Genomic DNA, 53,304 nt, shown 5'->3' on the forward strand with positions numbered 1-53,304 from the left:
TCTATTGTGGATGGACCTATAAGTGGGGAAGTAATTGCCCTTGATGCTGAAGGAATGATAAAAGAAGGCAGAGTTATAGCAAAAATTCATAAAAACATGATAGTAAAAATACCAATGACGGAAGAAGGCCTGAAAGCTGTAAAAGTGTTAACTAGCGAAGGAATAAAAACAAATGTAACTCTTATTTTTTCAACAGGTCAAGCACTACTTGCAGCTAGAGCAGGAGCATCTTATGTTAGTCCTTTCCTTGGAAGATTAGATGATATTTCAGTAGATCCACTAGAACTAATATCATCAATTTCAAATATATTTAATATCCACGGCATTAAAACAGAGATAATAGCAGCAAGTATAAGAAATCCAATGCATGTAGTTAATGCTGCAGCGTGTGGAGCACATATAGCTACTGTTCCTCTAAAAATTATATTACAGATGATCAAACATCCACTAACCGATAGTGGAATAGAAAAATTCATGAAAGACTGGAAAGAAACTTTTGACAAATAATGGATAAATGTTCGATGAATATATATTTATATAGAAGGGAATGATTGTTTATGAAATTTTTAGGCATAGATTTAGGAACATCTTCTGTAAAACTTATTATAATGGATGAAAACGGTGAAATTCATGAAAGTATTTCGGAAAAATATGATGTAAGTTATCCAAAGGAAAACTGGGCAGAACAAAATCCAGAGGATTGGTGGAATAGCACCAAAGAAGGCATCAAAAAATTATTAGGAAGAGGTTCAATACATGGTGAAGACATTAGTGGAATAAGCTTTAGTGGTCAGATGCATGGTCTAGTTCTGCTTGACGAAAAAAATGAAGTTTTAATGCCTGCTATACTTTGGTGTGATCAAAGAACACAAAAACAATGTGACTATTTAAATAATGAGTTTGGCCAGGAAAAATTATCAAAATATACAGGAAATAAAGCTTTAACTGGATTTACATTACCAAAAGTATTGTGGGTTAAAGAAAATAAACCAGAAATATACAAAAAAATAGCTCATATGATGCTTCCAAAGGATTATATAAGTTTTAAACTTACAGGAAAGTTTGCAACAGACGCAACAGATGCATCAGGAACCTTAATGTTTGATGTTGAGAACAGGAAATGGTCCAAAGAAATGATGAATCTACTAGAACTAGACGGGACTGTTTGGCCAAAGGTTTATGAATCGTGGGAAGTTATAGGTAATGTTTCTGAGAAGGCTTCAGTAATAACAGGTTTATCCACTACAACATCAGTAATAGCTGGAGCTGGGGATCAAGCCGCTGGAGCGGTGGGAACAGGTACAGTAAATAAAGGAATATTGTCTGTAGCACTTGGAACATCTGGGGTGGTTTTTGCCTGCAACGAAAAGTTCTCTGTGGACAAGGTAAACAGATTGCACTCCTTTTGCCACTCAAACGGGAAATGGCACCAAATGGGAGTTATGCTTTCAGCAGCATCCTGTTTACAATGGTGGGTAAAGAATATTAATGCGGATATTCAAGGGGATGCCTTTGAAAAATTATTAGGGGAAGCTGAGAATTCTCCAGCAGGTAGTAATAATCTCTTGTTTTTGCCTTATCTTATGGGGGAAAGAACTCCTCATGATGATCCTAGTGCAAGAGGAAGTTTTATAGGTTTAAGTATAACTAATAAAAGAGGAGATATGACAAGAGCAATTTTAGAAGGCGTTTGCTTTGGGTTAAGGGATTCTCTAGAAATATTAAAAAGTTTAAAGGTGGAAATTAAGGAAGTAAGAGTTAGCGGTGGTGGAGCTGAAAGTAAACTTTGGAGGCAGATACTTGCAGATGTGTTTAACTTAAATGTCAATATAACAAATTCTAAGGAGGGTCCGGCATATGGAGCGGCAATACTAGCTTCAGTAGGATGTGGACTATACAATACGGTAGATGAGGCTTGTGAGCACCTAATAAAAATAACAGATAAATCATTGCCTATAAAAGAAAATGTAGAGAAATATAATAAGTTATATAAGGTTTATGCCTCATTATATGATTGTTTAAAAGAAAGTTTTAAAGAAATTAGTACAATTAGCTAATAAATAAAGTATGGAAAAACCGTATGTGATAGGGTAATATATAATGTAGTGTTATATAATTAATAATAAAATTTAAATGGTGGTAAAATAATGCATAATTTAAAAGCTATAGACCAAGAAACAATAAAAATATTAAATCAAAAGAGAATAATCCAACTGTTGTATAGAAAAAAACAGCTAACAAAACAAGAAATAGCCCAAACCCTTAAGATAAGTATCCCAACAGTTATAAGCAATGTGAGGGAACTTATAGAGCAAGGCTTTTTGGATGAAACTGTTGTTGGGGAATCCTCGGGAGGAAGAAAACCTGTAATTGTTAGGTTTTTGCCGGATTCTAAATATTCTTTTGGAGTGCTTATTACAAAACATCATGTTAGAATTATTTTGACCAATCTAAATTTTCATGTAATAGAGGAAAAAATATTTCATGCGGTATACAAGGTAAATGAATTTAATAGTATTATTACTATAATCAAAACAGAAATAGATAATATCATTAAAACTAACAACATACCTATAGAAAAAATTCTTGGCGTAGGTTTCTCACTTCCAGGTACCGTTAATGAGGAAAATTTACTTTTAAAAAATGCTCCAAACTTAAATATCAAAAATGTATGTTTTAAAGATTTTCAAAAGGATTTTCCAGTTCCATTATATATAGAAAATGAAGCTAATGCATCAGCCTATGCAGAATCTTTTATAAATTTTAATCATGTTAAAAATAGCTTGGTTTTCCTATCCATTACTGATGGTATTGGTACAGGTATAATGATTAGTGATAATGTTTATAAAGGGTATAATAGGCGGGCAGGAGAATTTGGACATATGACTATGGTTAAGGACGGGAGACAGTGTAATTGTGGTAAAAAGGGATGCTGGGAAATGTATGCTTCTAAAAATGCATTACTGGAAGAATACAACAAAGCATTTAATACAAAAGATACTAATTTAAAAGATTTTATGGAGATGTCAAAAAATAATGTTAAGGCGAAAGCCATATTAAATAATTATTTAGACTTTTTAGCAGAAGGTATTAAAAATATAATTTTAACATTGGATCCAGAATGTATAATAATTGATGGAGAAATATCTAAGTACAAGAGTTTAATCTATACTGATCTCAAAAATAAAATATTTGAAGAAAACAATTTTTATGATAAAAAAGATTGTCATGTATCATTTTCTAATTTACAAGGTAATGCAGCTATATTGGGATCAGCACTGCTACCAATGAAAAAGTTATTTTTTCTTAGTGAAAGAATAGTTTAATCATTCTACGTACCGCTTTTAAAGAATAATAAAAATATTTATAAAAACATATTGATAAAAGTTTAAAAACCGAGTAGAATAAACTTATTAAGGTAGCTTTAATAAGTCACTTTAATAAGTAATTTGGATTATACATTAAAAATTAAATGAAAGGCGAGGAGAATATGATTATTAAAAAAGTTACAGATATTGAGTTCAAAAGATATGGACAAGTTTTAAAAAATTATGATTGTTCTGAGCTAATTGAAAAAATGGCTAGCACACCATTGCCAGAAGATGTAATTTATGAACCATCAATTAAAGAACTAGAAAATTTGAAAATTGCTGAAGAGCTAAGAATAAGGGAGTTTGGAGAATTACCAATTCAAATAGGATACTGTAATGGTAATAATTATTTGCTTAATGCAGTTGAATATCATAGATCATCTGAAATAAATGTTGCAGTTACTAATTTTATTTTGCTGCTAGGTTTTCAGCAAGATATTGAAAAGGATTACACCTATGACACTTCAAAGATACAAGCATTTTTGGTTCCGGCTGGCACAATTATAGAAGTATATGCAACGACACTTCATTATGCACCTTGTAATGTAAAGGAAAATGGATTTAAGTGCGTTGTTGTGTTACCAAGAGATACTAATTTAGCGTTAGAAAGTAAAATTGAAAAAACTGGTGAGGACGCATTACTATTCGCTAGGAATAAATGGTTAATTGGTCACAAAGATACTGATTTAGGTAAGCAAGGAGCATTTATAGGTTTAAAAGGAATAAATATTTCAATAAAATAATACATTAAAAATAAATATTTATAATAAATTGGGGGAATGAGGTATTATGATAAATACACCACAAATAAAATTAGGAATTGTTGCAGTAAGTAGAGATTGTTTTCCTATGGAACTATCAGTTAGCCGTAGAAAAGCTGTAGTGGATAGTTACAAAAAATCTAATGGTGATATATTTGAATGTTTAACAACTATAGAAAATGAAAACCATATGCAAAAAGCATTAAAAGAAGTTAAAGAAGCAGGTGTAAATGCATTGGTAGTTTACCTTGGAAATTTTGGACCTGAAACTTCAGAGACGTTACTTGCAAAAGAATTTGGAGGCCCAGTAATGTTTGTTGCTGCGTCTGAAGAAAGTGGAGATAATTTATTGGATGGTCGTGGAGATGCTTATTGCGGAATGTTAAATGCAAGCTATAATTTAGCATTACGTAATATTAAGGCTTATATTCCTGAATATCCAGTTGGAACTGCCAGTGAAGTTTCAGATATGATTTCAGAATTTGTACCTGTTGCTACAGCATTACTTGGTCTTAAGAATTTAAAGATAATTTCTTTTGGACCTCGGCCACAAGACTTTTTAGCATGTAATGCACCAATAAAACAATTATATAATCTAGGTGTTGAAATTGAAGAAAATTCAGAACTTGATTTATTTGCAACATTTAATGAACATAAGGATGATGCAAGAATTCCATCAGTAATAGCTAGCATGGAAAAAGAATTAGGTGAAGGAAATAAAATGCCTGGCATATTACCAAAGCTTGCTCAGTATGAAATTACATTATTAGATTGGATGAAAGAGCATAAAGGTTCTAGGGAATTTGTTGTTTTTGCTAATAAATGTTGGCCATCATTTCAAACACAATTTGGATTTGTACCTTGCTATGTAAATAGTCGTTTAACAGCCATGGGAGTTGCAGTATCTTGTGAAGTTGATATTTATGGTGCATTAAGTGAATATATTGGAACTTGCATTAGTCAAGATGCCGTAACATTACTTGATATTAATAATACAGTACCAAAAGATATGTATGAATCCGAGATTAAAGGTAAATTTGATTATACATTAAAAGATACATTTATGGGATTCCATTGTGGGAATACAGCAGCTTGTAAATTAACTACTGGTACTATGAAATACCAAAAGATTATGGCTAGATCTTTAGAGCCAAATCAAGTGCCAAATATAACTAGAGGAACACTTGAAGGAGATATCATTCCTGGTGACATAACATTCTTCCGTTTACAAAGTAATGCAGAAGCAGAACTTACAGCATATGTGGCAGAAGGAGAAGTTTTACCAGTGGGTACTAGATCATTTGGAGCTATTGGAGTTTTTGCAATTCCAGAAATGGGAAGATTTTATCGTCATGTATTAGTTGAAAAGAGATTTCCACACCATGGAGCGGTTGCATTTGGACACTATGGAAAAGCAATTTACAACTTATTTAAATATTTAGGCGTTAAAGAATTAAAATTTAATCAACCTAAGGAAATGCTTTATGAATCAGAAAATCCCTTTAAATAATTGACATATAATTAGATATATATACAGAATAGTAGAATAATATTAAGTATAAGATATTTACAATGAATGTAATAAATGGTAAACTATTAGAATGAAATGTAAATTAAGGGAAGCCATTTTCGGCTTCCCTTAAAATTTTCATGTAACACAAGCTGTCTTTAATTCTCGGATGACGATTAATTAAGAAGGAGTGGATATTTTATCATGTTTAGTAAAAAGGAATTTGATGAAGGGGTTATTTATACGATATTTAATTATATTTGGTGGTTTTTACTTGGAAGTTTTTATTTTGCACTAACTAACATACTATTTATTTTTGTATGCTGGATAATAAATGCTCAGGGGATTTCTTATTTCAATTTGATTACAATTATATCATTGCTTCCAACAGGTCCTGCTTTAGTGGCACTCTTCAGTGTTATGGGCAAGATTGTGAGAGAAAATGATGTTAATATGACTAAGGATTTTTTTAAAGCCTATAGAAAAAATTTTTCTGAAGCTTTATTTTATTGGTCATCATTCCTAGCAATACTAATCATAATTTATGCTGATATTGTTTACTTAAATGCAAATGTTCAACTTATTTCAGCTAAATTTATTTTAATAGCAGTTAAATTCATTTTAATAACTGCAGCCTTAATTTTGATTTCTATAACATTTTATGTTTTACCTATTATATCTAGATTTTATTTTAGAAAAAAAGATGTAATGAAAATTTCTTTCTATTATGTTTTCAAAAAAATTCATATTACAATATTAAACTGGATTTGTCTTATAGGATTATCATATTTATCGATTGAGATTTCTAGCTCAATTTTAATATTTTTCTTTTCCAGTGCCCTTTGCTATTTAATTATATTTAATGAAAAATCAATCTTAATGAGTTTAGAGGAGAAATGTCCAAGTCTTGAAGATAGATATATAAGTACAGATAAAATAGAGAAATGAGGTTAAGTATATGAGTATAACAAAAAACAATTTAAAAAAAACACATAATTATGTATAAGGTTAAGGGATGGCTTAAGGACCTTAAAATATCCACAAAAATTATAGTTTATTATTTAGTGTTATTTATTCTTTCAATATCGTTTATCACTTTGTTTTTTATAGAAACAGACAAGAAAACTATATACGACAAAGTAAAGCAAATGTCTGTAGATGCTGTAAAATCAATAAGTTCAAAGATGGATTATATAGTTGACATCACGGATAATCAGTCCAAAATGTTAATCTCAAGTCAGACAATTCAGAACATTTTAAGAAACGGGAGTGAGAAAAGTAATTTTACATATCAGCAAGAAATAGATAATTATATGGCGGATTTTATGAATTTTAATGACAATATCTCTTCAATCTACATTTTTGATAATTATGGCAACAAGTATTTTATTGATAATACAGCTCAAACAAAAAATATAAACCTGCAGTCCATAAAAGCTTCTAGTTGGTATAATAATCTGATTGAATTGCGTGGAGGATATTTATTGAAATTAAACGGTGGAGGCACATTTCAAAATGGTTCTCAAAATTATGTTTCCATCATAAGGGTAATAAATGACTTAAATACGCAAAAAATCATTGGGATAATGGTAATTAATATTCCAGACCAATATATTAATGATACGTTATATGATGGTAATGCATCCCTAGGAAATATTATTTTGCTAGATGAAAAAAATCACAATATTATCAATGAAGATTTACCCGCAAATAAAGAGGTATTGCAAAGCTTTAATTATAATAGTAAAAATTACTCAGAAATACAAAATATAAATTCAAAACAATATATAATAACAGAACTTCAAAATAAATATGGATGGAAAATTATAAGTATTAATTTATTTAATGAATCAACTGCAATGAACCAAAGTTATAATGTTGTTTTGTTAATTGGAATAATACTCGATGGTGTTTTACTTATTGTTGGACTTTTATTTTCTTCACTTATTATAACTAGGCCTATACAAACACTTATTGAGGCCATGAAGGAAGTAGAACTTGGGAAATTTAAGGAAGTAAATATAAAAACCTGTAATGATGAAATAGGTGAGTTGAAAAATATTTATAACATAATGATATGTCAAATTAAAAAACTTTTTATAGATATTATTGAGGAAAATAGAACGAAGAGGAAAGCCGAACTTGATGTGCTTCAACAACAAATTAAACCTCATTTTCTTTATAACTCCTTTGATGCCATAAGTTCACTGATTTTATCCAAAGAAAATGATGAGGCCTTTGAATTTGTTAACGCATTAGGTCAGTTCTACAGATCATTTTTAAGTAACGGTAATGAAGAGATTACTATTAAAGAAGAAGTAGATATGGTAAGACATTATCTTACAGTTCAAAAAATAAGATTAGGTGGCAAATTTACAATAGATATTAATATTGATTCAAGAGTGCTTAATATAAAAATCCCACGCCTTACTTTGCAACCTATTGTTGAGAATGCAATAAATCATGGTATAAGAGGAAAATTGGGAACTGGTAAAATTACAATTTATGCTATGTATTATGAGGATCACATTATACTGTCAGTGGAGGATGATGGTATAGGTATTGATGAAAAAACGGTTGAAAATATTAAAAAAGGCATATTTACCGGTGTTGGTCTTAGAGCAACAATAGAGAGGGTAAATATCTATTATAATTCAGAAAATATAATAGATGTCCAAAGTGAAAAAAGTAATGGTACAAAAGTGACAATTACTATTCCACAAGTAAAGGAGTCTTAATAATGCTAGTAAAATCAAAGAAAATCAGGGTGGTTGTAGTTGATGATGAACCCCTTGAAATAAATTTAATAAAAAAATGTATAGACTGGGAATTTTTTAACATGGAAATAGTCGGTGAGGCACAAAATGCTATATCAGGAATGGATCTTGTTGAAGAATTGTATCCGGATATTTTATTCACCGACATAAATATGCCCATAATTGACGGTATTAAATTTAGTGAGATGGTAATTCAAAGGCGTCCTAAAACTAAAATTGTAATATTATCGGGATATGATGATTTTGACTATGCACAAAAAAGCATAAAAATTGGAGTTTTAGATTTTCTGCTAAAACCTATAAATAATGATGAGGTTTTTAAGACCGCATCAAAACTTAAAAATATTATTGATTATGAAAGGAAAAGCTATAATGAATATAATTTGCTAAAAAAACAATTAAGTGACAGCCTTCCTTACATTAAAGAAAAGTTTCTCATTGAACTCCTTAGTAGAAATTTCGAGACCGAAAAAATCATAGATAAGGCTTCATTTTTAGGGCTACGTTTTAAATATGAAAGTGCGCAGGTTGCTGCCATAGAAGTTAACAGTTCAAGTATGGATGATGATAATGTGAATAATTGGACATATTTTATACGGAATATAAAAACAATGAATATGATAAAGGAGTTTTTTGAGAGAGATGAATTTATCTATATTTTTTATGACACGCTAAACAGAATTATTATTTTGAATAATAATGAAAATATAGATCTTTTTGAAAAATGTGAAATCTTAAAAACAAAAATCATTGATAATACCCAATACTTTGTGAGTATTGGACTCGGAGGAATTAAAAAACATATGTGGGAAATCCACACTTCATACAAAGAGGCCTTGGATGCTTTAAAATATAGGGTTACTGTGGGAAATAATGTGGTTATTCTTTATGACCATATAAATATAAGTAATAATAACAATATTTATAACATAAATGAACTAAATGAAAAAATGAGTTTCTATTTAAAGTCAGGATTATATGACAAGGCAGCTTTTCTAGTAGATCAATATTTTCAAAATATTGATCTAAACAGTAAAAATACTTTAAAGGATATACGAGTAATTGTAATGAATATTATAGCTATTAATTTTAAAACATTAATAGCTATGGGTATATATAATACTGATGAAATATATAACTTACAGATTGAGTCATTTAATGAAATTCTTCTACTTGATACGCTTCCTGATACAATAAAATTTTTACATAAAATTTTATTTGAATCCATTAAATCAATAAATGCTAAGCAAACAAGTCAAATTGACGATATAATAATAAAAGCCAAGAAGTATATTGATGATAATCTTGGTGATAATGAATTGTCACTTTCTTTGATTGCAAAACATTTGTATTTAAACCCAAGCTATTTAAGCCGCATGTTTAAAAAAGAGATAGGTATAAGTTTTGTAGAATATCTTACAAAAATACGTATGGAAAAGGCCATTGGACTTTTGAAAGAAGGATATATGAAAGCTTTTGAAATTGCTGATAGTATTGGTATTTCAGATCCCAATTATTTTTCTACCTGTTTTAAAAAATATACAAGTTTATCTATAAGTGAATATAAAAAAATCATAAATAATAACAGACTTAAATATAATGGATATGTAAAAATGAAATCTGCAAATTAGAATCTTTGCATTTTATTAAAAAAATGGTTTAAAGAAAGCTATGGGACTGATAAATTAGTCCCATAGCTTCCTTTAAACGTGTAGTTAATTATATATTTGTTTAAATAAGCATGGTTTATACTCCAGTATTATTTGTTTGCACCAACCTGAGACTGCATCTGTTTAGCAAATTCCTCAGGTGTAATTTGTCCACCAAAGATTTTAGCTACAAGATCCTGATGATTCTGTGCATCGGCACCTTCAAGATAAAGATCCCAAGCTGGAACACTTGCTTTTGATCCAGTAACTATATCAGACATAATCTGCTTAGAAAGTGGATCGATTTTTGATTGATCAACATCATCATATTTCCATTCAGGAAGACCAGCACCGGTTAAATAGAACTGGGAAGAAAGATTTTGAGCAAGGAATTTAGCAGCTTTTACAGCATCGGCTTTATCCTTTGTGCTAGCATTTACAAGAAGACAATCTGCACCACCACCAAGATAATCATTAGTCTCACTGCTTCCACCGGTGATTGATGGGAATTTTACAGCAATTATTTTGCCTTTCATTGCTGAAGCATCTATAGTTCCAGCATCAAAGTTTCCTCCAAAATACATTGGAATCTTTCCTTGAGTTAGTTGTACAGTTGAATCATCTCTTGTAATACTTAATGCACCCGGGTCAAAAGCCTGGGCCTTAACAAGTTCCTGTAGTTTTTCTGCAGCATTCACAAACGCAGGGTTATCAAAAGATGACTTTTTATTTAGAGCATCTAGACTAAGTTGTGAACCTGCCATACGAAGAGCTATCATATCAAAGTACCACATTCCTGGCCATTCATCCTTTTCACCAACGGCCATTGGTGTTATCCCTTTTGCTCTAAAGGCTTTAACTGCAGTGAGCAATTCATCAAATGTAGTTGGTATCTTTATACCATTGCTATCAAACATGTCCTTGTTAACATATAATGCCCCAGCCTGTTGATTATATGTCAATCCATAAACCTTGGAATTATAAGTTACATTTGTTAATGCACCAGGAAGCATCTTATCCTTTGTTCCGTCATTGAGATAACTATCCAAAGGAAGTATCTTACCTGCGTCTACAAAAGGTTTTGTAAAGCCACCTGCCCATGAATACATTATGTCAGGAGCATCACCTCCAGCAATTGCGGCTTTGATTTTTGTCTTATATGCATTGTTTTCTGTCACACTTGTTTTAATCTGGACATTTGGATTTTTTTCGTTCCATTCTTTTACAACATTGTTTACTGCTGTCTTTCCAGGGTCAGTAGTTGCAATGTTCCAGAAAGTCAAAGTTACTTTGTCTGAAGTGCTACTCGAGCTCGCACCGGATGATTGGCATCCTGCAAGGCTAAGCAGCATGGAACCAGCCAGAAAAGGAATTGCTAAATTTTTTGTTAATCTTTTCATTCTTCCCCCACCTCTTAAATAATTTAATTTTGTAAATGTTTACATATATATAATAATTCATAAAATAATAAATAAAAATAAACTATTTTTACTTAATTCTTTAAATTTTTTACTATTATTAATTTTTACAATCTAAATAACATATAACTTTCCAGTGCAAATACCTTTCTAAATGGACCTCTGTAGTTGTCTCAACTTATTATGTATAACCATATTATAACAAATACGAAATATCCTTCTCATATTTTAGCAAAAATTCAAAGAATCTAGTAATAAAATTATATTAAAATCTTAAATAAAACAGGTATTATTAATAATAAGTTAATTAATTTACTATAAGGAGTTGATATGTGTATGGAGAATATGTTGAAGAACAAAAAGGCAATATTCTTGTTTGTTTTCCCAGCATTTCTTATCTTTTTTGTAATCGTTTTACTACCAATCTTCTTTTCTTTTCAGTACAGTTTGCTAAAGTGGGATGGTATAAGCAAGGGGATTAATGTTGGTTTTCAAAACTATAAAAATCTGTTTATCAATAATAGTGACGGGTTTTTAAAGTCTGTAGGGAATTCGTTATTACTGGCCGTATTATCCGTATGTATTCAATTGCCTATTTCACTTTTTTTTGCACTTGTTCTGGCAAGAGGAGTACGTGGCGAAAAGTTTTTCAGAACAATATATTTTGTGCCTGTAATTTTGGCAACTGTTGCTGTAGGGCAACTCTGGATGAAGATATATAACTCTGATTATGGTCTTTTAAATGTCATACTTTCAAAACTCGGGCTAAAGTTTCTTGAAAATCAATGGCTTGCCAATACTAAGACTGTACTGTGGGCAGTTTTTATACCTATATTATGGCAATACATAGGCTATCATATGCTTCTTATGTATGCATCCGCCAAGTCCATTTCTCCAGATATATACGAAGCTGCAAGGATTGATGGTGCCAGTGAGACAACTATAGCATTTAAAATAACCATACCTTTAATAAAGCCAATACTAAAGGTATGTGTTGTTTTTGCCGTAATAGGCTCGTTTAAAGCTTTTGATTTGATATATGTGCTTACTAATGGAGGACCCATGCATGCTAGTGAAGTTCCAACAACACTTATGTATACTGATATTTTTAATAAATATCAGTATGGATATGGAAGTGCAATGGCGATATTCATAGTAGTTGAATGTTTTATATGCACGATATTGATTAATAAACTTTTTGGGAAAGAAAATAACTAGGTTAAGGAGTGTGGACGATATGAAAAATATTATTATAAATAGTGAAAAAGAATCAGAAAAAATCTTGAAAACTCAACGTTTCTCTTTTAGGAAGATAGGAAAATTCATACTCTTCATATTTTTAAGTGTATGGGCTTTTATACAAATATATCCTCTTTTCTGGTTGTTTCTTTTCTCATTTAAAAATAACAATGAGATTTTCGGAGGTAATATAATGGGATTGCCACACAAATGGATGGTATCAAATTATACCACGGCTTTGACAAGTGGCAATGTATTCAGATATTTCTTAAATAGTGTTATAGTTACTGGGTTGACAATTGTTATATCAAGCATTTTAATAGCCACTGCATCCTATGCCATTGCACGTATGAAATGGAAGTTAAGCAAACCGGTTTTGTTTATATTTCTCATGGGTATGATGATACCCATTCAAGCAACAGTACTACCTCTTTTTTTAATTCTTCAAAAGGTGAATCTTCTAAATACCTATTTTGCGCTTATAATACCTTATGTTGCTTTTGCATTACCAATGGGTATATTCATCCTAACGAGTTTCATGCTTAGTATACCTCCTGAACTAGAAGAAGCAGCCTGCATTGATGGTTGCAATATATATCAGGTATTCCTGAGAATAATAGTTCCTATTGTAAGGCCGGCGCTTGCTACCATTGCTATTTTTACTTATCTCTCTTCGTGGAATGAGCTGATGTTTGCAAATACATTTATCAATGATGATGTTAAGAAAACATTAACCGTAGGAATAATGTCCCTTTCGGGGCAATATTCCACTAACTGGGGACCCATTGGCGCAGGGCTTGTTCTTGCAACGGTTCCAACTATTATTATATATGCATTATTGAGTGAACAGGTTCAGCAAAGCTTGGTGGCTGGAGCTGTAAAAGGCTGAAAAATAAGAAATAAATTATTGAAAGGATGGAGTCACATGAAGAATAAATCATTTTATGCACATCACAGTTCTTTTGGAGCATTTTCAAGTTTTATGCTAGGTAAAATTGGAAAAGGTGGAGGTTTTGTATTAAACGATGTAAGACCGCCCAAAAATAATGTTTATATAGGTTATAAGCAAGAAAAAATGATTAGACTTTTCCCATTTTGTAATATAAATAATAATGCTGAGGAAGACTTTACGGGAGAAGTGGATAATACAAAAAAAAACAAACCTATAAAAATTTTTTCTGAAAATGAAATAAATAGGGAAATGGGCTGGGCTTCAGATACATGGGATTCAGATAGACTTACATTTTCTTTAATAACTCCTTTTGGATATGTAAAGGATCCTGTAGCTATGACAGAAGAAGAAAAAAAATACGCTTTTGCTCCAGTAATATTTGCACAACTTACTTTTGATAATCGTGACAAAACTACAGATGCAGAACTGATATTTGGTATAGAAGGGCCTAAGAGGAGATTGTCAATAACTACACAAGGAAGATATCTTGGCGGGGCCTGTGAAAGAAAATATGGATTTGCAGCCGCTAGTTCTGAGGATATAAAAGAGTTATCAAGACTTGATATACTAACCTCTTTTGCAAATGACAATTATGAGAATCATGATTTGGGAACAGCTCCATCTTTAATTTTCAAAGTTCCTGCAGGTACGTTAAAGACATATACTATTGTACTGGCAACATATGAGCAGGGGACTATAACCACAGGCATTGATACTGATTTTTACTACAGTGGACTGTTTAAATCACTTGAAGATGTAATTGATTTTGGCATCGAAAATGTTGATTATTACTTGGACATGGCAGAACAAAGGGACAAAGAACTTAAGGAGAGTAAATTAAATAAATACAGACAATTTCTTTTAGCTCATGCAACTCACAGCTATCATGCCAGTAGCCAGTTAATGAAAAAGGAAGATGGTTCACCGCTTTGGGTTGTTAATGAAGGCGAATATATAATGATGAATACTTTTGACCTAACCGTTGACCATATCTTTTACGAAATGAAATTTCATCCATGGACAATAAAAAATTCTTTGGATTTATTTGCAGAAAGATATAGTTATTATGATCAGTCAGGGATAGCTTTTACTCACGATATGGGAGTTGCTAATGGATTTTCGCCAAAGGGATACTCTTCCTATGAACTTCCAAATCTTCATGGCTGTTTCAGTTATATGACTCACGAAGAATTATTAAACTGGATATTGACTGGAGCAGTTTATACATTAAAGATGAATGATAAAGAATGGCTTAATAATAATGTAAAGATTTTCCTAGCATGTTTTGAGTCATTGTGTGCAAGAGATAAAGATTATGATGGAATAATGGATATAGACAGTACAAGATGCCAAGAGGGGTCTGAAATAACAACCTATGACAGTCTTGATGTAAGCCTTGGGCAAGCTAGGAACAATCTTTACCTTGGATTAAAAAGCTGGTCGGCATATGTATTACTAGAAAAAATATTTGAAAAAGTTGGTTTAAATGAGATTTCTACTAGATCTTTAGAAAAAGCAAAAGCGGCAGCAAGTACAATAGTAAGTCAATTTAATGATAAAGAACAATATATACCAGCTGTTTTTGAAAACGGAAATACTTCAAGGATAATTCCTGCAGTTGAGGCACTTGTATATCCATATATAGTGGGGGATACTTCCTCAGTTAGTGAAGATGGAATTTATGGGGATTTAATTAAGAAACTTAAAAAGCACATACTTACAATAATGAAGCCTGGTATTTGTATTGATGAGGTTTCCGGTGGGTGGAAACTTTCATCCACAAGCAAAAACACATGGAATAGTAAGATATTCCTTTGCCAATATGTAATAAAAGAAATACTTAATATGAACTTTGATAAAGAAGAAGATTGGGATAGAGTTCATGCCACATGGCAACAAGTAAGTTGTAGTGGAGATGGAGCAACGGACCAAGTGAATAGTGATACTGGAACTTCAAGGGGAAGTAGACTGTATCCAAGGTTAGTCACAAGTATTCTTTGGATGAAATAAATTTGGATTCTTAGATATATCGGTGCGAGAAGCATAGCTCTATTCACTTGTTAAAACAAGCATTATCCATTAAAAATTAGACTAAATAAGGTGATTTTTAAAAGCAAATATAGCAATTTGAGTTCTATCACGAAGGTTCAGCTTTGACAAAATCTCTGTGATATAATTTTTAATGGTACCTTCTGTAACATGCAAATTTTCAGAAATCTCTTTGTTGCTAAGGCCCTCACATATATTGGTTATTACATCAATTTCTCTAGAGGTTAATGAGAATTTGCTCTTTATATTTTTTATGAAATTTGTTTTATATGGTGGAGTATTTTGAAGCATCCTAGATGCTACTTCTGGGTTCATTATTACATTTCCAAGGTAAACGCCTTTTATGCTGTCTATAATTATTTCTGTGGAAGTATCCTTTAATAAGTAGCCACTTGCACCAAATTTCATAGCCTGGAAAATATATTCATCATCATTAAAAGTGGTTAATATTAGAATTTTAGTACTTGGAGAAACATCTTTCACAAGTCTTGTACCTTCAACACCGTCAACATTAGGCATTCTTATATCCATAAGGAGTACATCTATATTATTATTTTTGGAAAGTTCATAGGCTTCTTTTCCATTACTGCAAAGACCTATAACTTCAATTTCTGGATCAGAGCCGATTATAATTTTAAGACTATCACGTATAAGCTTCTCATCATCAGCTATGGCAATTTTTATATTACTCATCACGTTTCTCCCTTAATCTTGCTATATTTTGTTCTCTAGGAATAAGTATATTTATTTCAAAACCTGATCCAATGTGATTAAAGTAGGCAAAGGTTCCGCCAATACTTTTTATTCTATCCGACATATTATTAATGCCAAAACCTTTTTTTATATTTTTAGAGACTGTTCCATTGTCTTTTATATGAAGGTAAATTTCACTAATGGTAAAATTCATTGTTATGTTTATTTCAGTTGCACCTCCATGCCTTATGGAATTGCTAAAGCTTTCTTGAAATATTCTGTAGAGTATAAAGCTTTGATCTGAATTTAAATCATAATCCATTTGAGAAATATTAAGATTCACTTTAACTTTAGAAAAATTTTGAAAGTTTATGGCCAGTTCCCTTAGTAAAAAAACACCATGGCCTTGATCAAAGGAAGAAGGGCTCAGCTGGCGAACTGCTCGTCTAACATCTTCAAGTCCGGTTTTAGTATAGGTTATCATATCATCAATCATTTTCTCAGCTTCATCTTGATTGTTCCTTGCAATATAGGGTACAGCTTGAAGTTGAATTATAAGTGTAGATAAAGTATGACCAACTGTATCATGTATTTCTCTTGATATTCTATTCCTTTCTTTGAGTATTGTTATTTCTTCTACGGTAGAGGAGTAGTTTTCAAGTCTGGAGTTGGCTTCTTGAAGTTTCTCTTCAGAAATTCTTATTTTATCATAGAGCTTTTCAGCTTCAATTCTTTTATCTTTTTCCACGCGAAGAAACGCTCCCATAGATCCAAAACCCAATACTAATAATGTATTAAAAATTACGTTTATAGCCACATGATTCTGAAGATTTGAATAATCAGGATGTAGGCTTATAAATATAACAGCAATATATAACATTGCTGTCATAATCATTGATTCAGTAGCAGGAAGCATGGTGGATGCATCTATTATTCCAATGAAAAAATATATGTAAGTAAAACCTTTAAAACTATTATAAAGAAGACATATTATTAGTATCTCAAGTATTAAAGAGAACATTATCCACCAATTATGTGCTTTTAATAAATATATTCTTATTTGAGTATTCACTATGTAGAGTAATAGATAGAAAATTAACTGAAATAAATTAATATTTTGGGTAGTTTTTAATATAACAATTGATAAGGCAACACAAAAAAATATAGAATACCTAATCAATAAAAGTACGTTGTTATTTTGTTTTTCCATTTTTCACCTCAAAAATATGGTTTCTTTTAGTTTAGTGTATATTTGTAAGTTAGGCAATGAAAATCAATTCTAATGAAAAAATGATTGATATAAAAATGCACAAAAAGAAATAATTATTGACATGGAGTATGCTCCATGTCTTATTATATATCTATAGAGAAGTAGTTTTAATATTTGTTTTAGGATTTTGAGGGGTGATAGCATGAAAATAGGTGAGTTTTCAAAAAAATCAGGATTTACAATAGATACTTTGCGTTACTACGATAAAATAGGTCTATTATGTCCTAAAAGGATAAATAATACGAGAAATTATAATGCACTAGAGCTTGAAACTTCAGAAATTATAGGAAGCTTAAAAACATTGAATTTTACAATAAGCGATATGATAAAAATAATTAATTTAGACAAACAAATTGATGAAAATATGAAATTTAATTTTAAGAGCAGAGAAAAGATAGAAGAGATTGCAGAAATATTGGATGAAAAATATAAGTTTGCTCAGCAGCAGTGTGAGATATTTATTAATACCATGGATCATATGAAAAAAATGAAAGAAAAAACAAATGCACTTTTAAAGTATGGTGTTCTATTTTCAAATCAGGAAGATTTGGCTATGCTTAATTATAAAAGTACAATAAAATTTTGGGATGGATTATTTAATAATATGGACTCTATAGCAAAATCCTATGATTTGCCGAAAGAAATTGAAGATGGTTTTAAATGGCTAAGTAATGGTAGTGATACAATTCTTGATTTTGGATGTGGTACAGGTAAAGGTATTTTTAGATGCATTGATTATGGAGTTAAAAAAGCGATTGGAATAGATTCATCAAAAGAAGCAGTGAGCTTGTGCTCAAGGTCATCTGAAAAATTACATCTAGGTGATAAAACTGAATTTATATGTGGTGATTTTGGCTATCTTAAAGAAATAAAAGGGGGGAGTATTGATAGCATAATACTATTTAATATACTTGATAATATATTGCCAGCGGATATGCTGGGACTTCTATCAGAGTGCAGAAGAATATTAAAACCAGGAGGAAAAGCTTTAGTAAAACTCAATCCATATTTACAAAATCAAGAAGAAATTCCACAGTTAAAAAAACTAAGTAACATTTTGTATATAGATGAAAATGGACTTTTTTTAAACAACATAAGCGATGAATATTTAGAGGATACGGTTAATGTATATTTTTCAATTAAAAAAACTGTGAAAATTAACTTAAATGATGCCATTCACAGATTATTTTATTTAGAAAGGGGATAAATGAAATGAATATTTATTTTATTATTTTAACTATAATTTCTATCATATATGGTGTATCGTCAATATTAGCAGGGGCTTTAGGGACAATAAATCATAAAAAATCCAGAATAAATATTTGGTCTGTAGTTTTAATGATTATAGGAGGGCTTATTGTAATTACAGCGCCCATCACAAAATCAATATATCTAGTTTTGCTAGGGCTTGCTGGCATTCATGTATCAGCTATAAGTAATGGCAAAAAAATGCACGGTAAGTTAAATATAGGACATCATTTAATTAGATTAATTATTTCAATAGTCATAGTTACCTTATGCGTTCTAGGGTTCTAAGATGTAACTCTTAACTCATGAAAATATCTCCTTTCAAATTAATGCTTTTTCTAAAACAAATAATTTGCTATTTGTTATTTATATTTTTCTTTTTAATTAAGACTCTATTTGTTATGAAAATGTTTATAATTACAAATGCATAAAATATAGTCAATGCACAATAAATAATAAGAAATCCAAATCCCAAGGGTTTAAGACTTAATTCATCTCTGAATAAGATAAATAACATATTTCCCAAAGCTAGTGCGGGGAGAAATGCTACCATCATTCTAAAGTTAATTTTGCTGTTACGAATAATAATTGAATCATATTCTGAATAAAATTCTGGTCGCTCTCCAGTATATTCTTTTCTTAGAACTACCCACCCAACAACTATTGGCCAGATATCCCAACCATCTTCTGTAGCCAATTTAATATATTCTGGTGTGAGTTTTTCTTGATAATCCACGCAATATCTTGCTTTTTGTGGGCTTGAATCTTCAAAATGAAATACTGTGCCGATGCAACTGACTTTTTTAAGTTGTTTTCCCTTAAGTTCCATTTCTTCAAGCCAGTTTTCGATTGTTTCGTATTGCCATGCCCACCAAAATTTGAAAACTTTCATTATAATCCCCCCATAAATGATTTGGAATTTTCACATAACTTGCACAACCGATTGTATTCTAACCTTAGAATTTGTTTGCCAAGATCTGTTATTTTATACATCTTTTTTCTATCATATTCACCAGATGCTTCAATGAGTTTGTCAGACTCAAACTTTGAAAGTGTTCCATATATAGTACCTGCTCCAATACGAATCCTACCCTCTGTAATTTGTTCTACTTTTAAAATTATGCCATATCCATGACAAGGCTTTGTGAGAGATAGTAAAATGTAATATGCGGTTTCACTCATAGGCAGATATAATTTTGTTAGATCATCTATATTCACCAATGTATCTCCTTTCGATATATCAAAAATTGATATATCAATATTATATATATCACTAACAGATATAACTGTCAATATAAAGTTAGTACATAATTGTACTATAGAGCTCTTTTTCACTTGACGAAAAAATCAACTTATCATATTATTTAATTGTAGTAGAATCAATGAACTTACATAATATAAGTTCCACTTAGGAGTAAAAATGAGAATAAATAAGATGCTAAGTAATCTTGGCTTTTGTTCAAGGAGAGAAACTAATAGAATTATTGAAGACAATAGAATTACAGTTAATGGTAAACTTTGTATACAAGGTCAGTGGGTAGAAAGCACAGATACAATATTAATTGATAATGAACCTATTCCTATAAAAGATAAGATTTATATTGTTTTAAATAAACCAGTGGGGATAATTTGTACTGCACAGAGTAAAGTTCCAAACAACATAATAAAATTTTTTGATTTTCCCCAATACGTATTCCCTGTGGGAAGGCTTGATAAAGAGTCTGAGGGATTGATACTTATGACTAATGATGGGGAACTGGCAAATAAAATTTTAGAATCAGAAAATGGACACGAGAAGGAATATATAGTTACTTTAGATAAGCCTTATGGAGATTCTTTTATAGAAAGCATGTCCAAAGGAGTAGAGTTCTCGGAAGTAACGACTAAACCTTGTAAGGTAACTAGAGTTAATAATGATACCTTTTCCATTATATTAACACAAGGATTAAACAGACAAATTAGAAAAATGAGTGGTTTTTTTGGTTATAGAGTGATTAAACTAAAAAGAATTCGAATAATTAATATAAATATTCAGGGAATTGAAACTGGCAAGTGGCGTAGGCTTAGCAATGATGAAGTAGATGAATTGAGGAACATATGAAATAACAATATAGCTAATTTCATACATAACTAAAAAATAAAGAGTGGGGTAACGTCTAATGAAAACTATTAACTTAAGCAAAGAAAAGCGTGAAGATATGATTTCAGAAATACAAAATTATTTTTATAAGGAAAGGGAAGAAGAATTAGGAGATTTAGCAGCCGGTCTTATTTTAGATTTTTTTATTGAAAAACTTTCTGGAGACTTTTATAATCAAGGAATTAATGACGCATATTTATATATGAATGAAAGATTAGAAGATACCCTTGGATTACAGAAGTTTTAAATAGAGGCAATGAAAAAAATGAAAACATAACGTAGCAGAGCCCAAATGGATTTTTATTACGTTATGTTTTAATAAGATTAAGGCTAATTTACTCTTATAATCCATTCGTTAACTAATGAATTAAATAAATCTACCTGTTCTATCTGTAAGTTGTGACCTGCCATATCCAGTATAGCAAAAGTGGCTCTGGAAAAGTTATCTAAAATATTCCATGAATCCTTATAACCAGCACAATTATCTTGTTTACCTAACAATATAAGTGTAGGTCTATCAAATGTATTATTTATCTTGTCTACATCAAAGGAGAAGGCATAGCCATTTTGCTGAAGTCTTTGTAAAAATGTTGCATTTGCAATGCTAACACCTGATAGTATCTCATTCTTGTATCTTTCATAAATTTTTTCGCTTTGCATCACTGACACAGAATTAAAGTCTTCAGCCTGCTCTGCTGTGAGTGTAGATGATAAATTATCATCCTTTACTAAAACCATATGGTCAGGTACATTGCGTTTGTTATAATCTGCTATTATGGCTGGACAAATTAATACAACACCATCTATTCTTTCTGGCATCTTTAAGACTACTCCTCTTGATAAATATCCACCATATGATTCACCAACAAGTAGAAAATTTTCATTAGGAATGATCTTTTCAATAAATCCAATTACAATGTCTAGCATATCATCGGAGTTTTTAATCCAGTTAGCACTAGTGGACTTACCCATTCCTGGCAAGTCAAGGTAAATTCTCTTATATCCATCCTTATCATTAAATAAAGGTTCCATGCATCCAGTCATTAATCTGTGATCTACATAGTAACCGTGCAACATAATAATAGGCTTTCCGTTACCTATTATTTCATAGTTTATTGATATGTTTTTTATCTTACATTCCATTATCTTTTCTCCTATCAATATATATTTTTTATCAATTTGCAATAAGGTTTTAAAATAAATCTTGTGAATCAGATATGATTTTAAGTTCTCCCTCATGTATATTTTAATTTTAAAATGTACAAAATCAAAGATAAAAAACATTTATATGTTGTTTTTTATACAAAAAAACTACCACTCTTTTAAGAGTGATAGCATTTTTTATTTACATTTTGTATATATAATTTTTTTAATACTGTCAATTGAAAGAAAGAAATCCTGGGCTAAATTTAAAATTGTATGTCCACTTTTATACATGTTACGTATTTTTTCATTCCTATTTTGTATATAGCTTCGACTTCCTGAATTCTCTCCCCACTTTTTCTTTTTTTCCATTTGTAATGGAATATAAATATATTTACCTTGAATGTATTTTTGAATTTCTTTAACTAAACTATCTGGTAAAATTGTTTCAACTTTTACATACTTCACAAAACTCAGCTCCCTAAATTACATTTCAAATTAAGGAAACAAAGCCTGTATATATGGTATTAATTGTAAACAACGATGTGTTTATTAACTCCATACAAATTGTCTACTTATACCATACGTACAGACTTTGCATAGGAAATAAATAACTCATCACGTTCTTTAAGTTGGAATCTCATATTAAATCACCCCTAGTAAGATATTATACTTGTCATTTTTAATCATGACCAAGCTCTTATTTTATAAATAATACCAAATTTCATATAAAACGTCTATAAATTTATACTATATTAATATTATTTTTAATTTTGGGTACACTATCTTTGTAATAAAGTTTATGGGAGGCGCCATTATGTTTAAAAGTTTAAAAAATATTTCAGCCATGACTATTTGTCTTTTACTTGCTACAAATGTAACAGTATTTGCCTCAACAAAACCAGCTGATGAGGAGCATAAAAATCCAAGTAACAGTACTAAAATTCAGGAAAATAGTTATAAAAGAGCTAGGTTTAAAACAAATGTTTTTGAAAAGTTAGGTATAACTAAAGAGGATATTGACAATGGAAGAAAAACAGGAAAAACTCTATTTGATATTGCCAAGGAAAAGGGACATTCTGAAGAAGATGTAAAAAAATTAATGATAGAAGAAAAGAGCAAGTACATAGACGATGAAGTACAAAGGGGAGCTATTCCTAAAGAAAAGGCAGAGGAAATAAAAACTCATTTTAAAGAAAAAATTGAAAAGTGGGATGGAAAACTTAGGGACAATAATTGTAGCAAACCTTTAAATAAAAAAGATGTCTATGATAAAATTAATTAAGGCATCATTAAAGAAATAACAAGTCAGCATTTTGGTATATTCTTTATATAGATTTAGGCTTAAAGTTTTTTGTATTATGTTATTTATAATGCAAGCTTTAAGCCTAAATTTATTGAAGATTACAAGTTCTATGACAGATATTGCCAATAACTATGCCTATTATAATTTTACGTATTGATAATATAAAGTCATAGTGATATATTATTATAAAGTGTATATACAGCTGTAAACTTATATAGGGGGCACATATTAATGTCGTTATATTTAAATGAACAGATATTAAAACTTAAAAAAGAAAAAAATGCTATAATTTTAGCTCATTATTATCAAGTCAGTGAGATTCAGGATGTTGCCGATTTTGTTGGGGACTCCTTTGAGCTTAGCAGAAAAGCTAAAGAAAATTCAGCAGATGTAATAGTTTTTTGCGGTGTAAGATTTATGGCAGAGAGTGCAAAGGTCTTATCTCCAGAGAAAACAGTACTGTTACCAGTTAAAGAGGCTGGCTGCCCAATGGCAGATATGGCAGAAGTAGATCAAATTTTGCAGATGAAAAGAGAACATCCAAAAGCCAAAGTGGTTACGTATGTAAATTCTTCAGTTGAAGTGAAAGCAATTTCAGACGTATGTTGTACCTCATCTAATGCAGTAAAAATAGTTAGAAAGATTGATTCTGATGAAATAATATTTGCTCCAGATAAAAATTTAGGATCATATGTACAGGAACATATTCCTGAAAAAAAAATAATCTTATGGGAGGGTCATTGCTGCGTTCACGATAGAATTACTGCTGATAATATTACAAGGATGAAGGAAGAAAATCTAGATGTTAAGGTTCTAGTGCATCCAGAATGCAAAAGTGAAGTGAGAAAGTTAGCAGATTATGTTGGAAGCACCAGTGGAATAATAAATTTCGCTAGGGAAAGCAAAGATGACAATTTTCTGATTGTTACTGAAGAAGGAGTTCTTCATAGATTAAGAAATGAAAATCCTAACAAGAGGTTTTTATCAATAAGGGGAATGACTTGTAAAAATATGAAAAAGACAGAACTGGAGGACGTATACAGTTGTCTTGTAGATATGAAATATGAAATAAAAATAGATGAAGATATTAGAAAAAATGCGGCAAAGGCTATGGAAAATATGCTTATTTTAGGGAGTGATTAACATGGACTTATATTCAGATGTACTTGTTGTTGGCTGTGGGGTTGCAGGAATGTTCGCAGCATTAAACATCGATAGAAAATATAAAGTGATGATTATTTCAAAAACTGAAGCTTGTGATTGTAACACCTATCTTGCACAGGGGGGGATCTCAAAAGCAAAAAATAAAAAAGATATTGATTTGTTCATTGAAGATACAATGAAAGCAGGCAAAGAAAAAAACAGACTTGATGCTGTAAGGGTTTTATCAGAAGAGTCCATAAAGAACATAGATATTCTTATGAAATTTGGAATGGAATTTGATAAGGATGGGGACGATTTTGATTATACAAGAGAAGGTGCTCATAGTATAAATAGAATAGTACACGCCTCGGATGTAACAGGAAAGATAGTTTTTGAAACTTTATTTAATCAGGTTAAGAAAAGAGATAACATAACTATACATGAGGATACGGTTTTGGTGGATATATTAAAATATGAAGATATTTGCATCGGTGGAGCAGTAATAAAAGATGGCGATGCTTATAATATACATTCCAAATTCACTATTTTAGCTTCTGGAGGAATAGGTGGATTATTCACAAATTCCACAAATAGAAGAGGCAGTACTGGTGATGGAATTGCAATTGCGTTAAGGAACAAAATTAAAGTAGCAAATCTAAATTATGTTCAATTTCACCCTACTGCATTGTATGAGAAGGATGTTAAAAATAGGAGATTTCTTATTTCAGAATCCTTAAGAGGTGAAGGTGCAAAACTTATAAATAAAAATAATCAGCGTTTTGTAGATGAACTTCTTCCAAGAGATATAGTTTCAAATAGTATATGGCAAGAAGAAAAAAGGACGGATTCCAATTTTGTATACCTTGATTTAAGCCATATGGAAAAGGAATTTTTAAAGAACAGATTTCCAGGAATTTATAATGGATGTAAAGAAAGAGGAATTGATATAACAAAGCAGCCGATACCAGTTACACCAGTTCAGCACTATTTTATGGGTGGGATAGATGTGGATTTGAATTCTAAAACATCTATGGACAATCTATATGCCTGTGGAGAGGTAAGCTGTACAGGAGTTCATGGAGCAAATAGGCTTGCTAGCAATTCTCTTTTAGAAGGACTAGTATTCTCTAGGAGAGCAGCTTTAAATATAAATAAAAAAATTGGAAACACTAGTATGGTGAATTTAAAGGAGCGTCTTAAAATTAAAGATGCTCAGGTTACTCTTGATTCAAACCTTAAATGTGTTTTAGAGGCTTTTAGTAAGGTGTTAGGGGAGAAAAAAAATGAACTCATTAATAGTTGATAAAATAATAAAGGATGCACTTTTAGAAGATGGGGCTTATGAGGATATAACTACAAATGCCATTATTAAGGGTGATGAAAAATGTAGTGTGGATTTAATAGCCAAAGAAGATGGCATTTTATGTGGAACACAGGTATTTAAGAGAGTATTTGAAATTTTAGGAGAAGTGGACATAAAATTTGGGGTTTCTGAGGGCGAAAATATAAAAAATGGACAGATAATTGCAAAGATTAAAGGGCCTACAGCAATTATACTAAGTGGTGAAAGGATAGCTCTTAATCTATTACAAAGAATGAGTGGAATAGCCACTTTAACCAATAGATTTGTGCAGGAAATAGAGGAAACAAGTACAAAACTTTTGGATACAAGAAAGACCACTCCAAACCTAAGGATTTTGGAAAGATACGCAGTTAAAATTGGTGGAGGGGAAAATCATAGATATAATTTAACTGATGGTGTACTAATAAAAGATAATCATATAGCAGCGGCAGGTGGAATAAAAAATGCTGTGAGTATGGTCAAATCATATGTTTCTTTTGTTAAAAAAATAGAAGTTGAAACAGAAAGCCTTGAAGAGGTGAGAGAAGCAATTGATGCCAAGGCAGACATTATAATGCTAGATAACATGAATTTAGATGTTATTAGGGAAGCTCTAAGGCTAATTGATGGTAAAGCATTAACAGAGGTTTCTGGCAATGTAGAACTTAATACGGTAAAAGATTTGGCATTAACAGGGGTTGATTATATTTCTACTGGATTTATAACACATTCAGCGAAAATCTTGGATTTAAGTATGAAAAATTTAGTGAGAATTTAGAAATATTTAAAACGGGCAAGCATGGTTTTATTTTTTTACATGACTTAAAAAAGTAGAAAAGCTACTGGCGAAAATATGATTTTTTAATCATGGGTTCGCCAGTAGCTTTTGATTTATAGTAAATAAGATTTTTACAGCTATTAAATTCAATGACCTTTTGATATAATGAATGTGTATGAATTTTGGCAGAACAAGGAGGCACATATTCATGAATAAAGAATTTAAGGCTGATATATGCCTTCTTTTAACAACGGTTGCGTGGGGGTCTAGTTTTCCAATAGTAAGTTTAGCACTAAAATCATTTCCACCATACTCCTTTGTAATGTTAAGGTATCTCCTAGCATCAGGAATGTTACTAATAGTCTGTTTTAAAAGATTAAAAAATATAAATAGAGAAACGTTGATAGCCGGACTTTTAGTGGGCATTACAGTATTTTTGGGTACCATATTTCAAACAGCGGGACTTGTTTATACATCTCCCAGTAAGTCAGGGTTTATTACGGGATTAAATGTTGCAATGGTACCAATTCTAGTTGCAATAATATATAAAAAAATACCTGATATTAAGGTGATTATTGGAATTATTTTTTCAATAATGGGTCTTGGAATAATGTCTATAAATGGGAATATGTCATTGAATTTTGGTGATGGAATAACAATTGCGGCTGCGTTTATGTTCTCAGTACAGATTTTAGTTGTGGATAGATATGCACATAAGGTCGATATTCTTTTGTTCACTTTTATAGAATTTTTTGCTACAGGAATTCTTTCAGTTATACCTTCAGGATTAATTGAGCACTTTGATTTCAGATTCAGTGCTGTATCAGTTTTTGGAATTATATTTACCGCAATTTTTTGTACAGTAATAGCATATTCAATCCAAAATAAAATGCAACCATATACTAGCCCGGCACATGCAGCTATAATTTATTTGGCAGAACCAGTATTTGGAGCTATCTTTTCGATTTTTATAGGAGATAGGTTAACTGGTAGAACATTCATAGGATGTATATTAATATTTTTTGGAATGATTGTTATTAATCTAAGAGTAATTTTATCTAAAACTAGAATTAAATCTAAAACTAAAATTGAATCTAAAATCAATTATGAACCTGATGAGGAAATCTATGAGGAATTTAAGGTAAGGTAGATAAAAAAATGGATTAGGTGCTGAAGATAGTGCTAGCATGATAAATAAATCGAAATAGAAACATGGATATACCTATTTTATTTTATTATTTTGAGAATTATTTAGTTATTAGGGAAATATATATTGTTATATGAAAAATTTTTAACATGTTATTTAATAGTTCTTAAGGAGGGCTTTAAATGAATTTCATTGACAATATTCAAAAAAATATAAGAGAAGCTTTAGTTAATAATGCGGTAGAACTTTTGGATAAAGATCCAGAAAAAAATGTTGAAAAAATATTCTCTTTAGTTAGAAAAACCATTAAATACCCTGATGAAAAAGCTAGGATAGATTTTGTATACAGTTTTTATAAGGAAAATGAGATAACGCAGAAATATGTACAAAGTATACTAAGGAGTACGGATAAAAACTGCCTTAAAAAATTTTTCACGAATTTTTTTGCAAATGCAGTGTGGTTTGGAAAAGATCAGAGGGAAAAGCTTAATGATGAGGGTGGTCAAGTACCATTGATTATGCTTTTAAGTCCTTCTATGAGGTGTAATTTAAAATGTACTGGTTGTTACGCAGGGAATTATAGTAAAAAAGACGATATAGCTAGAGAAGAAGTGGATAGACTGGTTAAGGAAGCTAGAGAACTAGGAATATATTACATTATAATCTTAGGTGGAGAACCTTTTATAAATGAATATATGCTGGACATATATGAAAAGTATAATGACGTTATGTTTACTCCATTTTCAAATGGCACAATGATTACAGAAAAGGTAGCAGACAGAATTAAAAAGTTAGGTAATGTAATTCCAATGCTTTCTCTTGAAGGGTTTGAAGAAGATACAGACGGAAGAAGGGGAAAGGGTGTATTTAAAAAAGTTATGAATGTAATGGATATGCTGAAAGAAAGAGGAATTTTGTTTGGCGTTTCTTCGGCAACTACAAGAAATAATATAAATACAGTTACCTCTGATGAATTTATTGACATGCTTATAGAAAAAGGGTCCAAGATGAGTTGGTATTTTTTATATATGCCAGTTGGTGAAAATCCTAGTGTAAAGGATATGCTTACGCCTGATCAAAGGTTATACCTTGGTGAAAGAACAAGAAAATTAAGGACGGAAAAACCATATTTCACACTAGATTTCTTTAATGATGCTCCTTATGTGGGTGGATGCATAGCTGGAAAATATTTTTGCCACATAAATTCAAAGGAAGATGTAGAACCATGTATTTTTGCTCATTTTGCTACCTGCAATGTTAAGGACAAACCTTTAAAAGAAGCATTTAAAACTGAATATTTTAAAGAATTAAGGAATAGACAACCCTATAATAGAAATTTGTTATTACCATGTATGATGATAGACAATACCCAGGTTATAAGGGAAGTTGTGGAAAAAACAGGAGCGTATCCAACACATCCAAGTGCCGCAAGAATGATAGAAGATCCTGAATTTATGTATGAATTAGATAAACTTTCAGAAGGATTTAAGCCTGAAGCTGCAAAAGCGTGGAAAGAAGTTTTTGATGAAAAAGGAAATTATGATATGTCCAAAGTATAAATATTATCATTTTTTATGAAACTATTTTAACTAATTTCAAAAAAGTGTGGACATTTTCATGGCATAAAATTAGAATTATGAGTGTGGCAATTTGTTAAATTAGGAGCAATGATTATGAATAGGATAAGAAAAACAATAACAATATTAATTTTAATAATCATGAGTATAAGTTTATACTCATGTAAACAGAGTACTAAAGAGGTTACTACTAATGATAAAAGTATACTAAAAGGGAAAGTTACTATATGGGCAGCAAATAGGGATGTAGCATTATTGAATGAGGAAGCACAACTTTTTAAAAAGAAAAATCCTCAGGTAGATATCAATATAGTGACGTCTGATATAAATGCAGCAGAAGATAATTTGTCTAAAAATTTAAAGGATAAGTCTAAACTGCCGGATATGATTACTTTAGAGGATAATGATATACCTTCAATTGTTGATAAATTTAAGGATAATTTACTTGACGCAGACAGTACGTCAGGTTTTAAAAGCAGTGGATATGATAAGTACCAGATACATAATTCAACATACAGTGGTAAAATATATGCATTTCCATGGTATGTTGATCCTGTATTTATGTTGTATAGAGAAGACCTTCTTGAAGGTATAAATGTTAAATCAGAGGATATAAAATATTGGAATCAGTATATAAATATTGGTGCGGGTCCTGTTAAGGCTGCTGGAAAGGGAATGCTTTCTTTAGATTATTTTAATAATAGTGTGCTCTATGATATAGGATTAAACCAGTTAGGTATTAATTATTTTGATAGTTCTAATAATTTGGATTTAGAAAATTCTATTAAACCAGCACAACTTTTATTTGATAGTTATAGTAATAAAATATTATATGATGATAGTAAAATTGGCGGCAAATTAGATGCATTTGCTAATGGAGATACCTTGTCCTTAGTTTGTGATTTGGCCACCTTATATAATATACAAAATAAATATCCTGGACTTACTGGAAAACTCAATGTGGAGAAACTCCCTGCTTTTGAACCTGGAGGAAATAGGGATGCGGTAGAATTTGGTGAAAATATAATGGCACTAAAAAATGCATCGCAAAATAAGGCTGCAATGGAGTTTATAAAATATGTAACAACTGATGATGAAAGTTCTTCTTTGGAATTTGAAAAATATGGCTATATAACTGCTAATATTTCCGCATATAGTAATATTAAACTTTATAAAACTAGTAGCTTTTATAAAAATAAAAGTTTAGGTAGAATTGCTATTGATCAGGTTAATGGACTTCAGAATATAAAGTATAATAAATATTTCACACAAATAAGAGACACAATTCAAAGTACTATAATAGATACCTCTGCTGCAAATGGAGATTTAAAACAAAACATATATAATGTACAAAACGGTTTTGAAACTTCAAACACCATGAAATAACCAAGTGACAAGTTGAGGGAATTTTGTATTGGTGCAAAATAAAAAAGATTATTCCTAGCAATGATTAGAAAATCATTGCCAGGGATAATCTTTTTTTATGGACTTTCCTGCCTAGTAGAAAAATTGCTTTTAACTCTTAAATTTTTAGAAAATCTTTTTCTATGAGTTCTTTATAAACAGTTAAGGTTTGTTCTGCCGTTTTTATCCAGGAAAAATCACATGATCTTAGCAAACCTTTTTTCGACCAATAGTCTTTTTTGCTTTTATCTGTAAGTAAGTCATATATATTAGTAGATAGTGCATTTACATCTGAGGGATTTATAAGTATTGCGCCGTCATGAGCAACTTCAGTAATTGAAGAAATATTTGAAGTTATAACAGGAGCACCACAACTCATAGCCTCAAGTGGAGGAAGGCCAAAACCTTCATAAAGAGACGGATAAACAAATATCTCACAAGCGTTATAAAATATTGGCAAATCGTAACCTTCAACATAATCTGTGAAAATTATACTTTCACAAACTTTAGAATTATCACTAATGGTTTGCAAATTTTCTATAGCATCTTTTCTTGCTCCACATATCAATAATTTAATATCCTCTTGAAAAGAAGATTTTACCATTTCAAAGGCCTTAATAAGTAGGTCTACATTTTTTCTCGAGCTAAAGCCTCCAATATATAAAATAAATTTATTGTTAATACCATATTTTTTGTTTAAATAGTTTTTGCAGTATTTTTTGTCCATAGGTTTATAAATTTTATCAGCTGCTAAGGGTGTAACAAATATCTTATTTGGGTCAACAGGAAAAAATTTTAAAATATCATTTTTTGAGCAATTGGAAACAGTTATTATTGCATCAGAGAATTCAATGACCCTAGGCATATATCTTAAAAATTTTAGTAAATATCCTTTTCCAACAGTTTCGGGCATGATATATGGTATTAAGTCATGTATAGTTACCACTTTTAAACAATCTATATTTTCCGAAAGTCCAATTCCATTTTGAGAAATATGGTATATATCAATACTATTGTTTTTAATATCCATAGGGAAATAATGCTCTTGAAAAAATCTGTGGTATCGTTTAGACGCCATCTTTATACTGGAATTCGTTTTTTTAAAGCTGCTATAGTCATTGCCTGACCAATAGATACTATATTTATTTTTAATATCAATGGATAGAAGGCTTTTAAGAAGGTTTTCTGTATAAGTGCCAATACCCGTACCTTTGTACCAATTTATACCTCTGGCATCAAAAGCAATCTTCATCCTATCACTCCTAAAAATTGATTAATAAGCTACATATATTAATAATATTATTCTTATGTTTCAAATGTGTCAGTATTCACACACTTATAAGGAAATTCATATAATAAATACATAATAATGCTTTATGGGGGCATAAGCTTTGGAAGATTTCGAAGTGGTAAAACTTGTAAATGACAATTATGATATAAATGTTACCAATGTGGTTAAGATAAAAAATGTTTACAGGTTGGAAACTAAAGAGGAAGATTTTTGCTTAAAGGTTGTTCACTATGAATTAGGGCATTTCTTATTTATTCTAGAAGCCATAAAACATCTAATTAAAAGAGGATTTGGAAGCGTTCCTGAAATAATATTTAATAAACATGGGAAGGACTATATAAATTTTGGAGATTATTATGCCTATGTTACAGCATGGATTGCAGCAAGGGAATGTAATTATGATAATCCACTGGATTTAATGTTAGCATCATCTACTTTAGCTAGTCTTCATAAGAAAAGTGAGAATTATATTATAACAAAAGACATGCACCCAAGGGATAATTGGATGAAATGGAATCAGGTTTTTAAAACAAGAGAAGAGGAAATATGGGATTTTAAAAATAGAATAGAAAAAAGGACAAAAAAAACAGAGTTTGATAATATCTATGCAAATATGGTAAATGAAGAAATTGAAAGAGCAGAAAAATCTATTAACCATTTAAAAGTTACGGATTACATTAATAAAATGCAGCTAGAAAAGAAGAAAAATGGATTTTGCCACCATGATTATGCACATCATAATGTACTTATAAATAAAAGCGGAGAAATAAGTATAATAGACTTTGACTATTGTATTTTGGATACACATCTCCATGATCTATCTAGTTTATTAATAAGAAAAATGAAAAATGGAAAGTGGGATCTGAGGAGTGCTGTTTATATTATAGATATATATAGTTCAACATATCCAATACTAGAAGAAGATATAGGTATCATGGCTGCATTTATGGAGTTTCCACAAGAATTTTGGCAGATTGGAATTCAATATTATTGGGAAAAGCAGCCTTGGAAAGAAGAAAATTTTATAAGTAAATTAAGAAAGATAGAAGTGGACAGAAATGAAAGGCAGGAGTTCCTGGAAGAGTTCGGTAGAATTAAATATAGCTGTTAGAACATTATGAATCGAGGTGAGTATATGGCGGAAATTAATAGAGGCAATTTGGAACAATATCTTTCAGAAAGAGATTTTAGAATAATTGGAGAGTTTAAAGATGCAAAAATGGTAGAAAACATAACAGAAAATATTGTTTTTAAACAAATTGAAGCAATCTGTGAGTTTCAGAAATTAGCGATGCAGTACCAAGGTATGGCATATAAAATGATGAATAATAAGATTGGTAAAACTGTTGAAAAATATAAGGTATGGATAAAAAATTTATCAAATACATTGAGGAATATAAAATCTAAAGATTATATGAACGAATTTGAGTGCACTCTTATTGAAACTTCTGATATATATATGCATAGGGCAGAGTCATGTATTAATTTAGTAAATGATTCTGACTACTTAGGCCTTGTTAGAAGAAGTATGGAAAGGTCCGAATTATGCCTAGGAACCACATATTTTAATAATATTAGAAAAAAGGATAGTATTGAAATAGCTAGCCTTAATAGATGTGCTTACAATATGATCGAGATGGATGCAGTATATTTAATTAGAAAATTAAAAAGAAATATTATATCCATTGATTATAGTAAAATAATAAATTATTTTTGTGAACTTCAAGGCTTAAATAAAAACAGCTATACTTTTATCATGGCACTTTCCTCATACCCTCATGAATATATGAAGTGCTGTGAGAGGTATAGATTAAAAAGAAATAAATTTAATGTGAACTACTATAAGCAGAAACTAAATGATGCTGTGGAAAGAGATGGTGAAAACCTATTACTGGGGGTTAATATATGTTAGATGTAGGATATTTAGATAAAAATTATCTATCAGGATACGATTTGGATGTAAAGCTTTTTGATAAATTTAAACTTAAAGTATATGATGTTGTACCTCTTAGAAGAGCATATATACTTGTTACTGATAAGGGAAATAAAGTTTTGAAAAAGATTGATTATACCTTAGAAGAATTTGAATTTATTGCCAATGCATTAAACTATGTAAAGGTGAATTTTAATAGAATGATTGAATTTCAAGAAACTATAAATCACAAAATCTACGAAGAGTGGAAAGGCGAGATTTATTGTGTCATGAACGTAGTGGATGGTAAAGAGTGTGAATTTAGTAATCATGTTGATCTAGGCATTGCGTCTAGGGGGATTGGAGAACTTCACAAAGCATCAGAGGGATTTAGGTATAAAAACTCCAGTAAGTATATATGTGGCAATCTTATAGCTAATTTAAATAGAAAAAAAGAAGAAATGTTATTTCTAAAGAAAATGGCTAATCTTTATGAAAACAAACGAGAATTTGATGATATATTTCTAAAAAATGTTGATATTTATATAAAACAAACAGAGGATAGTATATCCTTATTAAATAAAAATCTATATTATAAACTGTGTAGTGAAGAGGATAAAATAGCACTTTGTCACCACAATTTAGCCCAGCACAATATAATTATTAAGGATAGCAAAGCATATTTTATTAATTTTGATTTTGCTATGATAGATCTTAAGATTCATGACATATGCAATTTTATAAACAAAGTTAACAAAAATGCTCCCTTTGATATAGATAATGCAAAGATTATTATAACTAACTATAGATTAACTAACACTCTAAGTAACAATGAATTAAATATTCTTTTTAGTATGTTAACTTTTCCACAAGACTTTTATGAAATAGCAAAGGATTATTATACTAGGAGAAAAGAATGGGAAGAGCAGGTCTTTATTGCTAAAATAAATAGAAAATTAAAATTGGAAGAAGCGAGAATTGATTTTTTAAAGAGTTTTTATAATTATAAAATATAAATAAAAAACGCTATTATCATAATTTAAGGTAATAGCGTTTTTATGATGAGTAAAACTTACTATTAGTTATTTTTAGAGAACACAACATCATTATATACTTCCAAGGTACGTTTCGCCGTATTTATCCATTTTAATTCACTGCTTAATAATAAACCCTTAAGGATTAAATTCTTTATTAAGGGTTTATTATACAACCCGTTACATAGTGCTTCACAAATATCATCTTGACTAGCGGGATTAACAAATAAAGCTGAATCTTTTAATACTTCGGGAAGTGATGTGACATTTGAAGATATAACAGGTACTCCACATGCCATAGCCTCAATTGGAGGAAGCCCAAAACCTTCATAAAAAGATAAATAAACAAATAGTTTAGCACAATTGTAAAGATAAGGCATGTGTTCTAAAGGAATAAACCCGGGATAAATAACATTATCAGTTATTTCAAGTTTCTCTGTTAACTCTCTATATTTTTTAAAAGACTCACCTCTTTTGCCTGCAATTACAAGTTTTAAATTTTTTGGACTCTTTGATAGAAGTTTACTAAAACCATGAAGGAGTCCAAATATATTTTTTCGAGGGCTAAAGCCTCCCACATATAGTATAAAATCATCTGATATCCCATAGTATTTTTCAATTATATGTCTACAGAGGTCTTTGTTTAAAGGCCTATAAATTTCTTCAGCACCAAGATAGGTCACATGAATTTTTTCTTCTGGAAAATTAAATGCCTTTGAAATATCTTGTTTGGAAAATTCAGATACAGTTATAATACCATCGCACAATGGAAGGACCTTTGGTAGTTCGTCATTAAAGATGTGAAGATATTTATCACTGACAGTCTCAGGCATCCTAATTGGAATTACATCGTGAAGCGTTATAATAAATGGACACTTTTTATCTTTTGGAAGACCAACTCCATTTTGAGGTACGTGGTATAAATCTATATCTTTTCCGCTTAAAATATTTGGAATATTTACTGATGACCAAAATGTAGTTGCATCTTTTTCATCTATATTATTTATTATAAAATTTTTTGAAAAGTTTATATCTAGCCCAGGGGAGTTAGGCATAAATAATAAGTAATTATTTTTATAATCAATTTTATTTAGGGAGTTTATTAACTGAAAGGTGTAAGTTCCAATACCAGTTCCCCTATACAATTTAGCAGCTCTTGCATCAATTCCTATTTTCATAAGCTTTTCCTTCATTATTTCTTCAGTTTATTATATTAAAAAACACAATAAATTGTTAATGTTATTTACCATTCTAAAAAAACAAGCATACTCATATACATATTTTATGGAGGTGATGCTAGTATGATGCGAGAATTTGAAATTGAGAGGCAATTTGATATTAAAATTGAATCAATCAAACCCAATCGAGGGGTATACTATTTAAAAACAAATAAGGGATTTAAATGTCTTAAAAAGATTGATTATGGCATCCAAAAGCTTCTATTTGTCTATGCTGCTAAGGAACATCTTATCTTAAATGGATTCGATGCTGTGGACAGATATTGCTTAAATATAAATGGAAACCCTTATGCACTTGTAAATGAAGATATATATACTCTTTCAGAGTGGATTGAAGGGAGGGAATGCAATTTTTATGAAAAGGAAGATTTAATAAAATCCTCAAAAACACTTGCAGTACTACATGAGAAATCTAAGGGGTATGAACCACCTGAAAACAGTAAGCTTAAAACGGATTTAGGAAGATGGACACATCTTATGGAAAAGAGGGTAAGATCATTTGAAAAGATGAGAGATATGGCAAGAAAAAAAGGCAGAAAAACTCCTTTTGATTTATGCTATATAAAAAATGTTGATTATTTTAAACAAGTTGGATTGAAGTCTATAAAAATTCTAAACAATTCTGAATACATGAATTTATGTAAAAAAACTGAAGAAGAAAAAGGATTTTGCCACCATGATTATACCTATCATAACATAATCATAGATAAAGAGGATAAGGTTAATGTTATAGATTTTGATTATTGCAAGAGAGAGATCAGGGTTTATGATATATCCAATTACTTGATAAAAGTTTTAAAAAGGTGTGATTGGAATATTGAATATGCAAAAATTATAATTGATGCATATAATGAAGTTAGTCCATTAGAAGAAAGAGAATACAGGGTGCTATTTGCATTTCTTCTTTTTCCACAACGTTTTTGGAGGCTATCTAATCGGTTTTATTACAATGAAGTAAATTGGGGACAAAGTACATTTAACAAAAAAATACAGGAATTAGTTGATGAAAGAGAAAAATTCAATAAATTAATCGAGGATTTTAAAATAATGTATGACCAAAGCGAGTAACTTGTTACTTGTTTTGTGTGCTTTGAGAAGGCTGACTTTTCTAAAAAAATATATAGTAATAATTAACAATATTTGAAAGTGGATCATAGTATGTAATAGTAGCAATTTGATGGGGTTTATATATGGAAATAGGGGATACTGTAGTAAGAAAATCCTACAATAGGGATATAACTTTTAAGATTATGGATATTAAACATGTTGATAATGAGATTATATATGTATTGAACGGGGTTAATCTAAGAATAGTTGCAGATGCAAAAATAGATGATTTAGAAGAAGTTAAGGAAGATAGTTTTGGAAAAGCAGAGGTTGTTTTCAATAAAAAAGTAAATGAATCCATTAGAAGTATTGTAAATAATAGAAATAATACGTCTGTTAAAAAAAAATACAGAGATATAAAGCAAATCAAAATTAGTCCCATAGATTTTGATGAAGGTATGTCATTTAGGAGACCAGGAAAGATACTACATCTAGATGGTGATGCAGGCTATCTAGATGTATGTTTAAAGGTTTATAAGCAACTTTCAATTGATGCAGTAGGAAGAGTTATTTTAGAAAGTGAGCAACCGGAACAAATAGTTGATATTGTAAAAGAGGTTAAGCCAGATATAGTTGTTATAACTGGACATGACGGCATATCTAAGGAAACCAAAGACTACACTGATTTAAATAATTATAGGAATTCAAAATATTTTGTTGATTCCGTAGCAAGACTAAGAGAATATGAACCAGGTTATGATAATTTAGTTATATATGCTGGAGCATGCCAGAGTTATTATGAAGCTATTTTAGATGCTGGCGCGAATTTTGCAAGTTCACCTGAACGAGTACTAATTCATTGCCTTGATCCGGTTTTTGTATGCCAAAAGGTGGCATACACGAACATTGGAGAAGTTGTTAACATACAGGACGTTGTAAAAAATACAATAACGGGTGTAAAAGGGGTTGGAGGAGTTCAAACACGAGGTAAGTGCAGAGAAGGATATCCAAAGTCCATATTCGTTAGATAAGTAAAGCCTCATGGCTATATTTGCCATGAGGCTTAGTTTATAGATATAGGTTTACTTACAACTATAAATGATGAAATTTGAATACAAATTTTTATAGCACATATTTATAGCATAACTTAGGCAAAATTCATGGCTTTAAAAGTGTTCTTACTTAGTTTTAATCCTTAGCATATAATTTCTGTATTTTGATGTCAGTACTCATATATTTTATGATTTTTAGGGGGAGAGTTCAATAACATTTATATCCATGAAAATTCATTTCAATTGCCTATAAAGTTTTTAATATTTTATAAAAACTACTGAAGTTATTATACTAAATGAATTCCTAAAAGCAAATATTTTGAAATGTCTTAGGAAATATAAAATAGTCACTATATAATAACTTAAAATATAAATAATTATAAAACAGTAAAAAATAATCAATGTATACATTGCTAAAAATGATAAATAATGTTAATATTAAAAAATAATGAGTAAATATTGTATATTTAAGGATTGAAAGGAGGCGAAAATTGTAATGGATAAAGAGCAACTTTTGGAATTAGAAGAAGTAAAAATAAATGAAATCCAAGAATTGGAAGAGATAGTGACACCAGGAAGCGGATTCGGTTGTACATGTTAGTTAATATTTATGCAATAAGAAGAGGGTAACCGATTATGGAAAATATAGAACTAGAAGATGTAATAGTAAGTGAAATAGAAGAATTAGAAGAAATAGTAACACCAGGAAGCGGTTTTGGCTGTAATTGTTAGTTAAAATTTATGCAATAAAAGGGGGTAACCCATTATGGAAAATATAGAACTAGAAGATGTAATAGTAAGTGAAATAGAAGAATTAGAAGAAATAGTAACACCAGGAAGCGGTTTTGGCTGTAATTGTTAGTTAAAATTTATGCAATAAAAGGGGGTAAACCATTATGGAAAATATAGAACTAGAAGAAGTAATAGTAAGTGAAATAGAAGAATTAGAAGAAATAGTAACACCAGGAAGCGGTTTTGGCTGTAATTGTTAGTTAAAATTTATGCAATAAAAGGGGGTAAACCATTATGGAAAATATAGAACTAGAAGAAGTGGTAGTAAGTGAAATAGAAGAATTAGAAGATATAGTAACACCAGGAAGTGGTTTCGGTTGTAATTGTCCATGAAAAGTAGACAAGAGGTATAATTTTAAAAAGTAAAATCCAAGAGGCATAATTGTAATAAATTAGTAACTTGAAGAATGGATTTTTGGTGTAATTATTAAACCTAGATTATATTAAGAAAAACAAATAAATCCAAGAATATTACAATACTCATTATTATTTGTAAAATATAAAAACTAAGGAGATAAGTATGCATCATTTATTTGATAAAGAAGGAAAACGATTTTTGTTTGATTCTAATGAAATTAGGCTTTATAGGGTACCAGAAAAATACAAAGGAATAATAGATAAGAATGGTATAGGTGATATAAACTTTAACAAAAGAGAAGTAAATATTCAAATAAAAGATAAAGATTTAAACAAATGTTCAAAACTTGTGTTGATTATTAGTAAAGTATGCAATTTAAATTGTAAATATTGTTATGCTAGTGGTGGTAATTATGGGGATAAAGAATCTTTAATGATGGACTTAGAAACTTTAATGAAAAGTATAGAAGTAACTTTAGATATTTTTCCAAAAGGAATAGAGTGCATACAATTTTTTGGAGGAGAACCATTAACAAATTATAAAATTTTGAGGGATGGGATTTTATTTATTAATGAATTATTCAAGAAGCGAAATCTAAAAAAACCTAACTATACAATAGTTACCAATGGAACTATAATAAATGAAGAAATTATAGAAATATTCAATGATTTTTTTCAATCAGTTACTATAAGCTTAGATGGAAAGAAAGAAATAAATGACTATAACAGAATATTCAAAAATAATAATCATAGTGTTCATGATAGTGTGATCAAAAATATTGAACTAATGAATAAAAGTAGGCCATATTTATTGGATATAGAAATGACTGTTGATGATAAACAAATAGATTATTTTATAAGTAAAAATAACATTGATAATTTTAAATATATCAAAACACTAAAAGTTGATTCTGTACATATGACACCTGTAATTGATTGTAAAAATGTAATGAGTGATAGTGAGAAGCGGAGGAAGGAAAGTAGAGTAAAATATTTTGACTTATGCATTAAGGAATCTTTAAAAGGTAAAGCAAAAGAAATTAATCTTGTAAAAGCAAAAAGTATTATACAAATATTGAAAAATAAAATAATATCAGAACATTTTTGTTCAGCTGGAATAAGTACTATAACAGTAGATGAAAAGGGTAATATTTATCCCTGCTTTATGTTTGGAGAAGTTGATGAATTTGTTATGAGCAATATTAATAACTTTTTACAAGAAGATTTTAATAAAATAAGACAAAAGTTTATTGATAATAAAATAGTTAACAATAACAAATGTAAGACATGTTGGGCAAATACAATTTGTTCTGAAGCTTGTTCAGGATGCGTGGGCTCATTTTATTTAACCAATAAAAATATATCAGAAGTAATTGATGAACATTGTGATATTGGTAAAAGTGGATTAGAAAGAGTATTGTATCAAGTGTATGAATATTCAGAAAGTAAGAAGTTGAAATGAATATAAAATTAAAGCCTAAAGTTAGCAAAGGATTGTATTATAATCAATTATATAAAAATGATAAATCAAGTTATATAGTACTTGGAAATAAAATTAATGGAGTAAATTTAATCATTGAGGATAAAAATATTATTTCAATTAATCTATTGATAAAGGAATTTAATGGAAATAATACTTTAGAAGATATAAGTAGCAAAATCGGTATAGAAATACATGAACTAATATCCATTGTAAATTTACTTAAGAATAAGGGAATAATATCACTAGGGCAAATGGGAGAAGAAACGTTAACAAAGAACTTCAATGAAGCAGAGCGATTTTCCTTGAAGATTTTTGAAAAATCATTATCTAAGATAAAACTAAATCCTGTGATATTAGCGAAATTTCTAAAAGGTTTTAAGTTTATTTTCTTAATTAATGCAGTAATATTTTTCTACTTGTTTGCAAAATATCATAATCAGTATTCAATATTTGATCTGATTAAATATAAAGAGTCATATTTGGAATCATATATTTTGATAAATATTTGTATGGTTTTTTCATTCATTTTTCATGAGATAGCTCATTTATTAGTAGCACAAAGATATGGAGCAGAATCCAAAAAATTTGTATTTATATTATATTGGTATTTTATACCAATGATGTATTTAGAAAATAAAAACTTATATTCATTGAAAAGAAAAGATTTATTAAAGGTGTTATTAGCAGGGGTAACCTTTAATATATTTATTTCCTTAATATCTTTAAATATTTTTTATATTACTAACCTCTATATATTTATAGTAATCGCATTGGCAAATTTAAAAATGTTCTTTGTTAATCTAATACCGTTATCATTAAGTGATGGATACTTTGTTTTTACTGTATTATTTGGGGAACCTAATTTAAGGAAAAGTAGTTATAGACTTATAGGTAATACATGGAAAAGAGCAGTTCTAAAGGGATATAAAAAAAGTGAAATCATATATTCAATTGTAACATTTGCTTCAACTATGATTTTATTTACATTTGAGATTACTTGGTTAATTTCTTCTTTACAAATAATTAAAGGGCTTTATTTAATAGTATTAATTATTTTCATATCATTGTTATATTGCATTTTTTATATATGTTTGATACGAAAAAGATTCGTCAGTAAAACAATAGTAGATGGGAGGTAAACTATATATATGGACAATATATTAAATTATTTAAACAATCCTAATAAAATTATAACAATAATTTCCGGAAGTGTAGAAGATACGATATCACCTATGGATCTAAAGATGAAAGGATTAATAGTATTAAATAATCTAATGCAGAGAGGGATGGTAAAGGGTGATAAATTAATTTTAAAATATGAAGATAATGAAATTACCAAATTACTCTATGTTTTTTGGGCATGCCTTTTAGGAGGAATAATACCTGTGTTTATAAGTGATACTGGAACAAACATAAGAAAACTTAAAAATATAGCTGATTTTATAGTTGAATCAAAGGTGTTACTTATTAATAATGATAGTCTAGATATAGATGCAGAGAAAAAAATATTTCTAAAAGATATATTAAATGGTGATAAAAAGGCTCGAATTCGAGAAATAGAAGATGAAGATATAGCATTTATTCAATTCTCTTCAGGGACAACAGGACAGCCTAAAGGTGCAATGATTAAACACAAAAATTTAATGGCAAGTATAAAAGCTATGACAAAGGCAGTGGAATCTACAGAAACAGATATTCATATTTCGTGGATGCCTTTATGTCATGATATGGGGTTAGTAGGATTTCATTTATTGCCAATATATTTGAAAGCAAAACAAATAATAATAGCGACAAGTAAGTTTATTAGAAATCCATTGATTTTGCTAGAAAAAGTAAGTGAAAATAATGCTACAATGATGAATGCCACAAATTTTTCTTTAAAATATATGACAAAGATGGCAAAACATAGAATAGACAAATGCAAGTTTTCGCTACAGTCGATTCGAAAAGTAGTTATAGGGGCTGAACCTATAAATTCAGATATTATAGAAGAATTTTATGAATTAATGAATCAATTTGGATTAAGCAGTAGCACATGCTATCCAGTATATGGTTTGGCTGAAACTACATTAGGCGTTGCTTTCCCTAGGGTTAATGAAAAATACAAATATTTATCATTAGATAAAAGACGCTTGTTTGTTGGTGACAGAATAATAGAAAATCATGATAAATATAGACAAAATGTTTTATTAGAAGGATATCCTTTATTTAATTTACAAGTTAAATTCACAGATAACGACGGAGAAGAATTAAAAGATGGATATGTAGGATATATAAATATTAAGGGAGAAAGTGTCATTGATTCTTATTATAAGAACGTGAATAGTGGAGAATTTAACAATGGTTGGTTTAATACTAGAGATTTAGGATTTATTTATAACGGTGAAGTTGGTGTGTTAGGAAGAACATCCGATGTTATTTATGTCAATGGAAAAAAAAGCTTCTGCTATGAAATTGAAGAAATATGTGAGAAATTTACAAAGACTAATGGTAAACTATGCATATGTGGTATAAATAATGCTGAAAAAGGAATGGACGATATTTTTTGTTTTTATGAAAGAAAAGTAAAAAACAAAGATAAAGATATTATAAATAAATTAAATACTTACCTAAAGGGACAAAACAAGATTTATCTAAATTGTTTTGTCGAAGTGGATAAAATTTATAAAACTACTAGTGGGAAAATTCAAAGGTATAAATTAAAAGAAGAGTATTTAGATAATAAGGAAAAAAAGTTTAATAATATTCAGAAAAGAATAAGGGAAGGATTTGAATTTGTTCTAGAAAAAAAAATAGATAAAGAAGGAGACTTCTTTTTAAATGGAGGAGATTCTATTACAGCTATAATGCTTTTAGAATATATAAAAGAAAAGCTTGATATAGAGATATCAGGAGAAGTTATATATATGAATTCCTCAATAGAAAAGCTTACACAATATATTGGAAATAGGTGTAGCTATGAACAATAAAAATATAGATAGCGATTGTAGAATTGAAAGTTTCTGTACTCTTTTACAGTTAGAAGGGTTAAATATTAATAAATATATTCTATTTGGATTAGGGGAAGGATTGAAGACAGATATTATAGAACATAAGAAAAAAAGTATTAAATATTATTCTTTAGTTGGAAGAGATATGGATGTTGAATTAAGAGCATTAGAAGTTTTAGGAGTAACTTTTCACGTTAACATAAATGAAGAAAAAGGAAATATATTAAATGGATTAATAAAAAGAAATATTGATAATAAAAAACCGGTTTTAGTAAACTTAGATAGATATTATCTGGAATATTTACCAATAGATAGAGCCCATTTTGGATTGCATTGTGTAATTATTTGTGCATATGATGATAAAAATGGTATGGTAGATGTAATAGATCCATTTGTAAAAGAAAAACAAAAAATAAAATATTCAATATTAAACCAAGCAATGCAAGTGGAACTAGAATACTTTTCACCAAAAGGGATTTTAATAACCATTGGCAATATAAATAATAAGTATCTTTCTAAGGAATCTATTAGAGAGGCTATAGTATCTAATTGTAAAAAAATATTGGCTAATAGTAAGTTAGTAATTGAGAAAATGGAAAGAATTTTTTATAATATAAGTTTGGTTAATAATCAAGATTATAAAAAAATACTTATTAGTTTTCAAGTAGATTATATATGTAAATTAATATTAGAGTTAGAGCCAACTGGATCTATGTACAGAAAACTTTATTCTGAATATTTACTTTTCTCTGCAGATGAACTAAATCTAGCAGAAATAAAAGAACAAGCAGTAAAGTTAAAAAAAATAGGGGGAAGATGGAAAGAATTAGCTATAAGCTGCAAGAATGAAAAGGAATGTAATAATAAACATCATTATTTTGTATATGGATTCAAAGATATAATTGCAGAAGAAAAAATAATTTATAAACAGATATTGGAATATATAAATTGAAAATCCATTAGGTAAGTACTGCCAATAAGCATTGCAAAAATATAGCGGTTATTAATTTGATAAGTTATTAGATGGAGGGATTATATGCTTACTGATGGTATCAATGATCCATATTTTAAAGGTAATCATAAATTATATGGTATTGGAGAGAAAATATATAAAATATTGAGTGGCATGAGATTGTAAAAAATGCACAAAAAAAATATAAATGCACTTATGAATTTATAAAATTATTTATAAAAGTTAAATAAAAGTGGGCGGTGACTAATGATTAGTTTATACAGAGTGTTAAGCAGTAATATTAGAAAAAATATTGGTAGAAGTATAATAATAATAATAACATTAATTATAGCATCAGTTTCTTTGTTCACAACTTTAGTATTTAAAGATGTATTAGTTCAAAATCAGATTAGTAATATAAAATTAACAGAAGTTGGAAAAAGCAATTATATCATTACCAAAAATAAAGATAGTGATATGATGAAATTTGACAATAACAATGGTAATTTAACTAATTTTACTGGGGTATTAGGACTTGGTGGTACTGTAGAAAAGGCTAAAGATGTATTTAAATTCGAAATTGATGGTTGTAATCTAAATGAGTTTAAAAATATGTTTTATTATAATATTGTACAGGGAACCGACAATATTAATTTAAATGAAGCAATCATAAGTAAAAATACATCTGAGGAATTGAATTTAAAATTACATGATGATTTCAAAGTATATATTGATGATAAAGAAATTTCGTTAAAAGTAGCAGGGATTGCTAGTGATGGAAAGATATTTTCTGGAAATAATGAAAGAATTTTAGTAACGAGAGAAACACTTCAAAAGGGTTTTAATATAGGACAAAACTATATTAATAAATTATATGTAAAAAGTGATTTGAGTATTGGAACTGTAAAAATAAATGAGCGGAAAATATTCAAAGCTTCAGTTGATATCAATGATAGTATAGATTATAACTCAATAATTGAAGATGTAAATAGTTATGTAAGTATTTTAGCAATTATTTTTATATTTGTGCTTTTACTCAGTTGTCTGATAATCTACTCAAGCTATAAAACAATAATATATAAAAGATTCAATTTTATTGGTACGTTAAAAGCGATAGGAGTAAATGATAAGAAAATCTATGCAATTCATTTAATAGAATGTATTATTTATGGAATAATTTCGAGTGTTATAGGGATAGTAACATCATTGGTTATAAGAGCTGCGATTACTAATAAATATAAGGATATTATATCATCAGATAGCAAGAGTAGTATAAAACCTCAAATCATAATTACAATAATGTTAGTAATATTATTAATAACATTAATCAATATAGTTGTTCAACGGCAGGTAAATAAAATGAGTATAAGAGAATTACTTTCAGATGGTAAAGTGTTGAAAGACAGAGGAATTAAAATAAGTGTAATTGGAGCTATATATTTTATTATAGTTAGTATATGGTCTTTTAATACACCTACAACTAATAACACAATATTGTATATTATTTTACTTATAAGTCAAATATTAACCTTCGTTCTATTTATAGATTTTATTTTATTTATCTCACGTAAATTAATAGAAAAATTTAAGGGAAAGGGTGTTTTTTATTCAGCTTTAAGAAATGTTTTACAAAACAAAAGTTTATTTAAAAATATTAGTTTGCTTGCAGTAGGGGGTATGATTATAATGCTAATAGGCATATTTTCATATAGTACGGCTTCAAGTATGAGTAGCTTCTACAATGAATATAAATGTGACTTAACATTAAGTAGTGAAAATATTAATAATAATAAGATTAAAATCTTACAGAATAATCCGCTAATTAATAAGCTTTACCTATTTTCTAGTATTAATGTGGATTGTGATGGAAAAGGAGAATTGTCTGCAAGGGTAATAAATAAATTACAAGATTTTTCGAAATTTTATTCCATCAACTTAGAGTATAATGACAATAATACTTTTGAAAATGGAAGAAATGTTATTATAACAAAAATATATAGTGAAAGATATAATATTAAAATTGGAGATAAGATTTCTATTAAGGAAAACAACAAAGAGAGTGAATATAAAGTATATAATATTTCAAAAAGCATGGTTAATATGGGAAACACAATTTATATTCCTAAAAAATATGCTCAATTAGATTTTAATGTAACAAATTATAATGCAGCATTTATTAATTCTAGTAATACTATTGAATGTAAGAGAAGTATATATAAATCGTTAAGTAGTACTGATGATAATGTGGCTATCCTAAAGGATAAAATAAAAGCAGATAATAAAAGTAATGAAATGATATTTAATTTATTTTATATATTTGCTTTTCTTACATCATTAATTGGAATTATAGGAGTGATGAATAATTTGGTATTATCTACTATAATTAGGAGAAAAGAATTTGCTATATATAAATGCATCGGAGTTAAATCTAAAAAGCATATGGCGCTGCTATTGTTAGAAGGAATTCTTATTGCTTTAATTGGAGGAATTATGGCCATACTGGGGAGTATCTGTATTTCTTCTGTAATTAGCAAGTTGATATTTAATTTTGGATTACCTATAGAGGCTAAGATAGTTGCAAAAGAGTTTTATCTTGTATTTGCATTTATTGTATTTTTATCATTTTTACCTACATTAATTAGTTTAAGGGGAATAATAAAAAGAAATCCATTGGAGGATATAAGACATGAATAGAGATGAAAAAATTATATTAGAGGCAAGGACTTTATATAAAGATTACGGTATTAAAGATAATATTGAGCATGTTATAAAGGGGATATCATTAAAAATTCATGAGGGAGATTTTATTTCAATTTTAGGTCCATCGGGTTCTGGGAAAAGTACTCTTCTTTATTTATTAAGTACATTAGAAAAGGTTACAAAGGGAGAAATATATTATAAAGGTAACAGCTATTCTTCAATAAATGAATCTAATAAAAGTTCAATTAGAAATGAAGAGTTTGGATTTGTTTTTCAGAACTTTAACCTAATAAATGATTTAACTGTAGAAGATAATATTTTATTACCAATAACATTGGGAACAAGGAAGCAAAAGATTGATAGAGAAAAATTAAATGATATTCTAAAGTTCGTAGATATATACGATAAAAGGGAAAAGAACCCTACAGAATTATCAGGGGGTCAAAAACAAAGAGTTGCCATAGCTAGAGCTTTGATAACTGAACCTAAAGTTCTATTTGCGGATGAACCAATAGGAAGTTTAGATAGCAAAAATGGCGAAATGGTAATGGAGATTTTTAGAAATATAAACAAGAAAAATGGAACTACAATAATTCAAGTTACTCATGATGAAGATACTGTTAAGTACGGTAATAGAGTAATAACAGTAAAAGATGGTGCAATATACGATAAAGAAACTAAAATTGATGAGAGAATCGACTAGTACGATGGGAGGGCACAGAAAAAGCTATTTGTGAGTAGTATAAGTAATATGATTGCAAGACAATTATCAAATTAAAATTCCAAGCACCGTAAAAAAGTAACAAGGGAATCAATGGACTGGGGTTTTAGTGTACGAAATAGAAGCTTATTAATAGGATTATACCCTAAAAAAATAGGAGCTTTAAAAAGTTCCTATTTTTTTCAATTCTACATACATATTATATGAAAGATTTATTTTATTATTAAGTAATCTTCCAACACATGAATGGGTAATACCTAACAATTTGGATAATTGAGCATAGGTTAATTTATTTTTAATCTTCCAAGCTTTGATTTTTTCACCGGGATTATTAAAATATATTTTATAATACTCATGAAAATAATTATAATGTAGATTGAATAATTTACATAATTTATCTATGCTTATGGGTTTGGGCATGATGTTATGAACCTCCCAACCTTCTATTGTGCTACAATGCATATTTAATAAACCTGCCAGATCTTCTTGTCTTAAGTTATGGGTATATCTTAATTTAATGATTTTATCAGCAATAGTTGTCTCTGGTAATTCTTTATACAGTTCATTATATAGGTAGAAAACTTTACTTGTAAAAATTTTCCTAATTGTCGCACTTTGGTATAGTGAGCTGGCGCAAATTTTGCAAGTTCCCCAGAACGGGTACTAATACATTGCCTTGATCCAGTTTTTGTATGCCAGAAGGTGGCATATACTAACATTGGAGAAGTTGTTAACATACAGGATGTTGTAAAAAATACAATAACGGGTGTAAAAGGGGTTGGCGGGGTTCAAACACGAGGTAAGTGCAGAGAAGGTTATCCAAAATCTATATTCGTTAGATAAACAGAGTCTCATGGTTTTATTAGCCATGAGACTCTGTTTATAGATATAGGTTTACTTACAACTATAAATGATGAAATTTGAATACAAATTTTATAGCACATATGATGAAACTTTGAATTAAAGCAAAACAAGAATTTGGAAGTAAAGAAAATCAATTTGGATGATAATATCTGAATTGCTTTTCTTTTATTGGATAATTTAAATGCAGGCCACTTAGTGGAATTTGCTACTACTTTGTTAATTCATGAGCGCCCTATTCTTTTGCGTATTGGTAGTATCTATGTTTAAAACCTAAATTTAACTCGATAACTTCTACATGTTATAAAAGTTAATATTTTCATAAATTATAATATTTAGCTTTTATATCTAATTTATAGTATACTTAAATAAATATTTTAGATATGTTAGGGGGAATTATGGTTAATGATATTTTTATATTGATTTTTATTTCTGTTGTTTTCAAGTTTATAACTAAGATGATTAATTTTAATACATATGATTTTCACATTAAGAAAGCTAAAGAATTTGCTATATTAAGTTTGTTAATAATAATAATAATAATTGTTATTAGCGAACCAATATATCTATTGATTGTAAAAAAATATTTCATGAATGTTTCTTCTGAAATAAAAATATTTTTGCAGGGATTGGCATATTTAATGCAGCTATCCTTAGTTTTAGCTACAGTGATTATTAATAAAGAAGGTATTTATAGTGTGGGTATTACAAAAAATAATATATTAAAATCAATTCTTACTGGATCATTCCTTGGGATTATTCATTTCATATCGATAAAAAATACATATATAACAAATAACAATATTGATATTGTTTATTATATTAATTCTTTTGTTAGTTTTTTCATTGTTGGATTTGTAGAAGAAGTTGTTTTTAGAGGATATCTTCAAAATAGATTAATTTCTTGGATTGGTACAATAAAAGGGTATTCGCTAACAGCAGTGATTTTTGCATTTTCTCATTTACCCAATAGATTAATTATAGGCGGAATGAATTTTAATAGTGCATTATTAAGTTGCGTAGAATTAATTCCTTCAGGTCTGCTTTTGGGATATATAATGATAAAAACTAAGAATATTGTTGCTGGTTCAATATTTCATACATTTATTGATTGGACACAAACAATATTGTTCACATTGGGTTAAGGTGTGCAGGCAGCTTTTACTGTGGATATACTTTAATATTTTAAATACTTGGTAAAATAAACGTAAAGCCTTATATAAGTGTTACATATAATCAATGTATAGATGTTTTATCTTTTAATAAAACAATCAGATTATGCTACATAATAATTCATACACCTTTTATAATACATATTATTAAATAGTGTAAAATTTTAGATATCTATAATTTCATAAATAATCAATCAAAAAAATTCAATGAAATTATAAATGAAAAATCTAGCAATATATCAGGTGGAGAAAAACAAAAAATTTCTTTAATTAGAACATTTATTAAAAACGCAGATCTTATTATATTAGATGAACCAACTTCTGCTCTTGATAAAAACACCATAGTGGCTCTAAAAAAAGTTTGAATGATTTAAAAAAAGATAAAATAATAATCTTCATTACACATGAAAGAGATATGTTAGATATAGCTGATAAAGTTATAAATTTTGATAATCTTATATAGAGATAAACTATATAAATCAAGGGTTGTGAAATATATTGATTAATAAAGTAATTAGAATGAAAAACACGATAAATATTACAGTAAAACATTTGTTTAAAAGACTACTAGAATCTCCATTATTGCTGGGGTGGATCATTATTGGAACAATTATTGAAATTATGCTGAATGGTTATAAAGGACTACTAATTAATATTATTAACCTAATATTATTGACATTTTTTACAATAGTAATAAAAATCATGACAGATAGTTCACCAGTTAAACTTATTCCAAAAATAAAACATCCAAGGTTAGAGCTATTTTCAGGTATATTATTTTATATTTTCTTATTCATTGAAACTTCTATATTTTGGGGACAAGCAAATATACCTTATCTAAGCTCCGGAATTACTAATTTGTTCTCAAGCATAGAAAGCATTAGCTTGAAATTTGGAAATATAGGTGTTCCAATTTGGGTTTTAACGCTTTTAAGTAATGCTGCATTGGTTATTGTTATAGAATTAATTCCAATTGTTATTTTATTCCTATGTTGGGGATATGGATTCAAAAAGATGGGTTTTATATTTAGCAACCTCCGTTTAATATTAGTGTTAGTAGGTGTGACTATTATTTTAGGGCTACATTCTAGAATTTTATTCCAACAACCCTTTTACAAGACAATAATAACATTTTTTATATCGATTTTTGTTAATGGATTGCCGGAAGAACTTATTCTCAGAGGGTATCTTTTGCCTCGTTTTGAAGCCGTGTTTAAGAATTCTATTAATGCGTTGGTAATTGTGGCAATTTTATTTAATATATTCCATGTGCCAACTTACCTAGCAAAGGGAGTTAGCATGTATCAAATCTTAATGACATCCTTCAGCATCGTATATCCATCAGGTTTAATTTGGGGATATTTATATTTGAAAACTCGAAGTATTGTTCCAGGCATTATTTGGCATACATCTAATGCAATTTTGGGAATCATTTTTTTAAGTTCACTATGGGGTACATATATACTATGAACTATAAAATTCATGAATTGTAGTACACATTATTTATAAACTCTATGGTGACTAAGGCTATTGGGGAAAAATAAATGATGTTTCTGATTTTATGCCGATTAGGCACATGACTAATAGTGGAAAGTTTTTATCTGCTAGTTCATGGAATGAGGATTTTAATGTAGAGGAATTTTATAATGCAGTAATAGAAGCGTATTAATAGATTACACCTTAAAAAATAGGAGCTTTAAAAAGTCCCTATTTTTTTCAATTCTACATACATATTATATGAAAGATTTATTTTATTATTAAGTAATCTTCCGACACAGGAATGGGTAATACCTAATAATGTGGATAATTGCTCATAGGTTAGTTTATTTTTAATCTTCCATGCTTTGATTTTTTCACCGGGATTATTAAAATATATCTTATAATATTCATGGAAATAATTATAAGGTAGAATGAATAATTTACATAATTTATCTATGCTTATGGGTTTGGGCATGATGCTATGAACTTCCCAACCTTCTATTGTGCTACAATGCATACTTAATAAATCTGCCAAATCTTCTTGTCTTAAGTTATGGGTATATCTTAATTTGATGATTTTTTCAGCAATAGTTGTCTCTGGTAATCCTTTATACAGCTCGTTATATAGGTAAAAACCTTTGTTTGTAAATATTTTCCTAATTATCGCAATTTGGTATAGTGAGCTGGCGCAAATTTTGCAAGTTCACCTGAACGTGTACTAATTCATTGCCTTGATCCAGTTTTTGTATGCCAGAAGGTGGCATATACTAACATTGGAGAATACAGGATGTTGTAAAAAATACAATAACGGGTGTAAAAGGGGTTGGAGGAGTTCAAACACGAGGTAAGTGCAGAGAAGGTTATCCAAAGTCTATATTCGTTAGATAAATTGAGTCTCATGGTTTTATTTGCCATGAGACTCAGTTGCTATATTAAATAAATGGTTCTGTAATCCTTTAAATATAATCTTATTGATTCATAGTTTTCATAAACTTTATGTAGAATTTTGTATATAAATAAATCAATATACAAACAAATATATATAAATTCCGACAGTACATTTATGATACAATCCCTAAATATGAATAATATATAGACATTTTATGAATAAAGGGGAATCATATATGAAAATAGATAAGATCATTTCAGTTACTTTGGCTGTTTTTCTACTCACATCAGTATTTCCAATTACAGTTAATGCAGATCAAGTTAGCAGCAATAAGGCAAGTACTCAAAATGTGCAAACAAAAAAAGTTAAGAAGGAAAAAGTAGGAAAGATTACAAAGGAATTGACAGAAGATAGAAC

Annotated in this window: 47 protein-coding genes and 2 pseudogenes; 39 read left to right on the forward strand and 10 right to left on the reverse strand. The window is 29.3% G+C overall.

Features of this window, described 5'->3' with window-relative positions:
* From fsa to BR66_RS23785, 8 genes are all read left to right on the forward strand, one after another.
* Positions 1-507 (forward strand): fructose-6-phosphate aldolase (gene fsa, locus BR66_RS0112740; RefSeq protein ID WP_026883288.1); only part of this gene is annotated, 507 nt, incomplete at its 5' end.
* Positions 508-557: 50 nt separating this feature from the next.
* Positions 558-2,057, forward strand: a complete 1,500-nt coding sequence (gene xylB / locus BR66_RS0112745; protein ID WP_026883289.1) for a xylulokinase — start codon at positions 558-560, stop codon at positions 2,055-2,057.
* A 90-nt stretch (positions 2,058-2,147) separates the two neighbouring features.
* Positions 2,148-3,326 carry an ROK family transcriptional regulator gene (locus tag BR66_RS0112750; protein ID WP_026883290.1) on the forward strand — a complete coding sequence of 393 codons (1,179 nt, stop codon included), beginning with the start codon at positions 2,148-2,150 and terminating at the stop codon, positions 3,324-3,326.
* A gap of 164 nt (positions 3,327-3,490) precedes the next feature.
* A complete protein-coding gene (locus BR66_RS0112755; RefSeq protein WP_026883291.1) occupies positions 3,491-4,114 on the forward strand; it encodes a DUF4867 family protein in 624 nt (207 codons plus the stop codon).
* A 46-nt stretch (positions 4,115-4,160) separates the two neighbouring features.
* The gene (locus BR66_RS0112760) at positions 4,161-5,642 is read left to right on the forward strand and encodes an L-fucose/L-arabinose isomerase family protein (protein WP_026883292.1); all 1,482 of its coding nucleotides are present in this window, start codon (positions 4,161-4,163) and stop codon (positions 5,640-5,642) included.
* A 204-nt stretch (positions 5,643-5,846) separates the two neighbouring features.
* Positions 5,847-6,590: a DUF624 domain-containing protein gene (locus BR66_RS0112765; protein ID WP_026883293.1), complete on the forward strand. Its 744-nt coding sequence runs from the start codon at positions 5,847-5,849 to the stop codon at positions 6,588-6,590.
* 50 nt (positions 6,591-6,640) lie between these two features.
* Positions 6,641-8,380: a cache domain-containing sensor histidine kinase gene (locus tag BR66_RS0112770; protein ID WP_026883294.1), complete on the forward strand. Its 1,740-nt coding sequence runs from the start codon at positions 6,641-6,643 to the stop codon at positions 8,378-8,380.
* A 2-nt stretch (positions 8,381-8,382) separates the two neighbouring features.
* Positions 8,383-10,050, forward strand: a complete 1,668-nt coding sequence (locus BR66_RS23785) for a response regulator (RefSeq protein WP_051624227.1) — start codon at positions 8,383-8,385, stop codon at positions 10,048-10,050.
* A 128-nt stretch (positions 10,051-10,178) separates the two neighbouring features.
* Here BR66_RS23785 and BR66_RS0112780 read toward each other — a convergent pair whose 3' ends face one another.
* Entirely contained in the window at positions 10,179-11,468 is a 1,290-nt protein-coding gene (locus tag BR66_RS0112780) for an extracellular solute-binding protein (RefSeq protein ID WP_026883295.1), read from the reverse strand.
* A 354-nt stretch (positions 11,469-11,822) separates the two neighbouring features.
* Here BR66_RS0112780 and BR66_RS0112785 point away from each other — a divergent pair, with 354 nt between their 5' ends.
* Genes BR66_RS0112785 through BR66_RS0112795 form a run of 3 tightly spaced genes read left to right on the forward strand, consistent with a single transcriptional unit; the run spans position 11,823 to position 15,687 of the window.
* Positions 11,823-12,704, forward strand: coding sequence for a carbohydrate ABC transporter permease (locus BR66_RS0112785; RefSeq protein WP_026883296.1), 882 nt, complete (start codon positions 11,823-11,825; stop codon positions 12,702-12,704).
* A 19-nt stretch (positions 12,705-12,723) separates the two neighbouring features.
* Complete coding sequence (locus tag BR66_RS0112790) at positions 12,724-13,614, forward strand: carbohydrate ABC transporter permease (protein WP_035796205.1); 891 nt, start codon at positions 12,724-12,726, stop codon at positions 13,612-13,614.
* 36 nt (positions 13,615-13,650) lie between these two features.
* A complete protein-coding gene (locus BR66_RS0112795; protein ID WP_026883298.1) occupies positions 13,651-15,687 on the forward strand; it encodes a glycoside hydrolase family 52 protein in 2,037 nt (678 codons plus the stop codon).
* Positions 15,688-15,768: 81 nt separating this feature from the next.
* Here the strand turns inward: BR66_RS0112795 and BR66_RS0112800 are convergent, their stop codons facing one another.
* Both BR66_RS0112800 and BR66_RS0112805 read right to left on the reverse strand, forming a co-directional pair.
* Positions 15,769-16,419 (reverse strand): response regulator transcription factor, encoded by a 651-nt coding sequence (locus BR66_RS0112800; RefSeq protein ID WP_026883299.1) that lies wholly within the window; start codon positions 16,417-16,419, stop codon positions 15,769-15,771.
* Positions 16,412-17,629 (reverse strand): sensor histidine kinase, encoded by a 1,218-nt coding sequence (locus BR66_RS0112805; protein WP_026883300.1) that lies wholly within the window; start codon positions 17,627-17,629, stop codon positions 16,412-16,414. The genes BR66_RS0112800 and BR66_RS0112805 overlap by 8 nt, the downstream gene beginning before the upstream one ends.
* A gap of 202 nt (positions 17,630-17,831) precedes the next feature.
* On the opposite strand from BR66_RS0112805, the gene BR66_RS0112810 reads away from it, so the two are divergent.
* Both BR66_RS0112810 and BR66_RS0112815 read left to right on the forward strand, forming a co-directional pair.
* Positions 17,832-18,896: a MerR family transcriptional regulator gene (locus tag BR66_RS0112810; protein ID WP_026883301.1), complete on the forward strand. Its 1,065-nt coding sequence runs from the start codon at positions 17,832-17,834 to the stop codon at positions 18,894-18,896.
* A gap of 5 nt (positions 18,897-18,901) precedes the next feature.
* Positions 18,902-19,225: a hypothetical protein gene (locus BR66_RS0112815; protein ID WP_026883302.1), complete on the forward strand. Its 324-nt coding sequence runs from the start codon at positions 18,902-18,904 to the stop codon at positions 19,223-19,225.
* Between the two features lie 67 nt (positions 19,226-19,292).
* Here the strand turns inward: BR66_RS0112815 and BR66_RS23790 are convergent, their stop codons facing one another.
* Together BR66_RS23790 and BR66_RS0112825 are read right to left on the reverse strand one after the other, a co-directional pair.
* Positions 19,293-19,829 (reverse strand): DUF2812 domain-containing protein, encoded by a 537-nt coding sequence (locus BR66_RS23790; protein WP_051624228.1) that lies wholly within the window; start codon positions 19,827-19,829, stop codon positions 19,293-19,295.
* Complete coding sequence (locus BR66_RS0112825) at positions 19,829-20,155, reverse strand: PadR family transcriptional regulator (RefSeq protein ID WP_026883303.1); 327 nt, start codon at positions 20,153-20,155, stop codon at positions 19,829-19,831. The genes BR66_RS23790 and BR66_RS0112825 overlap by 1 nt, the downstream gene beginning before the upstream one ends.
* A 202-nt stretch (positions 20,156-20,357) precedes the next feature.
* Here BR66_RS0112825 and BR66_RS0112830 point away from each other — a divergent pair, with 202 nt between their 5' ends.
* Together BR66_RS0112830 and BR66_RS0112835 are read left to right on the forward strand one after the other, a co-directional pair.
* Positions 20,358-21,038, forward strand: coding sequence for a pseudouridine synthase (locus BR66_RS0112830; protein ID WP_026883304.1), 681 nt, complete (start codon positions 20,358-20,360; stop codon positions 21,036-21,038).
* A gap of 58 nt (positions 21,039-21,096) precedes the next feature.
* Positions 21,097-21,324: a DUF2164 domain-containing protein gene (locus BR66_RS0112835; RefSeq protein WP_026883305.1), complete on the forward strand. Its 228-nt coding sequence runs from the start codon at positions 21,097-21,099 to the stop codon at positions 21,322-21,324.
* Between the two features lie 83 nt (positions 21,325-21,407).
* Here BR66_RS0112835 and BR66_RS0112840 read toward each other — a convergent pair whose 3' ends face one another.
* Entirely contained in the window at positions 21,408-22,220 is an 813-nt protein-coding gene (locus BR66_RS0112840) for an alpha/beta fold hydrolase (protein WP_026883306.1), read from the reverse strand.
* Positions 22,221-22,418: 198 nt separating this feature from the next.
* Positions 22,419-22,688 carry a CD3324 family protein gene (locus BR66_RS0112845; protein WP_026883307.1) on the reverse strand — a complete coding sequence of 90 codons (270 nt, stop codon included), beginning with the start codon at positions 22,686-22,688 and terminating at the stop codon, positions 22,419-22,421.
* Between the two features lie 349 nt (positions 22,689-23,037).
* Here BR66_RS0112845 and BR66_RS24845 point away from each other — a divergent pair, with 349 nt between their 5' ends.
* The 7 genes from BR66_RS24845 to BR66_RS0112880 all read left to right on the forward strand — a co-directional run bounded on the left by BR66_RS24845 (position 23,038) and on the right by BR66_RS0112880 (position 30,899).
* Positions 23,038-23,505: a hypothetical protein gene (locus BR66_RS24845; RefSeq protein ID WP_051624229.1), complete on the forward strand. Its 468-nt coding sequence runs from the start codon at positions 23,038-23,040 to the stop codon at positions 23,503-23,505.
* A 252-nt stretch (positions 23,506-23,757) separates the two neighbouring features.
* Positions 23,758-24,669, forward strand: a complete 912-nt coding sequence (nadA, locus tag BR66_RS0112855; protein WP_026883308.1) for a quinolinate synthase NadA — start codon at positions 23,758-23,760, stop codon at positions 24,667-24,669.
* A gap of 1 nt (position 24,670) precedes the next feature.
* Positions 24,671-25,972 carry an L-aspartate oxidase gene (locus BR66_RS0112860; protein ID WP_026883309.1) on the forward strand — a complete coding sequence of 434 codons (1,302 nt, stop codon included), beginning with the start codon at positions 24,671-24,673 and terminating at the stop codon, positions 25,970-25,972.
* Positions 25,953-26,789, forward strand: coding sequence for a carboxylating nicotinate-nucleotide diphosphorylase (gene nadC / locus BR66_RS0112865; protein ID WP_026883310.1), 837 nt, complete (start codon positions 25,953-25,955; stop codon positions 26,787-26,789). Before BR66_RS0112860 ends, nadC begins: the two co-directional genes overlap by 20 nt.
* 208 nt (positions 26,790-26,997) lie before the next feature.
* The gene (locus BR66_RS23800) at positions 26,998-27,939 is read left to right on the forward strand and encodes a DMT family transporter (protein ID WP_051624230.1); all 942 of its coding nucleotides are present in this window, start codon (positions 26,998-27,000) and stop codon (positions 27,937-27,939) included.
* Positions 27,940-28,118: 179 nt separating this feature from the next.
* Positions 28,119-29,495: a radical SAM/SPASM domain-containing protein gene (locus BR66_RS0112875; protein WP_026883311.1), complete on the forward strand. Its 1,377-nt coding sequence runs from the start codon at positions 28,119-28,121 to the stop codon at positions 29,493-29,495.
* A gap of 114 nt (positions 29,496-29,609) precedes the next feature.
* On the forward strand, positions 29,610-30,899 hold the full coding sequence (locus tag BR66_RS0112880) for an ABC transporter substrate-binding protein (protein ID WP_051624231.1): 1,290 nt from the start codon (positions 29,610-29,612) through the stop codon (positions 30,897-30,899).
* 136 nt (positions 30,900-31,035) lie between these two features.
* On the opposite strand, the gene BR66_RS0112885 is transcribed toward BR66_RS0112880, so the two are convergent.
* Positions 31,036-32,169: a glycosyltransferase family 4 protein gene (locus BR66_RS0112885; protein ID WP_026883313.1), complete on the reverse strand. Its 1,134-nt coding sequence runs from the start codon at positions 32,167-32,169 to the stop codon at positions 31,036-31,038.
* 139 nt (positions 32,170-32,308) lie between these two features.
* Between BR66_RS0112885 and BR66_RS0112890 the strand changes: the two genes are divergently transcribed.
* From BR66_RS0112890 to BR66_RS0112900, 3 genes are read left to right on the forward strand one after another with little or no spacing between them, the layout of a single operon-like run.
* The gene (locus BR66_RS0112890) at positions 32,309-33,319 is read left to right on the forward strand and encodes a CotS family spore coat protein (protein WP_026883314.1); all 1,011 of its coding nucleotides are present in this window, start codon (positions 32,309-32,311) and stop codon (positions 33,317-33,319) included.
* A gap of 24 nt (positions 33,320-33,343) precedes the next feature.
* A complete protein-coding gene (locus BR66_RS0112895; protein ID WP_026883315.1) occupies positions 33,344-34,120 on the forward strand; it encodes a protein kinase family protein in 777 nt (258 codons plus the stop codon).
* Positions 34,114-35,136, forward strand: a complete 1,023-nt coding sequence (locus tag BR66_RS0112900; RefSeq protein ID WP_026883316.1) for a CotS family spore coat protein — start codon at positions 34,114-34,116, stop codon at positions 35,134-35,136. The genes BR66_RS0112895 and BR66_RS0112900 overlap by 7 nt, the downstream gene beginning before the upstream one ends.
* A gap of 62 nt (positions 35,137-35,198) precedes the next feature.
* Here the strand turns inward: BR66_RS0112900 and BR66_RS0112905 are convergent, their stop codons facing one another.
* A complete protein-coding gene (locus BR66_RS0112905; RefSeq protein ID WP_026883317.1) occupies positions 35,199-36,332 on the reverse strand; it encodes a glycosyltransferase family 4 protein in 1,134 nt (377 codons plus the stop codon).
* Between the two features lie 123 nt (positions 36,333-36,455).
* On the opposite strand from BR66_RS0112905, the gene BR66_RS0112910 reads away from it, so the two are divergent.
* From BR66_RS0112910 to BR66_RS0112975, 8 genes are all read left to right on the forward strand, one after another.
* Complete coding sequence (locus BR66_RS0112910; protein ID WP_026883318.1) at positions 36,456-37,460, forward strand: CotS family spore coat protein; 1,005 nt, start codon at positions 36,456-36,458, stop codon at positions 37,458-37,460.
* Between the two features lie 122 nt (positions 37,461-37,582).
* The gene (gene yabG, locus BR66_RS0112915; RefSeq protein WP_026883319.1) at positions 37,583-38,470 is read left to right on the forward strand and encodes a sporulation peptidase YabG; all 888 of its coding nucleotides are present in this window, start codon (positions 37,583-37,585) and stop codon (positions 38,468-38,470) included.
* 1,333 nt (positions 38,471-39,803) lie between these two features.
* Entirely contained in the window at positions 39,804-41,102 is a 1,299-nt protein-coding gene (locus BR66_RS0112945; RefSeq protein ID WP_026883320.1) for a radical SAM/SPASM domain-containing protein, read from the forward strand.
* On the forward strand, positions 41,099-42,262 hold the full coding sequence (locus BR66_RS0112950) for a zinc metalloprotease (protein WP_026883321.1): 1,164 nt from the start codon (positions 41,099-41,101) through the stop codon (positions 42,260-42,262). The genes BR66_RS0112945 and BR66_RS0112950 overlap by 4 nt, the downstream gene beginning before the upstream one ends.
* A gap of 9 nt (positions 42,263-42,271) precedes the next feature.
* Positions 42,272-44,092: a non-ribosomal peptide synthetase gene (locus tag BR66_RS0112955; protein WP_026883322.1), complete on the forward strand. Its 1,821-nt coding sequence runs from the start codon at positions 42,272-42,274 to the stop codon at positions 44,090-44,092.
* Positions 44,082-45,065: a BtrH N-terminal domain-containing protein gene (locus BR66_RS0112960; RefSeq protein WP_026883323.1), complete on the forward strand. Its 984-nt coding sequence runs from the start codon at positions 44,082-44,084 to the stop codon at positions 45,063-45,065. Before BR66_RS0112955 ends, BR66_RS0112960 begins: the two co-directional genes overlap by 11 nt.
* 267 nt (positions 45,066-45,332) lie before the next feature.
* Positions 45,333-47,759 (forward strand): ABC transporter permease, encoded by a 2,427-nt coding sequence (locus tag BR66_RS0112970; RefSeq protein ID WP_026883324.1) that lies wholly within the window; start codon positions 45,333-45,335, stop codon positions 47,757-47,759.
* On the forward strand, positions 47,752-48,468 hold the full coding sequence (locus BR66_RS0112975; RefSeq protein ID WP_026883325.1) for an ABC transporter ATP-binding protein: 717 nt from the start codon (positions 47,752-47,754) through the stop codon (positions 48,466-48,468). Before BR66_RS0112970 ends, BR66_RS0112975 begins: the two co-directional genes overlap by 8 nt.
* 180 nt (positions 48,469-48,648) lie before the next feature.
* Here BR66_RS0112975 and BR66_RS0112980 read toward each other — a convergent pair whose 3' ends face one another.
* Positions 48,649-48,906 carry a helix-turn-helix domain-containing protein gene (locus tag BR66_RS0112980; protein ID WP_026883326.1) on the reverse strand — a complete coding sequence of 86 codons (258 nt, stop codon included), beginning with the start codon at positions 48,904-48,906 and terminating at the stop codon, positions 48,649-48,651.
* 207 nt (positions 48,907-49,113) lie between these two features.
* Here BR66_RS0112980 and BR66_RS25220 point away from each other — a divergent pair.
* The 6 genes and pseudogenes from BR66_RS25220 to BR66_RS0113010 form a co-directional block, all read left to right on the forward strand.
* A pseudogene (locus BR66_RS25220) lies at positions 49,114-49,329 on the forward strand (sporulation peptidase YabG); the annotation flags it as partial.
* 416 nt (positions 49,330-49,745) lie between these two features.
* The gene (locus BR66_RS0112985; RefSeq protein WP_026883327.1) at positions 49,746-50,492 is read left to right on the forward strand and encodes a CPBP family intramembrane glutamic endopeptidase; all 747 of its coding nucleotides are present in this window, start codon (positions 49,746-49,748) and stop codon (positions 50,490-50,492) included.
* Between the two features lie 239 nt (positions 50,493-50,731).
* On the forward strand, positions 50,732-50,884 hold the full coding sequence (locus BR66_RS26815; RefSeq protein WP_423219382.1) for an ATP-binding cassette domain-containing protein: 153 nt from the start codon (positions 50,732-50,734) through the stop codon (positions 50,882-50,884).
* 133 nt (positions 50,885-51,017) lie between these two features.
* Positions 51,018-51,989, forward strand: a complete 972-nt coding sequence (locus BR66_RS0113000) for a CPBP family intramembrane glutamic endopeptidase (protein ID WP_026883328.1) — start codon at positions 51,018-51,020, stop codon at positions 51,987-51,989.
* A 691-nt stretch (positions 51,990-52,680) separates the two neighbouring features.
* A pseudogene (locus tag BR66_RS25230) lies at positions 52,681-52,886 on the forward strand (sporulation peptidase YabG); the annotation flags it as partial.
* 236 nt (positions 52,887-53,122) lie between these two features.
* On the forward strand, positions 53,123-53,304 hold a 182-nt coding region (locus BR66_RS0113010; RefSeq protein ID WP_026883330.1), incomplete at its 3' end, for a hypothetical protein.

Source organism: Clostridium akagii DSM 12554 (genome assembly GCF_000686725.1).
Taxonomy (GTDB): Bacteria; Bacillota; Clostridia; order Clostridiales; family Clostridiaceae; genus Clostridium_I; species Clostridium_I akagii.

Excerpts from the sequence above, each read along its gene's own strand:
- BR66_RS0112960 (WP_026883323.1), top strand. The coding sequence starts at position 44,082 with ATGAACAATAAAAATATAGATAGCGATTGTAGAATTGAAAGTTTCTGT.
- BR66_RS0112765 (WP_026883293.1), top strand. The coding sequence starts at position 5,847 with ATGTTTAGTAAAAAGGAATTTGATGAAGGGGTTATTTATACGATATTT.
- BR66_RS0112905 (WP_026883317.1), bottom strand. The coding sequence starts at position 36,332 with ATGAAAATAGGAATTGATGCAAGAGCTGCTAAATTGTATAGGGGAACT.
- BR66_RS0112840 (WP_026883306.1), bottom strand. The coding sequence starts at position 22,220 with ATGGAATGTAAGATAAAAAACATATCAATAAACTATGAAATAATAGGT.
- BR66_RS0112830 (WP_026883304.1), top strand. The coding sequence starts at position 20,358 with ATGAGAATAAATAAGATGCTAAGTAATCTTGGCTTTTGTTCAAGGAGA.
- BR66_RS0112955 (WP_026883322.1), top strand. The coding sequence starts at position 42,272 with ATGGACAATATATTAAATTATTTAAACAATCCTAATAAAATTATAACA.
- nadC (WP_026883310.1), top strand. The coding sequence starts at position 25,953 with ATGAACTCATTAATAGTTGATAAAATAATAAAGGATGCACTTTTAGAA.
- BR66_RS0112950 (WP_026883321.1), top strand. The coding sequence starts at position 41,099 with ATGAATATAAAATTAAAGCCTAAAGTTAGCAAAGGATTGTATTATAAT.
- BR66_RS0112945 (WP_026883320.1), top strand. The coding sequence starts at position 39,804 with ATGCATCATTTATTTGATAAAGAAGGAAAACGATTTTTGTTTGATTCT.
- BR66_RS0112835 (WP_026883305.1), top strand. The coding sequence starts at position 21,097 with ATGAAAACTATTAACTTAAGCAAAGAAAAGCGTGAAGATATGATTTCA.
- BR66_RS0112785 (WP_026883296.1), top strand. The coding sequence starts at position 11,823 with ATGGAGAATATGTTGAAGAACAAAAAGGCAATATTCTTGTTTGTTTTC.
- BR66_RS23785 (WP_051624227.1), top strand. The coding sequence starts at position 8,383 with ATGCTAGTAAAATCAAAGAAAATCAGGGTGGTTGTAGTTGATGATGAA.
- BR66_RS0112975 (WP_026883325.1), top strand. The coding sequence starts at position 47,752 with ATGAATAGAGATGAAAAAATTATATTAGAGGCAAGGACTTTATATAAA.
- BR66_RS0112900 (WP_026883316.1), top strand. The coding sequence starts at position 34,114 with ATGTTAGATGTAGGATATTTAGATAAAAATTATCTATCAGGATACGAT.
- xylB (WP_026883289.1), top strand. The coding sequence starts at position 558 with ATGAAATTTTTAGGCATAGATTTAGGAACATCTTCTGTAAAACTTATT.
- BR66_RS0112985 (WP_026883327.1), top strand. The coding sequence starts at position 49,746 with ATGGTTAATGATATTTTTATATTGATTTTTATTTCTGTTGTTTTCAAG.
- BR66_RS0112815 (WP_026883302.1), top strand. The coding sequence starts at position 18,902 with ATGAATATTTATTTTATTATTTTAACTATAATTTCTATCATATATGGT.
- BR66_RS23800 (WP_051624230.1), top strand. The coding sequence starts at position 26,998 with ATGAATAAAGAATTTAAGGCTGATATATGCCTTCTTTTAACAACGGTT.
- BR66_RS0112750 (WP_026883290.1), top strand. The coding sequence starts at position 2,148 with ATGCATAATTTAAAAGCTATAGACCAAGAAACAATAAAAATATTAAAT.
- BR66_RS23790 (WP_051624228.1), bottom strand. The coding sequence starts at position 19,829 with ATGAAAGTTTTCAAATTTTGGTGGGCATGGCAATACGAAACAATCGAA.
- yabG (WP_026883319.1), top strand. The coding sequence starts at position 37,583 with ATGGAAATAGGGGATACTGTAGTAAGAAAATCCTACAATAGGGATATA.
- BR66_RS0112770 (WP_026883294.1), top strand. The coding sequence starts at position 6,641 with ATGTATAAGGTTAAGGGATGGCTTAAGGACCTTAAAATATCCACAAAA.
- BR66_RS0112800 (WP_026883299.1), bottom strand. The coding sequence starts at position 16,419 with ATGAGTAATATAAAAATTGCCATAGCTGATGATGAGAAGCTTATACGT.
- BR66_RS0112880 (WP_051624231.1), top strand. The coding sequence starts at position 29,610 with ATGAATAGGATAAGAAAAACAATAACAATATTAATTTTAATAATCATG.
- BR66_RS0112980 (WP_026883326.1), bottom strand. The coding sequence starts at position 48,906 with ATGCCCAAACCCATAAGCATAGATAAATTATGTAAATTATTCAATCTA.
- BR66_RS0112795 (WP_026883298.1), top strand. The coding sequence starts at position 13,651 with ATGAAGAATAAATCATTTTATGCACATCACAGTTCTTTTGGAGCATTT.
- BR66_RS0112810 (WP_026883301.1), top strand. The coding sequence starts at position 17,832 with ATGAAAATAGGTGAGTTTTCAAAAAAATCAGGATTTACAATAGATACT.
- BR66_RS0112875 (WP_026883311.1), top strand. The coding sequence starts at position 28,119 with ATGAATTTCATTGACAATATTCAAAAAAATATAAGAGAAGCTTTAGTT.
- BR66_RS0112755 (WP_026883291.1), top strand. The coding sequence starts at position 3,491 with ATGATTATTAAAAAAGTTACAGATATTGAGTTCAAAAGATATGGACAA.
- BR66_RS0112805 (WP_026883300.1), bottom strand. The coding sequence starts at position 17,629 with ATGGAAAAACAAAATAACAACGTACTTTTATTGATTAGGTATTCTATA.
- BR66_RS0112910 (WP_026883318.1), top strand. The coding sequence starts at position 36,456 with ATGATGCGAGAATTTGAAATTGAGAGGCAATTTGATATTAAAATTGAA.
- BR66_RS0112895 (WP_026883315.1), top strand. The coding sequence starts at position 33,344 with ATGGCGGAAATTAATAGAGGCAATTTGGAACAATATCTTTCAGAAAGA.
- BR66_RS0112780 (WP_026883295.1), bottom strand. The coding sequence starts at position 11,468 with ATGAAAAGATTAACAAAAAATTTAGCAATTCCTTTTCTGGCTGGTTCC.
- nadA (WP_026883308.1), top strand. The coding sequence starts at position 23,758 with ATGTCGTTATATTTAAATGAACAGATATTAAAACTTAAAAAAGAAAAA.
- BR66_RS0112760 (WP_026883292.1), top strand. The coding sequence starts at position 4,161 with ATGATAAATACACCACAAATAAAATTAGGAATTGTTGCAGTAAGTAGA.
- BR66_RS0112970 (WP_026883324.1), top strand. The coding sequence starts at position 45,333 with ATGATTAGTTTATACAGAGTGTTAAGCAGTAATATTAGAAAAAATATT.
- BR66_RS0112790 (WP_035796205.1), top strand. The coding sequence starts at position 12,724 with ATGAAAAATATTATTATAAATAGTGAAAAAGAATCAGAAAAAATCTTG.
- BR66_RS24845 (WP_051624229.1), top strand. The coding sequence starts at position 23,038 with ATGTTTAAAAGTTTAAAAAATATTTCAGCCATGACTATTTGTCTTTTA.
- BR66_RS0112860 (WP_026883309.1), top strand. The coding sequence starts at position 24,671 with ATGGACTTATATTCAGATGTACTTGTTGTTGGCTGTGGGGTTGCAGGA.
- BR66_RS0112885 (WP_026883313.1), bottom strand. The coding sequence starts at position 32,169 with ATGAAGATTGCTTTTGATGCCAGAGGTATAAATTGGTACAAAGGTACG.